This is a genomic window from Psychrobacter sp. AntiMn-1 (genome assembly GCF_001854065.1).
Classification (GTDB): domain Bacteria; phylum Pseudomonadota; class Gammaproteobacteria; order Pseudomonadales; family Moraxellaceae; genus Psychrobacter; species Psychrobacter pacificensis.
In genome coordinates this window covers 57,672-115,342 of sequence record NZ_CP012969.1, presented here as the reverse complement: position 1 = coordinate 115,342, position 57,671 = coordinate 57,672, and the positions used below count along the sequence as shown (strand labels likewise).

Annotated in this window: 49 protein-coding genes and 1 tRNA gene (1 of these 50 only partly in view); 30 read left to right on the top strand and 20 right to left on the bottom strand. The window is 43.5% G+C overall.

From position 1 onward, the window contains the following. The first annotated feature begins 801 nt into the window (after positions 1-801). The 5 genes from AOT82_RS00480 (at position 802) to AOT82_RS00460 (ending at position 7,251) form a co-directional block, all read left to right on the top strand. Positions 802-2,469: a TolC family protein gene (locus AOT82_RS00480; RefSeq protein WP_071001330.1), complete on the top strand. Its 1,668-nt coding sequence runs from the start codon at positions 802-804 to the stop codon at positions 2,467-2,469. A gap of 166 nt (positions 2,470-2,635) precedes the next feature. Beyond that, positions 2,636-3,502, top strand: coding sequence for a YihY/virulence factor BrkB family protein (locus AOT82_RS00475; RefSeq protein WP_071001329.1), 867 nt, complete (start codon positions 2,636-2,638; stop codon positions 3,500-3,502). Between the two features lie 48 nt (positions 3,503-3,550). Beyond that, complete coding sequence (locus tag AOT82_RS00470; RefSeq protein ID WP_071001327.1) at positions 3,551-4,750, top strand: HlyD family secretion protein; 1,200 nt, start codon at positions 3,551-3,553, stop codon at positions 4,748-4,750. A gap of 3 nt (positions 4,751-4,753) precedes the next feature. Continuing rightward, entirely contained in the window at positions 4,754-6,064 is a 1,311-nt protein-coding gene (locus tag AOT82_RS00465; RefSeq protein WP_071001325.1) for an ABC transporter permease, read from the top strand. Continuing rightward, the gene (locus AOT82_RS00460; protein WP_071001324.1) at positions 6,064-7,251 is read left to right on the top strand and encodes an ABC transporter permease; all 1,188 of its coding nucleotides are present in this window, start codon (positions 6,064-6,066) and stop codon (positions 7,249-7,251) included. The genes AOT82_RS00465 and AOT82_RS00460 overlap by 1 nt, the downstream gene beginning before the upstream one ends. A 106-nt stretch (positions 7,252-7,357) precedes the next feature. Here the strand turns inward: AOT82_RS00460 and sthA are convergent, their stop codons facing one another. Both sthA and ppsR read right to left on the bottom strand, forming a co-directional pair. After that, a complete protein-coding gene (gene sthA / locus AOT82_RS00455) occupies positions 7,358-9,007 on the bottom strand; it encodes a Si-specific NAD(P)(+) transhydrogenase (protein ID WP_071001322.1) in 1,650 nt (549 codons plus the stop codon). Between the two features lie 158 nt (positions 9,008-9,165). Continuing rightward, positions 9,166-10,062: a posphoenolpyruvate synthetase regulatory kinase/phosphorylase PpsR gene (ppsR, locus tag AOT82_RS00450; RefSeq protein ID WP_071001320.1), complete on the bottom strand. Its 897-nt coding sequence runs from the start codon at positions 10,060-10,062 to the stop codon at positions 9,166-9,168. A gap of 596 nt (positions 10,063-10,658) precedes the next feature. Here ppsR and ppsA point away from each other — a divergent pair. From ppsA to AOT82_RS00410, 8 genes are all read left to right on the top strand, one after another. Beyond that, positions 10,659-13,040, top strand: a complete 2,382-nt coding sequence (ppsA, locus tag AOT82_RS00445; protein WP_071001319.1) for a phosphoenolpyruvate synthase — start codon at positions 10,659-10,661, stop codon at positions 13,038-13,040. A 126-nt stretch (positions 13,041-13,166) separates the two neighbouring features. After that, positions 13,167-14,135: an RDD family protein gene (locus tag AOT82_RS00440; RefSeq protein ID WP_442965723.1), complete on the top strand. Its 969-nt coding sequence runs from the start codon at positions 13,167-13,169 to the stop codon at positions 14,133-14,135. 265 nt (positions 14,136-14,400) lie between these two features. After that, positions 14,401-14,805 carry a 30S ribosomal protein S6 gene (rpsF, locus tag AOT82_RS00435; RefSeq protein ID WP_071001316.1) on the top strand — a complete coding sequence of 135 codons (405 nt, stop codon included), beginning with the start codon at positions 14,401-14,403 and terminating at the stop codon, positions 14,803-14,805. 16 nt (positions 14,806-14,821) lie between these two features. Beyond that, complete coding sequence (rpsR, locus tag AOT82_RS00430; RefSeq protein ID WP_010198808.1) at positions 14,822-15,052, top strand: 30S ribosomal protein S18; 231 nt, start codon at positions 14,822-14,824, stop codon at positions 15,050-15,052. A gap of 20 nt (positions 15,053-15,072) precedes the next feature. Continuing rightward, positions 15,073-15,579 (top strand): 50S ribosomal protein L9, encoded by a 507-nt coding sequence (rplI, locus tag AOT82_RS00425; protein ID WP_071001315.1) that lies wholly within the window; start codon positions 15,073-15,075, stop codon positions 15,577-15,579. A gap of 320 nt (positions 15,580-15,899) precedes the next feature. After that, on the top strand, positions 15,900-16,139 hold the full coding sequence (locus AOT82_RS00420) for a hypothetical protein (protein ID WP_071001314.1): 240 nt from the start codon (positions 15,900-15,902) through the stop codon (positions 16,137-16,139). Between the two features lie 327 nt (positions 16,140-16,466). Then, positions 16,467-17,825: a GntP family permease gene (locus tag AOT82_RS00415; protein WP_093070987.1), complete on the top strand. Its 1,359-nt coding sequence runs from the start codon at positions 16,467-16,469 to the stop codon at positions 17,823-17,825. A gap of 112 nt (positions 17,826-17,937) precedes the next feature. Further along, positions 17,938-19,074, top strand: a complete 1,137-nt coding sequence (locus AOT82_RS00410) for a glycerate kinase (protein ID WP_071001312.1) — start codon at positions 17,938-17,940, stop codon at positions 19,072-19,074. An 84-nt stretch (positions 19,075-19,158) separates the two neighbouring features. Here AOT82_RS00410 and AOT82_RS00405 read toward each other — a convergent pair whose 3' ends face one another. Then, positions 19,159-20,028: a LysR family transcriptional regulator gene (locus tag AOT82_RS00405; RefSeq protein ID WP_071001311.1), complete on the bottom strand. Its 870-nt coding sequence runs from the start codon at positions 20,026-20,028 to the stop codon at positions 19,159-19,161. 107 nt (positions 20,029-20,135) lie between these two features. Between AOT82_RS00405 and AOT82_RS00400 the strand changes: the two genes are divergently transcribed. Both AOT82_RS00400 and AOT82_RS14230 read left to right on the top strand, forming a co-directional pair. After that, positions 20,136-20,636 carry a lactoylglutathione lyase family protein gene (locus AOT82_RS00400; protein ID WP_071001310.1) on the top strand — a complete coding sequence of 167 codons (501 nt, stop codon included), beginning with the start codon at positions 20,136-20,138 and terminating at the stop codon, positions 20,634-20,636. 258 nt (positions 20,637-20,894) lie between these two features. Continuing rightward, the gene (locus AOT82_RS14230) at positions 20,895-21,020 is read left to right on the top strand and encodes a hypothetical protein (protein ID WP_257785220.1); all 126 of its coding nucleotides are present in this window, start codon (positions 20,895-20,897) and stop codon (positions 21,018-21,020) included. A 187-nt stretch (positions 21,021-21,207) separates the two neighbouring features. Here the strand turns inward: AOT82_RS14230 and AOT82_RS00395 are convergent, their stop codons facing one another. From AOT82_RS00395 to AOT82_RS00385, 3 genes are all read right to left on the bottom strand, one after another. Beyond that, positions 21,208-21,546 (bottom strand): RidA family protein, encoded by a 339-nt coding sequence (locus tag AOT82_RS00395; protein WP_071003571.1) that lies wholly within the window; start codon positions 21,544-21,546, stop codon positions 21,208-21,210. A 54-nt stretch (positions 21,547-21,600) separates the two neighbouring features. Next, the gene (locus AOT82_RS00390; protein WP_071001309.1) at positions 21,601-22,848 is read right to left on the bottom strand and encodes an NAD(P)/FAD-dependent oxidoreductase; all 1,248 of its coding nucleotides are present in this window, start codon (positions 22,846-22,848) and stop codon (positions 21,601-21,603) included. 264 nt (positions 22,849-23,112) lie between these two features. Then, the gene (locus AOT82_RS00385) at positions 23,113-25,311 is read right to left on the bottom strand and encodes an ATP-dependent helicase (protein ID WP_071001308.1); all 2,199 of its coding nucleotides are present in this window, start codon (positions 25,309-25,311) and stop codon (positions 23,113-23,115) included. Positions 25,312-25,754: 443 nt separating this feature from the next. On the opposite strand from AOT82_RS00385, the gene ychF reads away from it, so the two are divergent. The 4 genes from ychF to AOT82_RS00365 all read left to right on the top strand — a co-directional run bounded on the left by ychF (position 25,755) and on the right by AOT82_RS00365 (position 29,826). Then, positions 25,755-26,846 carry a redox-regulated ATPase YchF gene (ychF, locus tag AOT82_RS00380; protein WP_071001307.1) on the top strand — a complete coding sequence of 364 codons (1,092 nt, stop codon included), beginning with the start codon at positions 25,755-25,757 and terminating at the stop codon, positions 26,844-26,846. A 185-nt stretch (positions 26,847-27,031) separates the two neighbouring features. Then, positions 27,032-27,544 carry a hypothetical protein gene (locus AOT82_RS13890; RefSeq protein ID WP_071001306.1) on the top strand — a complete coding sequence of 171 codons (513 nt, stop codon included), beginning with the start codon at positions 27,032-27,034 and terminating at the stop codon, positions 27,542-27,544. A gap of 78 nt (positions 27,545-27,622) precedes the next feature. Then, positions 27,623-29,041: a deoxyguanosinetriphosphate triphosphohydrolase gene (locus AOT82_RS00370; RefSeq protein ID WP_071001305.1), complete on the top strand. Its 1,419-nt coding sequence runs from the start codon at positions 27,623-27,625 to the stop codon at positions 29,039-29,041. Between the two features lie 104 nt (positions 29,042-29,145). Further along, positions 29,146-29,826 (top strand): TetR family transcriptional regulator, encoded by a 681-nt coding sequence (locus AOT82_RS00365; RefSeq protein ID WP_058023818.1) that lies wholly within the window; start codon positions 29,146-29,148, stop codon positions 29,824-29,826. A gap of 21 nt (positions 29,827-29,847) precedes the next feature. Here AOT82_RS00365 and gspK read toward each other — a convergent pair whose 3' ends face one another. The 8 genes from gspK to tsaA all read right to left on the bottom strand — a co-directional run bounded on the left by gspK (position 29,848) and on the right by tsaA (position 37,851). Further along, positions 29,848-30,894 (bottom strand): type II secretion system minor pseudopilin GspK, encoded by a 1,047-nt coding sequence (gene gspK / locus AOT82_RS00360; RefSeq protein WP_071001304.1) that lies wholly within the window; start codon positions 30,892-30,894, stop codon positions 29,848-29,850. Positions 30,895-30,942: 48 nt separating this feature from the next. After that, positions 30,943-31,770, bottom strand: a complete 828-nt coding sequence (gene gspJ, locus AOT82_RS00355) for a type II secretion system minor pseudopilin GspJ (RefSeq protein ID WP_071001303.1) — start codon at positions 31,768-31,770, stop codon at positions 30,943-30,945. 2 nt (positions 31,771-31,772) lie between these two features. After that, positions 31,773-32,276, bottom strand: coding sequence for a type II secretion system minor pseudopilin GspI (gspI, locus tag AOT82_RS00350; protein WP_227517161.1), 504 nt, complete (start codon positions 32,274-32,276; stop codon positions 31,773-31,775). Further along, entirely contained in the window at positions 32,276-33,100 is an 825-nt protein-coding gene (locus tag AOT82_RS00345) for a prepilin-type N-terminal cleavage/methylation domain-containing protein (RefSeq protein WP_083328789.1), read from the bottom strand. The genes gspI and AOT82_RS00345 overlap by 1 nt, the downstream gene beginning before the upstream one ends. A 166-nt stretch (positions 33,101-33,266) precedes the next feature. Continuing rightward, positions 33,267-33,950, bottom strand: coding sequence for a TetR/AcrR family transcriptional regulator (locus AOT82_RS00340; protein WP_071001302.1), 684 nt, complete (start codon positions 33,948-33,950; stop codon positions 33,267-33,269). A gap of 234 nt (positions 33,951-34,184) precedes the next feature. Then, entirely contained in the window at positions 34,185-34,973 is a 789-nt protein-coding gene (locus AOT82_RS00335) for a TatD family hydrolase (protein WP_071001301.1), read from the bottom strand. A gap of 174 nt (positions 34,974-35,147) precedes the next feature. Next, a complete protein-coding gene (locus AOT82_RS00330; RefSeq protein WP_071001300.1) occupies positions 35,148-36,935 on the bottom strand; it encodes a GspE/PulE family protein in 1,788 nt (595 codons plus the stop codon). A 58-nt stretch (positions 36,936-36,993) separates the two neighbouring features. Beyond that, positions 36,994-37,851, bottom strand: a complete 858-nt coding sequence (gene tsaA, locus AOT82_RS00325; RefSeq protein ID WP_071001299.1) for a tRNA (N6-threonylcarbamoyladenosine(37)-N6)-methyltransferase TrmO — start codon at positions 37,849-37,851, stop codon at positions 36,994-36,996. A 427-nt stretch (positions 37,852-38,278) separates the two neighbouring features. Between tsaA and AOT82_RS00320 the strand changes: the two genes are divergently transcribed. After that, complete coding sequence (locus AOT82_RS00320; protein WP_071001298.1) at positions 38,279-39,052, top strand: ferredoxin--NADP reductase; 774 nt, start codon at positions 38,279-38,281, stop codon at positions 39,050-39,052. Between the two features lie 138 nt (positions 39,053-39,190). Then, positions 39,191-39,277 (top strand) — tRNA-Leu (locus AOT82_RS00315). 75 nt (positions 39,278-39,352) lie between these two features. Here the strand turns inward: AOT82_RS00315 and AOT82_RS00310 are convergent. Next, entirely contained in the window at positions 39,353-39,598 is a 246-nt protein-coding gene (locus tag AOT82_RS00310; protein ID WP_071001297.1) for a hypothetical protein, read from the bottom strand. A gap of 508 nt (positions 39,599-40,106) precedes the next feature. Between AOT82_RS00310 and dinB the strand changes: the two genes are divergently transcribed. The 7 genes from dinB to infA all read left to right on the top strand — a co-directional run bounded on the left by dinB (position 40,107) and on the right by infA (position 48,682). Then, entirely contained in the window at positions 40,107-41,192 is a 1,086-nt protein-coding gene (gene dinB / locus AOT82_RS00305; protein ID WP_071001296.1) for a DNA polymerase IV, read from the top strand. A 177-nt stretch (positions 41,193-41,369) separates the two neighbouring features. After that, positions 41,370-42,572: a tRNA preQ1(34) S-adenosylmethionine ribosyltransferase-isomerase QueA gene (queA, locus tag AOT82_RS00300; RefSeq protein ID WP_071001295.1), complete on the top strand. Its 1,203-nt coding sequence runs from the start codon at positions 41,370-41,372 to the stop codon at positions 42,570-42,572. Between the two features lie 113 nt (positions 42,573-42,685). Further along, positions 42,686-44,473, top strand: a complete 1,788-nt coding sequence (locus AOT82_RS00295) for a type IV pilus assembly protein FimV (RefSeq protein ID WP_071001294.1) — start codon at positions 42,686-42,688, stop codon at positions 44,471-44,473. A gap of 51 nt (positions 44,474-44,524) precedes the next feature. Continuing rightward, positions 44,525-46,207 carry a FimV/HubP family polar landmark protein gene (locus AOT82_RS00290; protein ID WP_071001293.1) on the top strand — a complete coding sequence of 561 codons (1,683 nt, stop codon included), beginning with the start codon at positions 44,525-44,527 and terminating at the stop codon, positions 46,205-46,207. A gap of 173 nt (positions 46,208-46,380) precedes the next feature. Continuing rightward, complete coding sequence (locus AOT82_RS00285; RefSeq protein ID WP_071001292.1) at positions 46,381-47,466, top strand: asparaginase; 1,086 nt, start codon at positions 46,381-46,383, stop codon at positions 47,464-47,466. A 43-nt stretch (positions 47,467-47,509) separates the two neighbouring features. Further along, on the top strand, positions 47,510-48,349 hold the full coding sequence (truA, locus tag AOT82_RS00280; protein ID WP_071003569.1) for a tRNA pseudouridine(38-40) synthase TruA: 840 nt from the start codon (positions 47,510-47,512) through the stop codon (positions 48,347-48,349). Between the two features lie 111 nt (positions 48,350-48,460). Further along, positions 48,461-48,682 carry a translation initiation factor IF-1 gene (gene infA / locus AOT82_RS00275; protein ID WP_021814850.1) on the top strand — a complete coding sequence of 74 codons (222 nt, stop codon included), beginning with the start codon at positions 48,461-48,463 and terminating at the stop codon, positions 48,680-48,682. Between the two features lie 256 nt (positions 48,683-48,938). Here infA and AOT82_RS00270 read toward each other — a convergent pair whose 3' ends face one another. From AOT82_RS00270 to leuC, 5 genes are all read right to left on the bottom strand, one after another. Beyond that, positions 48,939-50,204 (bottom strand): L,D-transpeptidase family protein, encoded by a 1,266-nt coding sequence (locus AOT82_RS00270; protein WP_071001291.1) that lies wholly within the window; start codon positions 50,202-50,204, stop codon positions 48,939-48,941. 294 nt (positions 50,205-50,498) lie between these two features. After that, on the bottom strand, positions 50,499-51,602 hold the full coding sequence (gene leuB, locus AOT82_RS00265) for a 3-isopropylmalate dehydrogenase (protein ID WP_071001290.1): 1,104 nt from the start codon (positions 51,600-51,602) through the stop codon (positions 50,499-50,501). Between the two features lie 39 nt (positions 51,603-51,641). Then, a complete protein-coding gene (locus AOT82_RS00260; RefSeq protein WP_071001289.1) occupies positions 51,642-52,361 on the bottom strand; it encodes a hypothetical protein in 720 nt (239 codons plus the stop codon). Between the two features lie 155 nt (positions 52,362-52,516). Next, positions 52,517-53,167: a 3-isopropylmalate dehydratase small subunit gene (gene leuD / locus AOT82_RS00255; RefSeq protein WP_071001288.1), complete on the bottom strand. Its 651-nt coding sequence runs from the start codon at positions 53,165-53,167 to the stop codon at positions 52,517-52,519. A 141-nt stretch (positions 53,168-53,308) separates the two neighbouring features. Then, positions 53,309-54,727, bottom strand: a complete 1,419-nt coding sequence (gene leuC / locus AOT82_RS00250) for a 3-isopropylmalate dehydratase large subunit (protein ID WP_071001287.1) — start codon at positions 54,725-54,727, stop codon at positions 53,309-53,311. 472 nt (positions 54,728-55,199) lie between these two features. Here leuC and AOT82_RS00245 point away from each other — a divergent pair, with 472 nt between their 5' ends. Beyond that, positions 55,200-56,072, top strand: a complete 873-nt coding sequence (locus tag AOT82_RS00245) for a LysR family transcriptional regulator (RefSeq protein WP_071001286.1) — start codon at positions 55,200-55,202, stop codon at positions 56,070-56,072. A 475-nt stretch (positions 56,073-56,547) separates the two neighbouring features. After that, on the top strand, positions 56,548-57,671 hold the 5' portion of the coding sequence (putP, locus tag AOT82_RS00240) for a sodium/proline symporter PutP (RefSeq protein ID WP_071001285.1). It continues 376 nt past the right edge of the window; only the first 1,124 of its 1,500 coding nucleotides appear in the window; it begins with the start codon at positions 56,548-56,550; its stop codon lies off the right edge, out of view.

Sequence of the window (57,671 nt, the reverse complement as noted above, 5' to 3'; positions counted from 1 at the left end):
GCATATCCTCTACTGATATTGTTGGTTCTATTTGATAAAAACCAGTGGCTATTCATTATTTGCTGTTAATCAATCACTGTATATTTTATAAATGACTGGCCAAATTATTTAGGGCGTGTTGAACATTCGCAAATAGGCACTGCTGATCGCTAAAATGGTTCCAGACAAGGCACAAAGCGACGATAATGCAGATGCCTTAGCGAGATTTGTAACGCCGTATGGGGCAATTTTAGCATCAGCCCCAACGATAAAAGCAGGGGATAGGACTCTTTTTTGCCGCTTCATCGTTAAAAATAAGCGCTTAAAATGACTAAACTTATTATTCTTAACATCGAATCGCCTAAAAAATAGTCGCTGTCAGTGCCATGGTCGAATGTTCAAGACGCCCTAATGATAAAAATAACAGCACGTTAATTTAAATTGGTTAACTCTAAGACGTCTTATTCGCTATGATGTTACTTATAAACGAATATTTAAAAAACAGCTCAAACCTCTATCATACCGCTAGGGATGACACAATAGAGAGTAGCAGAATACTGAGCATTGACCCGTCACCATTGTGGCTATACAGTGTACGCCTTGTTTTGAATGATACATTTTTAGCGCTTTCGTATTAGCACGCACTTTATTAAAAAGCATTCTGATATTTCAGTACAAATACTTTATTTCAGCATCATTTATTCGCTTACTAGCAAATCGTTTATAATAGTATGACCGCTTTATATTCTGAGCGATAAAATCTATTAATGCTGTCCGTTATTTTATAATACCTTACATTCTAATTAATGGCTTATGTGACTTATGAAATTCACTTTATCAGCGCTACCGACTGCTATGATGACAGTTGCACTCATGAGCGGCCCTATAGTGACTTATGCGAGCACGGGCTCAGATAATATAGAATCATCAGATGACATGACACCGGTGACTGTGACAAAAATTGTGGATGCCGATGGTCAGATTAATAATCAGACAGCTCAGACAGCAATGGCACCTAGTCATACATTAGCAGAGACTCATGCTGAGCACAGTGCATTAAACACCCTTATCGATCCAATCACACACAAAGCCGTGGATAATAGCTATCCATTAGAAGTCTCTAGCTTTTTAAGCCTAGAACAAGCGCAAAAGCTTTTGGTTCAAGTCTCGCCCAAAATAGCGGCCAATCAAGCAGCCATCGCTGCCAGCGAATACCAAACTGAGGCCCTCAGAACCATCGACAACCCCCTCGTATTTGCGCGCGTCTCTGCCAGTGCTTACCATCTTGATGAGGATATAGATCTATCGTCTCTTAGAAACGGTATCGTCAACGGAGTAAATAATACCGTCGATAACGCGGTTCCTCCGATTGCAGACCTGCCAGATTTACCAAACTTTGGGGAGTTGGTCGGTGAGCGAATTCCAGACTCTTATAATATTAAGCGCTCAGGATCGACGACGGGCGCAGGTCTTGGTGTGGTCTGGCCTATTTATACAGCTGGACGTACGGACGCATTGACTGGCGCCTCAGATGCACGCACACAAGAAGCAGTCGCCGATAGCATCCTTGATAAAAACGAGCTTTATAATACGTTAATTGAACGGTATTTTAAGGCCCAATTGGCGATCATTGCCGCTTACTTACGTGAGGATGCTTACGATACCTTGCAGCAAACGGATCATATGGCAGAACGCTTGTTTGAAGAAGGCTTTATTTCGCGCGTCGATAGACTAGAAGCACAGTCTGCGCTTGCCGATGCCAAAAGCGAATCCGTCAATGCCAATAACGACGCGCGCTTAGCCATGATTGCGCTACAGCGATTGCTACGTACTGATTATCGTATTAAGCCGACGACGCCATTATTTGTCTCTAGCCGTCCCCTACCGGATGTTAGCTATTTTCAGGATTTGGCACTGAATAATCATCCAGGATTACAAAAGGTCGCCGCCAAACGCGCGCAGGCTCAGCAGTTGCATGCATTATCAGATACTGGCTACAAGCCGACAGTCTTGCTATATGGTTATGGTCAGCTCGAAAAAGACCCAAGCTGGGTCGCTGGTATCTCTGCCAGTTGGAAGCTATGGGGCGGACTGGATAAAACCGCGTCATTGGCATCAAGCAATGCTCAAATACGTCAGGCAGATCTTTCTGAGATTGAAGTCAGCGACAACCTGCTACTGCTGGTAGAAAAAAACTGGCACGATGTTAATAATGCTCAATCACGCTATCAAGCGCTACAAAGTAACGTTGATTTGGCTGCAGAAGTGTTAAGATTGCGCCGCTTAGGATTGCAAGAAGGCGTGAATACCACAGTCGATGTGGTACAAGCACAAACGCAATCGCTCAAAGCACGTACTGAGCAAGCGCAAGCAGCAAACGACTATGTACAGTCATTGGCCGCACTCATGCAAAGCTGCGGTACGCCGCTTGCTTTTAACGCTTATCTTAATGCCGCTGATATCCAGCTGCCGACTTTGTACACTGAATGATGATTGTATATGAAAGCTTATAAAGTATACGAATAAGCGCTATGTCGTCGTTTCAACTTTTAAGTGTTATAAGGCTAATGAGCGAAGATATATACCAAATCAGCATGACGCTATCAAACAATAACGCTCAATAAACCATACTATTACTATAGTGAATCACTGTTTTATGAAAAAACCAACGTCCAAATCGATAAATAATTGGCTACAAACTTTGCTACAAACGTGGCCTATTGCGAATACCACTAATGTTTGGGCACATTGCGCCAGTGTCGGATTTTTTGGTTTTTTATCCATCTTTCCAGCAATGGCGGTATTTGTGCTGATTTATGGTCTCGTATTTTCACCCGTTGAGATGCAGGAGCATATCTCCATTTTGCGTCCGTTTATACCTGATACAGTGTACGAAGTCCTCAATTCGCGCCTGAGCGAGTTGGTCTCTAATACCAAATCCACGCTGACATTTAGCCTGATCATATCGACCTTACTTGCCCTTTATGCTGGTTCCAAAGGCATCAAATCTTTAATTGCCCTTGTCAATCTCGCTTTTCATATCACCCAAGAGCGCAGCTTTATACAAGGCACGGTTCGAGCAGTGAGCCTGACCTTTGGTGCAGTAGTCGTCTTGATAATAGCGGTGTCTTCTATTGCTATTATCCCTGTAGCAGCGAATTACTTCCCCTTCCCTCAAGTGGCTGAAACGGTTGCACTGTGGGCCAGATGGCCTGTATTGGCGGGTATTATCTTTTTAAGCTTTTTAAGTCTTTATCGTCTCGCGCCAAATCGCGATGCCGTTGCACTAAAAAAACTGGTTCCAGGAGCAACGCTCGCGACCATTCTTTGGATTATATTGTCCGTACTGTTTTCGATTTATGTGCAAAACTTCAACAACTATAGTGCTGAATTTGGGGCGCTATCAGCGGCGGTGGTCATTATGCTTTGGCTATATTATTCAGCCTTTGTCGTCGCTTTTGGTGCGATTTTTAATTCTGAAGCCATAGACAATGCCAAACCTTATGCTGTTCGAGTGTACTAATCATAAATCCTTTGTTCTCAACTTTGCTGCTTTAGGAATCACACCGTCATGACTGAATTTCCAAACGAATCAGACAACTCAAATAAATCAGTTGATTCAAACGAGTCAGTGACCTCTCAAGATACAAAAGCCTCCGTCGATCCAATAGAAAATGTATCTAGTGGGTCTGACGTTCCAGAGCAATCTGTACCCGCTTATAGTCGGGGCAACGCAAAAGCTGATAAATCTGCTCGTATGAAAAAGATATTGCTCGTACTGTTTGTATTAGGTGTTCTTGGCGCAATTGCATACGGTTTATATAAAAGCAATCAGCATAATGAACCAGAAGTCATTACCCTCCAAGGGCAAATGCAAATGCAGCAAACCTCTATCGCTGCAAAGGTAGCAGGCCGCATTGCTAACATTATGGTGACAGAAGGTGATACGGTTACGGTGGGTCAACAACTCATTGAGATGGATTCGCCTGAGATTAACGCTAAGATCAACCAAGCACGTGCTGGTAAGCAAATCGCACAAAGTCAATTGGACAAAGCAGAAAACGGGGCACGCCCGCAAGAGATCGCTCAAGCCAAAGCCGCTTGGCAAGCCAATAAAGCCGCGTCTGATTTGGCAGAAAACACCTATCAGCGTGTCAATCGTCTGTATGAAGAAGGATTGATGGCACGGCAAAAACGCGATGAGGCTTATGCCCAATACCTAGCCACTCAAGACCAAACTGAAGCCGCACGTTTGCAATATGATTTGGCATTAGAAGGTGCTCGCAGTGAAGACAAATCAGCGGCTACCGCTCAAGTCGCACAAGTTGATGCCCAGCTAGATGAAGCACTGGCAGCAAAAGAAGAGGCCAATCTAAAGAGCCCTATCGCTGGTGTTGTGGACAATGTCATCGTTAGTGCTGGAGAAGTCATCGGTCAAGGCGTTCCTTTGCTGACGTTGGTGGATACCAATGACCAATGGGTAGTGCTCAATGTCACTGAGTCGTATTTAAACCAGTTCGCTATCGGTCAGACATTTACAGGTACTATTCCCGCATTATCATCAGCAGATAAGCCTTATAGCAAGCAGTTTACTGTTTATGCGACATCGACCTTATCTGATTTTGCCACTTGGCGACCGACCAACAATGATGATGGTTTTGATGTGCGTACCTTTGAGGTCAAAGCACGACCATCCACGCCTGATACTCGCATTCGCTCAGGAATGAGTGTGGTTGTGCATATTAATCCTATCAATCAGAACCAAGAGTAGGCCATGCACTTGACTAAGTTAAGTGAGGCTTTTTTACGTAGCGCCGCTTATGAGCGCCGTTTTTTAGCCAAAAACCATTGGGACCTTAGTATGGTGGTATGGATACCACTAGCCACAGTGCTGCTGATTTGGTGGATATTTTCACAAACGCAGATTACTGACTTACCCATTGGAGTGATCGATCAAGACAATAGTGCTGTTGCCAATACTACCGTACGTTACTTAGAAGCCAGTCCTACGCTTACGGTTAGACAACTTTATTATTCACCAGCGGATGCAGAGGCTGCGATCTTGCAACGTGATATTTATGCGGTTGTCATCATTCCTGAAGACTTTTCGCGTAACATTTTATCTAACAAGCCTGCCCCTTTAATCCTACAAGTAAACGCCCAGTACGGTACGCACTCTGGCATTATTCAAACGGCTGTCCAAGCAGTCGCTAGCACCTTATCCGCAGGGGTAGAGATCAAACGATTGGTAAAGCAAGGCGTAGGGCCGTCGCAAGCCATGACTGCTTACTCGCCTATCAGTATCCAGCGTATTAGTTTGTTCAATGCTGCAACCGATTATCAGCAGTTTTTGGCATCGACCGTCATACCTGCCCTGCTACACATATTAGCGATGGTCGTCGGGGCAACCACCATTGGTCGCGAGCTGCGCGATAAAAATATTGGTCACTGGTATCGCTTTATCAGTACAGGTACACCTGACTTAGCTTTGGTTAAATCCTCTAAAAAAGCAGCTGCGTTAAACACCACACAAGATAGCACCAACAACACTGCACCATCATCAGACTCAAAAATGCCCAATTCGGTGAGTATATCAGTATTGCTATCCGGTCTATTGGGTAAGTATTTTTGGCCAATATTGGCCTATAGCTTATGGTCGGCTTTGGTATTGTGGCTTGTAACGTCGAACCAAAATATAAGCATTGGGTCAATCATCGCAGTATATATCGGCCTATTGTGTTTGATGATACTGTCATTCTGGCTTGGTGCTATTTTTACTTTGAACTCCTTTTCACTGCGTATGGGTTTGTCAACCACTGGTTTTATTTCAGCGCCTTCTTATGCCTTTGCTGGTGTGACCTTTCCTTATATTGCGATTAGTGATAGCGCGCAATACTGGTCAAATGCATTGCCACTGACACATTACCTCAAGCTACATATTGCCCAGTTACAAATGCAAGCGCCTATTGCTATCTCTGTGCCTATTGTCTACGGTCTGGCGCTTGCCACTATCATCGCCATGCTACTGACAGCCCTATTGACCAAACGCGCATTGGCGCATCCTGAACGCTGGGGAGCACGCTGATGTCATCACCTTTAAATACCAAGCAAAACAACGCTAAAGCCACCACTTCTTTAACTGCGCAGACTTTTTGGGCAAGCTTCTCTCAAACTATAAAAGATGTCTTTGGGGATAAAGGCGTGCTTTTGATGTTGATTATTGCCCCGATTATCTATGGGTTTTTCTATCCTTGGCCCTACTCAACTGAAGTGGTCAACCATGTACCAGTGGGTATTGTTGATCATGACAATAGTAACTTGTCGCGCACGCTCGCTCGTTATGCAAGTGCCAGTCCATATCTAGATACTGAGCACTTTATCAATGAACAAGCGGCCAAAGAAGCCATATGGTCCGATCAAATTGCAGGCTATATGGTGATTCCAAGCGGCCTTGAAGAACAAGTCATGTCAGGACAGCAAGCGTATGTTAGCGTCCTCGGCAATGGCGGCTACTTTATTTTAAATAAGAACGTCCAACTGGGATTCTCTAAAGCAGTTGGTACCGTATCAGCGGGGATCAAGGTAAAGAAAAATATCGCTAAAGGCGCTTATGCACCCACCGCAGCACAGAGCGCTCAAGCAGTACCACTACAAATCATGCCACTTTATAATCAAACTGAAGGCTACGGTGCCTACGTCGTACCAGCCGTCTCCGTCATTATCTTACAACAGACACTATTGATGGCAACCGCCATGCTGATTGGCACTTGGTATGAGCAGCGGCGTCATGCTGCGAGTGTACGCGGTTGGCTCGGACGTATCACAGCGCTGAGCACGCTAAGCTTTATCATTGGCTGTTTTTATTATGGTTGGGCGTTTGAGCTGCATCATTATCCACGTGGGCAAAATATGCTCGGAACGCTATTGTTTTTAGCACTGTTTTGTCCGACAGTCGCAACGCTCGGCTGTGTACTTGGGCTATGGTTCCGGCAGCGTGAGCGCAGTATGCAGATCTTAATCTTTATCTCCCTACCGATATTCTTCTTAAGCGGCTACCCTTGGCCAGCCGACCAGTTGCCCCAAGTTTTGCAAGTAATACGCTGGATCGTACCAACTACCCCTGCGATCAACACCTCTGTACAGCTTAACCAAATGGGTGCAAGTATCTCTCAAGTCGCCATAGGGTTTTATGCGTTGGCAGGCTTGTGGTTGCTCTATTTTGTTTTATTGCTATTTTTACGCAAGCGTATTCCGCAAAAAAAAGCCTACTGATAAATCTTTAAGTTAATTAAATCTATGAGCATAAAGAAGCGCCTGCTAATATTAGCAGGCGCTTCTTTATACATATGACACTTTCACTTTGAGTCATTTTTAAACATTAAAATACTCGGTTCAAACCGTTAAGCGCAGCCACACGATACGCTTCTGCCATCGTTGGATAGTTAAAAGTCGTATTTACAAAATACTCAAGCGTATTGTTGCTTTTGCACTTCATCACTGCTTGACCAATATGAATAATCTCTGAAGCATGGTTGCCGTAGCAATGAATGCCTAAAATTTCTAACGTATCACGATGGAACAATATCTTTAATACGCCCGAGCGTTCACCAATGATTTGGGCACGTGCCAGATGTTTGAAGAACGCTTGACCCACTTCATACGGAACTTTCTCATCCGTTAGCTCCTGCTCTGTTTTACCGATACAAGAGATTTCAGGAATGGTATAGATACCAGTTGGGACACTAGATACTGGCTCGGCATCACTATCACCGACCATAAAGGCAGCAGCACAGCGACCTTGATCATAGGCAGCAGAGGCTAATGATGGCCAACCGATGACATCACCAGCAGCATAAATATTGTCGACGTCCGTACAGTAAGTATCATCTACTTTTAACTGACCACGGCTATTTGCTTTTAGCCCAATGGCTTCTAAGTTTAAGCCTTCTGTGTTACCTGAGCGACCATTTGACCAAAGAATGGCATCAGATTTGATGCGCTTGCCGCTCTTTAAGTGCAAGACCACATAATCATCATGAGTCTCGAGATGATCAATCTCTTCATTACTACGGATAAGCACACCGAACTGTCTAAAGTCATGCGCGATCGCATCGCTGATTTCGCTATCCAAATAGTTCAGTAGCTGATCTTGGTTGTTAATAAGATCAACCTTATAACCAAGTCCTGTAAAAATAGAAGCATACTCACAGCCAATCACCCCTGCACCATAGATGATGATTTTTTTGACGACATAATCCATTTGCAAGATTTTGTCAGAGTCAAAAACGCGTGGATGTTTAAAGTCTAAAATATCAGGACGGTAAGGACGACTACCGACAGTAATGATGGCTTTATTGAAAGTAATAGTTTCGTAGATATTGTCGTCGACTTCAATGCGCAGCGTATGAGCGTCAATAAAACTTGCCCAACCTTGAATAACTTCGATACGGTTGCGCTCATAAAAACGGGTATGCGTACTGACTTGACGACGGATTACTTGACGCGCCTTAGCCAATACTTCATTTAGCGGAACTTGCTTATACTCCATCGCTTTGGTAAACATCGGGTCGCGACGGAAGTTAATCAAGTTAAATACTGATTGGCGCAATGCTTTACTAGGAATTGTACCGACGTGAGTAGAGTTACCTCCTACTTGATCACGCGGATCGACGACGACCACTCTTTTACCAGACTTGGTCAGCTTCATGGCAGCGGCTTCACCAGCAGGACCTGCACCTAAAACCACCGCATCATACTCATACTCGTGATCGTCACTTTTTAGTCGACGAGAATCTTTGGTAAATCCAGATTTGATATCAATACGAGTGTCATCAAGCGGGTTGATGAGATCAGGGTAATGCATGATATCTTCAGTGACCTGCTCATGAGTCTGCTCGATTTTCTGTTTTGTGTCTTTACCTTCAGTATGCTCAGGATTGGGCGAACGACCATTAGTTTTATTCGATACTTCAGTATGGACGTCTTTACCAGTATCATTGGTTGCGTCACTTATATTTTTACTTACCATCATGTCCTCTTTATGTATTGTTTGCTCTATTAATATCTATGTGCACGAGTTAATATTTTTAATATCCAAGCAGCTTAGTAAAGTTGTACTGACCATAAGGTATGAATAGACTTTTTACAAACTTGATGACGATTACATATTATAAAATTAATAGTCCATTACCCAATGCGGCGTTTAAGACCTGTCATCTGTAATATACGCGTGGCGATTTCTTCAACAGACATCTCTGATACATCCAAACTTGGGATACCATGCGTGATATAAATTCCCTGTATCGCGCGCTGTTCTTGCTGGCATTGCTGATAACTTGAGTAACGACTGCCCGCACGGCGCTCTTGGCGTATTTTTACCAAGCGATCGGTATCAATGAGCAAACCAAACAGTTTGTCTTTATGGTCACGCAGCGCTTTTGGTAGTTGATTGTCGTACAAATCATCTTCGGTCAGAGGATAGTTAGCGGCGCGAATACCGAATTGTAATGCTAAGTATAGAGAAGTCGGTGTCTTACCAGAGCGTGACACACCCACCAAAATAATATCTGCTGCATTATAATGACGAGTACGTGCGCCATCATCATTGTCTAAGGCGAAATGGACTGCATCGATACGCTCTTTATATGTCTCAGAGTCGACATCATCATGCGCATGACCTGAATGACCATCTGGCTCTACGCCAGTCTCTTCTGCAACGCGGCCAATCAACCCTTCGTACATATCCAAATTACAGCTGTGTGCTGAATTGATTTTTTCACGAATCTCTGGATTGACGATCGTATCAAACACCAACGGCAACGACCCATCACGTTGATACGCCATGTTTATCTGCTCTACGGCATCATCGGCACGCTCTAAGCTATCGACGTATGGCAACACTCTTGTCTCAAAAGGGACCGAGGCAAACTGACTCAAAATAGCGCGTCCGAGGGTCTCAGCCGTAATTGCGGTGCCATCTGAGATAAAAAATGCCGTTCTGATGGCTTGTGAGCTGTCCAAGTTTAGCGCATGACGATTTTGGATAGTGGACTTGACTTGTTCAGATGGATTGCTTGAGTACATAACGTTGACACCTCGGTTGAAAGCTCAATAATGATCTTCATTTCATTTTTAGTATTGATCTAATAGCAATTATCTAACTTTGGCTGCCTTATCTCTTGTAAATGCAGAACGATGGCAGCGCTGCTATTGCATATTTATATAGCCATATGCATCACTTATCTATCCGCTACATTATACGCATATTAGCTTGTTAATAGAAATTAATGTTACAGGCGTACACTTAGCACCAACATTGTTTTTCATCTTGTCGTCATAACCAATCCACCTCTCATCAAGGCATTTTTTATAGCATTTCCTATATATAAACATAAGATTGAAACATAAATTATAAAAATACTCTAAATATGGCTTATTTGAATACGTCTATTTTATGCAGTAATTGGCTTTTGAAAGCGCATAACATCGTCACTAGCAATGATATTTTTCATCTGAGTAAATACGAAACTTGATTAGACTGGCCTTACTCTGTGTAGCAAATCCTACAATTTGTGTATTTTTAACAAGTTTTTTGGTAAAACCCCTCGAATTCCTCCTAATATGGCGGTATAATTCACCGTTATAATCTTTACTAAATAACCTTATTTTCTGGAGTTATCATGGCAGCGCAATCTACAGCACTTGTAATCAATCTTGATCAGCTAGGAAAAGACGACATCGAAATGGTTGGTGGCAAGAATGCCTCACTTGGCGAGATGATCAGCCATCTTTCTGATTTAGGCGTTAGTGTTCCAGGCGGCTTTGCCACCACATCAAACGCATTCAATCGCTTTTTGACAGAAACAGGCTTATTAGAAAAAATCAACAACGAGCTAAACACATTGGATGTCAATGATGTTAATAAGCTTGCGGCGACTGGTAAAAAGATCCGTACTTGGATTATTGAGCAAGAATTGCCAAAAGATCTTGAGCAAGAAGTACGTCAAGCGTTCGAAACCATGAGCGGCGGCGAAGACATCGCTGTTGCTGTACGCTCTTCTGCGACTGCTGAAGATTTGCCAGATGCGTCATTTGCTGGTCAACAAGAAACCTTCTTGAACATTCGCGGTATTGATAACGTCCTAATTGCTATTAAAGAAGTATTTGCCTCGCTATATAACGACCGTGCAATCTCTTACCGTGTACACAAAGGTTTTGAGCACGAAGGTGTGGCATTGTCCGCTGCCGTACAGCGTATGGTGCGCTCAGAGACTGGTGCTGCTGGTGTTATGTTCACGCTGGATACCGAAAGCGGTTTTGATCAAGTCGTGTTCATCACGTCAAGCTATGGTCTTGGCGAAATGGTTGTACAAGGTGCGGTCAACCCAGACGAATTCTACATCTCAAAACGTCTGCTCGCTGATGGTAAGCCTGCCGTTATTCGTCGTAACCTAGGCAGCAAACACAAGAAAATGGTTTATGGTGATGAAGGCAGCACCGCAAAATCAGTGAAAACGGTCGATGTTGAAAAACAAGATCGCATGCAGTTCTCTTTGACTACCGAAGAGCTAACCTCTCTTGCCAAGCAAGCAGTAACCATCGAGCAGCATTATGGCCACGCGATGGATATCGAATGGGCAAAAGACGGTGACAGCGGTGAAATCTTTATCGTTCAAGCACGTCCTGAAACCGTTAAGAGTCGCCAAGACAGCAATGTCATGGAGCGTTATGTCATCGACACGACTGGGGCAAAAGTATTGTGTGAAGGTCGTTCAATCGGTCAGCGCATCGGTTCGGGTAAAGTCCGTATCGTTACTCACCTAAACGAGATGGACAAAGTAGAAGAAGGCGATGTTCTGGTATCAGACATGACTGATCCAGATTGGGAACCAATCATGAAGCGCGCTTCTGCCATCATCACCAACCGTGGTGGTCGTACGTGTCACGCAGCCATTATCGCGCGTGAGTTAGGTGTGCCAGCCATCGTTGGTTGTGGTAACGCCACTGAACTGCTAGTCGATGGTCAAGACGTGACTGCGTCTTGTGCTGAAGGCGACACTGGTTTTATTTATGAAGGCCAGATTGACTTTGAAGTACAGACCAACTCGGTTGAGTCTATGCCAGAGCTTGCATTCAAAGTCATGATGAACGTTGGTAACCCAGATCGCGCCTTCTCATTCACCCAGATGCCAAACGAAGGTATTGGTCTTGCGCGTTTAGAGTTTATTATCAACCGTATGATCGGTGTGCATCCAAAAGCACTGCTAAACATGAACAGCTTGCCACGTGAGATCTCACAAGCCATTCAAGAGCGTATCGCAGGCTATGCCTCACCTGTTGACTTTTATGTTGATAAATTGGTTGAAGGTATCTCAACCCTAGCCGTTGCCTTTATGGATCAGCCAGTTATTGTTCGTATGTCAGATTTCAAATCAAACGAATATGCTAACTTGCTTGGTGGTAAGCTGTACGAGCCATCAGAAGAGAACCCAATGCTTGGTTTCCGCGGCGCTAGCCGTTATGTCTCTGACAACTTCCGTGACTGTTTTGAGCTTGAGTGTAAAGCGCTAAAACGTGTTCGTGATGAGATGGGCTTAACCAACGTTGAGATTATGATTCCATTCGTCCGCACCACTGGCGAAGCGGCGCAAGTAATCGAGTTACTTGAGAAAAATGGTCTAAAACGCGGTGAAAATGGTCTACGCATCATCATGATGTGTGAGCTACCAACCAACGCGCTATTAGCAGAAGAGTTCCTAGAGTACTTCGATGGTTTCTCAATCGGCTCTAACGATTTGACTCAGTTAACGCTTGGTCTTGATCGTGACTCAGGTATCGTCTCACATCTATTTGATGAGCGTGACACTGCTGTTAAGAAATTGCTCACTATGGCTATCGACGCTTGCCGTAAGCAAAACAAATATGTCGGCATCTGTGGTCAGGGCCCATCAGACCATCCAGATCTAGCGTTCTGGTTAATGGAACAAGGTATCAGCTCGGTATCATTGAACCCTGATTCGGTGCTAGATACTTGGTTCTTCCTAGCTGGCGAAGAAAAGTAGACCGTTACGTTCAGTCGCAGCGGTAACTCACACAGTCATTAAAGATACCACTATTAGGGTCTATTTGATTTTTTCAAATAGACCCTAATATAATGTCTTAAGACATGACTAACTATGCAGGCAATTATGCAGATTTTCCTTGCTCGAAATAACGTACAAGCTGGTCCATACAATCTGGAGCAGCTTAATATCATGCTGGCATCAGGCGAAGTATTGCTTGATGATTTAATTTGGCATGAAGGCTTAGATCAGTGGCAGCGCGTAGGAAATGTGACCAATAATCAAACGGTTTATCGACCGACTGGTGCTACTACTCCTGATGCGAATGATTCTATTATCAATAATGTAACCGTCTTCCCTGAAGATACCAGCAATACTAAAGATAATAATTCAATATCATTAGATAGACTATATGGCAAGCCTGAACGTTCTAAAAATGTGAAGGCCAATATGACGACCAATCGCCATCAAACGCCGCACAACAATGTCTCATTAAACAAAACTGCTCTCAAAAAGACGGTCGCAGACAATGATAAAGTCATTGGTGATGTGGTACTTGCGCCGATTATGTCACGCATATTGGCAACCGCGCTCAACGGCCTGCTTTACGTATTGGCCATATTGCCATTAGTAATGGCACTGACCAAAATGGATGTAGACTATACCAAGTTTCAAAACATCCAAGATATGGACGCTGCCTATCAATATTCAATGTCGTTGATGGAAAGCATTCCAAGCAGTACGCTCATGATGTCGCAAGTCATGGTTTTTGGCTTGTTCGCCTTGCAATTGCTTTTTATTATCATGCGTGGGCAGTCACTAGGCAAACTGATTACTGGTATTCGGGTTGTGGATCAGACCACACATCGTCTACCCTCGTTTATCAAGCTGGTCGGTACACGTACGTTACTGTTGTTTATTATCTATAATTTACTGTTTTCGTTTACTAGCTTTTTGGGTTTTGTGATTATTGCTATCCATTATTACATGGCATCAAAAAGCCCTGAAAATATCGGTTGGCATGACAAACTTGCCAAAACTTTAGTGGTCAAAGCAGACAGTAGCCAACTGGTAAAAAAGTCAAAATCTGAATAATATTTTATTCACCATATTGTTTCAGATAAAAACGCTGCGCAAGATCGCAGCATTTTTATTGAGTAACGCTTATTTTCCATCTTTTTATATCTTATTGGCAGCCGCTTGGTTATTACCCTTTGTGTTAAGCGCCAAGTGCTGTTATAATACGGCGCTTTATAAACTAAGCTTATTTCTTACTATATTTTTAAGAACGTGGGCTTACCTTATAAATCTCCTTGCTATTAACATAGGGTTAATAGCTACTAATCCGTAAGGAGTCATAATGCGACATTACGAACTGGTGTTACTTGTACACCCAGACCAAAGCGACCAAGTGGTCGGCATGGTTGAACGCTATATCAAGTTGGTTCAAGACAACGGTGGTACTATCCATCGCCTTGAAGATTGGGGCCGCCGTCAATTGGCTTATCCAATCAACAAGATTCACAAAGCTCACTACGTTCTTTTCAACATCGAAACTGACGGCGAGACTTTGGCTGAACTTGAAGAATTATTCCGCTATAACGACGCGATCATTCGTAGTCTAGTTATGCGCCGTGACGAAGCTATCACTGAAGAGTCGCAGTTAGCCAAGAATGCCGATGAAAAACGCGCACGCAAAGCAACTACTCGTCGTCCAGACAATCGTGAAAACGATAATGACGACAACGACAACAGTGAAGACTAATTAAAGGAGAATACTCATGGCACGTTTCTATCGCCGTCGCAAATTCTGCCGTTTCACTGCTGAAGGCATCACTCACATCGACTATAAAGATGTTGAATTGCTAAAACAGTACATTAGTGATAATGGCAAAATCGTACCAAGCCGTATTACCGGTACGTCTACTAAATATCAGCGTCAACTAGCGACTGCTATCAAGCAAGCTCGTTATTTATCGCTACTTCCATACACTGATAACCATCAAGGTTAACCGCTAACTAGGAATGACTCATGCAAATTATTTTGTTACAGCGTATCGTCAACCTTGGTAAACTCGGTGAAACTGTCGATGTAAAACCAGGTTACGGTCGTAACTTTCTTATCCCTCAAGGCAAAGCGCTACCTGCGACCAAAGCTAACATTGAAAAGTTCGAAGCACGTCGTGCTGAGCTTGAAGCTGAAGAAGCAAAAGAGATCGCTACTGCTCAAGAGCGTGCTGATGCACTAACTGACGTTAATGTTATCATGCGTGCGAAATCAGGTGACGAAGGCAAGCTATTCGGCTCTATCGGTACTCGCGATATCGCTGAAGCATTGACTAACTCAGGTCTAGAAGTAGACCGTGCTGAAATCAAGCTACCTGAAGGCACACTACGTCAAGTTGGCGAATACAATGTTGATATTCAGCTACACCATGACGTAACTGCTAGCATCTTAGTTACTATTCTTTCTGAAGATGGTAACAACGAAGATTCAGCTGACGAAGAAGAAGCTGACGAAGATTATTCTGAAGAGTAATCTTCTAGATAATTAGACTCAGTCTATAAAAAAGCCAGTAACCTTGTGTTGCTGGCTTTTTTTATGTCGATATTTTATACATGTGATCGTAATACTTTCGCATTACATCAGAGTTTTCTTGATGCCTTGTAAGTATCAATCGATTACTAAAAGCTGTATTCAATACTATTTTCAGCATGATATCTTGCAGTAACCATTTGCAACAACTCACTTAAAAATGCTATACCAACCAACAAGATACTGTCTATATAATTGTATTCATCATAACGAGTAGAAAGATTTTTCTATTTTTATACTATTCATTGATAGAGTACTTTAATATGACCAGCACTGATGAAATAAACACTGACGATAAACTACTTTGTATCAAAGGTAACGATTTCTATTCAGAGGGTGAGATCTATACGGTAGGTAGAATCGTAAATGACAAATACTTTCAGATACTGACCAGCGGCGATGATGATCACTGGTATGCAACGCTAGATGATAAAGGTATTTACGTAAGCTTCGATTCTACGATAGCTACTGACAATAAAGCTTTTTTTGATAAAATCGCTTGACCTCATTACTTATAGAACCATCTCATCATAAAATTATAATATCGATGGAATCAGCAATGTCTTCAAGGACTGCTCACTATCATGATCAGTCCTTTTTGGTTAAAAAGGTCGTTCCAAGCAATTTTATAAGCCACTCTTAGCGTCTGAAAGACGTCCTCATTACTGGCAGATTTTTATATAACCATTCAATAAACAGCCTCTCTTTGCCAAAGGTGTTTCCTAATAGCGCCTATTTACTATAAAATATGCCCCTTCAAAATTTCGTATCGTTATTGATGCCTGTTTGCGTGAATAATTCATTAAGATATAAACCATATTGAGACAGTGATGATTGTATTTTGGCTTGTGCTGACCATTCTTTTTATTATTTTCGCTACCGCAAAATTGAAGTGGCATCCTTTTTTAGTGTTGATTTTGTCCGCTTTTTTGGTCGCCCTTTTTTACCAAGTACCGCTCAATACGGTCGCAAAGACAATCTCTGATGGTTTCGGTGGGATTCTAGGCTACATCGGTCTTGTGATTGTGTTTGGTACGATTATTGGCTTAATCCTCGAAAAAACGGGTGCGGCTATTGTGATGGCAGAGTCAGTCATCAAAGTATTGGGGCCACGCTTCCCTACCTTGACCATGTCTATCGTTGGTGCAGTCGTGTCGGTGCCTGTATTTTGTGATTCTGGCTACATTATCTTGAACTCTCTAAAAGAGTCTTTGGCTGAGCGCTTACATGTATCAAGTGTCGCGATGAGTATTGCCTTGGCTACTGGCCTATACGCTACCCACACCTTTGTCCCGCCTACGCCAGGCCCAATCGCGGCGGCAGGTAATTTAGGACTAGAGTCAAACTTAGGCTTGGTTATCATGGTCGGTGTGGTTGTCACGGCTGTTGCCGTATTGGCCGGCTGGTGGTGGTCGAATCGCTTTCTTAATGCCACGCCTGATAATATCAATGCCACAGATGCTCAAGCAGCGACCCTACCTGAAGGCATAAAAACACGCGATGACTACAGCAAACTGCCTTCAGCAACAATGGCGTTTTTACCTATCATTGTGCCTATCATATTAATTTGTCTGTCGTCGGTTGCCAATTTCCCAAGTGCACCGTTCGGTAGTGGTACGCTAGCAGAGGTTTTGATATTCATCGGTAATCCACTGACTGCATTGTTGATTGGTTTGTTTTTATCGTTTTTATTGATTGATTCAGAGCAAAAAACGCAGCAAATCAGCGATAGTATCTCACAAGGTTTGGTAGTAGCAGCCCCTATCCTACTGATCACTGGTGCTGGTGGCGCATTTGGTGCCATGCTAAAAGTGACGCCAATTGGCGATTATCTAGGTTCAACGTTATCGGCCTTGGGTTTAGGTATTTTTATGCCATTTATCGTCTCTGCTGCGCTAAAAACAGCACAAGGCTCAACCACAGTGGCATTGGTCACAACCTCTGCTATGGTTGCCCCACTGTTGAACCAAATTGGCTTGGACAGTGAGCTTGGCCGTGTATTCTGTGTGATGGCAATTGGTGCCGGTGCCATGACGATCTCTCACGCCAATGATAGCTTCTTTTGGATCGTGAGTCAGTTTAGTCGCATGAGCGTGGCACAAGCGTACAAAGCGCACTCAATGGCCACTGGTATCCAAGGGGTGACTAGCATCGTATTTATCTGGTTGTTAACCCTAGTGTTTATCTAGTTCATGAGATTGGGTACGTATATATACGTTTATTTGATTATTGCTAAGTAAACGTTTTAAAACACGACACTGTTGCGATGATCGTGTCATTAAGATATTCAAAGAGAGCCGTATGAAAATTTTGATCGCCCCTGACTCGTTTAAAGAAAGCCTAGAAGCACTCGATGTTTGCCACGCCGTTCAATCTGGCTTTAGTCAAGTGTTTCCAGATGCTGATTACAAATTATTGCCGATGGCGGATGGCGGTGAAGGCACCTCAGCGGTATTGTCTTATGTCTTGGGTGGGCGCTGGAAAGAAGTCAGAGTGCATGATCCATTGATGAGACCAATCATCGCCAAGTATCTGTTATTGCCCAATGCGACGGCGGTTATTGAAGTGGCTCAAGCCTGCGGATTGCACCTACTAACAGCTGATGAGCGTAATCCTATCGTTGCTAGCACTTATGGCGTTGGGGAGCTGATTGCTGATGCTTTGGAGGAAGGGGCTAAACGCATCATCATCGGTCTGGGTGGTAGCGCAACCAATGATGCAGGCCTTGGCATGCTAATGGCGTTAGGCATAACATTTCATGATATCAATGACAGTCTGCTCACTCATGGTGGTGGCGCACTTGCCAGCTTACATAAACTCGATAATACTAACCTTCATACAAAGATATCAGACACAGTATTTGAGGTTGCTTGTGATGTGACCAATCCGCTCTGTGGTCTGCTTGGGGCCAGCGCTGTGTTTGGCCCACAAAAAGGCGCTTGTCCGGAGCAAGTCAATACCTTGGATAAAGCGCTCAGTCACTTTGCGACCATATGTGGACAGCATGGCTATGAAGACTGTCAACACGTTGCAGGCGCTGGCGCGGCAGGCGGTCTTGGCTATGCGATGATGACGTTCTTTAAAGCTCAGCTGAAGTCAGGCTTTGATACGGTTGCCGAAGTGGCTCACCTGTCACAGCATATCGCAGAGGCTGATCTTGTCATCACAGGTGAAGGCAAGCTCGATGCGCAAACCGCCATGGGTAAGGTCGCTGGTGGTATCAGCCAAATCGCTAAGGCCAGCCGCACACCTGTTATCGCTATCTGCGGCAGTGTTGACGGACTAAAACCTGCTCAGACCAGTCAGTTCAATGTTGTGATGCCAAGTATCCAAAAAGTAGATACGATCGATAATGTGTTGGGTTCTGCTTATAACAACATTGAAACGACTGCTGCTAATATCGCTGCAAGTATCAAACTTGGGCAGACTTTGAGATAGTCGCAATCTATCAATGAACCTTCTTCACTAAATGTACAGTTATTAAACCCTTTGTTAGCTGTACATTTATCACTCTCAACATATCTATAGCCATTTTTTTACTGCATTAATGACCGTATGCATTCTATTAGAAAGTGCCTGCTGTTGTCTGACTGCCAGATATAGCGTTTCGCTAACAGCAACTGGTAAATGATGACTGTTAATCAGCTCAGGCTTTGGATAAGCAGCCACCGCATGCGCCGGCAAGACAGTAAAACCTATTCCCCTGCTGACGGGCTCTAAAATTAGACCAATCTGATTAGAGAAGCCTTTTTTCTCAAAATCATTGATATGCTGGAATTGCTCGTAATTGGCAGTCAGTAGCATGCCTGCATGATGGGCACCATCCGGATGATCGATAAATCCAAGTGCCATAAGCTGCTCCCAGCTCGGCTCTACTGTAGTCGCAGGGGTTACGAGTATCAATGCTTCTTGCGCCATAGGCTTGCAGCTAATCGTTTCATCATCTGAGATGTCCGTCATAAAACCAATATCGATCTCGTGATTTGCCAATGCCTGCTCAATATCAGCATTGGGGGCAAAGCGATAATCAATCACTAGCTTTGGGTGCTGTTGCTGTAAGGTCAAAAGCTGCGGGTATAGCTTAAGTCCCACACTACCCGGTGACATCAACCGTACTAGCCCTTCGTAAGGCGGATCTTCACTGATGCGCTGCTCTAAATTTGATAATCGCTGCAATATCTCGCCTGCTTCTTTATAAAGCTGCTCACCTGCATTGGTCAATGAGAACTGCTTTCCTTGTCGAATTAACAAATCTGTGTCCAGCTGCTCTTCTAGCTTACGTATATGTTGGCTCACACCGGACTGTGTCATATATAGACGTTCAGCCGTGCGAGTAAAGTGCCCAACTTCGGCAAGCGTACAAAAAGTGCGTAGCCATGTGACATTAATCATTACGTTTCATACTTATTTTTATAATATTTGATAATTTTACATAATGACAGTGCGTTTGTATACTGGCCTCACGTCAAACAAGAGTACAGCAAACAGGAGCACAAGCTATGAACAACGTTTATCCCAGAAGCTTTTCGCACATCGGTCTGTCAGTCCCTGACTTAGATGCTGCTGTAAAATTTTATACTGAAGTGCTGGGTTGGTACACCATCATGGAGCCTACTGAGATTATTGAAGATGACAGCCCGATTGGTAAGATGTGCACTGAAGTATTCGGTGCTGGTTGGGGCCGCTTTCGGATCGCTCACCTCTCCACTGGTGACCGTATCGGTGTTGAGATTTTTGAATTTAAAAATCAGGAAAACCCTGAAAATAACTTTGAATACTGGAAAACAGGTATTTTTCACTTCTGCGTCCAAGACCCAAACGTTGAAGCGCTGGCTGAGCGTATGGTTGCCGCAGGTGGCAAAAAACGTATGGAAAAACCACGCTACTACTACCCTGGCGAAAAGCCATATCGCATGATCTATATGGAAGACCCGTTCGGTAACATCGTCGAGATATATAGCCATAGCTACGAGCTTATCTATAGCGAAGGCGCATACTAGGTTCAGTATAAATACAGCTTAGTATGAATTTAGCTTATATTTAACTGAAAAACCAATAGCGTACTCCTCACCTGAGTGCGCTATTTTTTTATGCGCTTTCTATGTGCTCCATCTATTGTATAGAATATGAGCCATGCTACTATTTAGTCAGCTATATATAAAACTATAAACCAACCCATTATCAAGGATGATAAATGACTCAATTAGGCACCACTCTAGATAGAGATGACCTTCTGTATGTTTTATAAGCAGCTGGATATGAGTGTCGAAGACGCTTATGACTATGCCAGTGAGGTCATGACTTGCAATATGGTGGCAGACGATGTGGGTGAAGGGATTGATGCTTTTATTGAGAAACGCCAAGCGGTATGGAAAGAATGCTAATTCCTATAATAATCATTGTATTGCTTCGCTGACGTTATACGGCGCGTGCTTGGATTAAAAAGCTAGCATATTCCTTTTCAATAATCGAGTTGGCTTATTGCTACGCATAGAAAAGGCCATGATATCGCTATCATGGCCTTCTTTATTTCTATTTAATACATATACTACAAGTACTACGAGCCGCTTATTACTCAGCAGCGATGGCAATCATCTCAACCAATAGCTCAGGGCGTGCCAATGCTGATTCGCCGCAAGCACGCGCTGGTGGCTGTATGCCTTCAAACCACTTGTCATAGACTTCATTCATAGCAGCAAAATCCGCCATATCTTTGATCCAAACGGTGACTGATAGTAGCTTTGATTTGTCGCTGCCCACTTCTTCTAATAGCGTTTGGATTTTTTCCAAACACGTCAACGTTTGCGCTTTGATATCGTCTTCTGCATTACCGACCTGACCACACAAATAGATCGTCTGGTTATGGATTACCGTTTTGCTCATGCGCTGATTGCTATGTAGCTTCTTAATCATGTCTATACCTTTTTATTAATTTGAATCTGTGTTTAGTCAGTCAAGTCGCGCTTAGTTAGAAAAACGCTGGGCACTAAATGGTGCAAGATCGACCAATGCAGGCTTATTATGAATCATCTCTTCAACCAGACGCCCTGTCATTGGTCCCAAAGTGAAGCCTTGATGGCTGTGACCAAATGCGAACCAGAGGTTGTCATGCTTATCAGCAGGACCGATGACGGGCTTCATGTCAGGCATACAAGGACGCGATCCTGCCCATGCTTCACTCTCAACCGCATCTTCTAATGGCAAAATTTTTCTTGCAAGCTTCAATACCGTTTGTAATTGACCAAAATTCTTTGGCGCATTCATGGTAGTCATCTCAGCACCCGTAGTGATACGGATACCCTGCTGCATTGGCCCCATGACAAAGCCTTTGTCCATATCAAACATACTGTGATGGATTGTGTTCTTGTCTGTCACTTTGAAATGCTGATGATAGCCGCGCATTGGGAACAATGGCAGATTGTAACCAAGTGGTCTGATCAAATCATTTGACCAAGGACCTGCTGCGATGACCAATTTATCACTATAATAGGTATCTTTATCAGTGGTGATTTTCCAGCCATCCGCCTCTTTGACGATTTCTTTGACGTCATTTTCTTTGATCGTACCTTGCATGTCTTGGAAGTTTTTTGCGTAGGCTTTTACCAGCGAGCTTGGGTTTGATACCTGCCATGAATTCAACCAATGAATAGCACCAACGAAACCGTCAAAATTGGCGCGGGGCTCCATTGCTTTTAGCTCTTCAAGGTTCAATACATTGTGCTCAACCCCTTGATTACGTGCATCAATGGCGGATGCTTGCGCTTCTTTGAAAGTCTCTTCTGAGCGATGTAATTGTAGCCAACCATCACGAGTAATGAGCTCATCAGCACCAGAGGCGCTAATCATGGTTTGGTGCTCACTGGTACAATGCTCAATCAAGGTCTGCCACTCAGATTCGATTTTTTTGACTGACGCAGGCGTTGAGTATTTCCAGTACTGTAGCAGCGCTTGGTGATAACGCAGAATTGCCGGTATGCGATAACGAATATCAGTACCTTGGTTAGGTAATACTCGGATCATCTCTGTCAGCTGACGAGGAAAAGGATGCGTATGAATGGCTTCGCGCTGAATCAAGCCGGCATTACCATATGAGGTCTCTGACCCTGGCAATTTTTTGTCTAAGAGTAATACGTTTGAGTTATTTTTTTGTAGATGCCACGCGATTGACGTGCCAACCATACCTGCACCGATAACGATCACTTCGTAGCGCATAACCTATCCTTTTCTTAGGGTGTTAATACAGAGTATCAAATATAAAGGTCTTACCAAATTAGGTGGTCATAGTAACGCATTGGGATAAATTTTAAACCCTTATTTGAAAAATATTTTTGCTATTAAATACTTTTGGCTATACATTTATTTGTAGGTCATTTTCAAAAGGAATAGTTGGCGTATGAAGCCATTATTGGACGACCAAAATCCGCAAAATACACACTAAAACCCAGTATGATAGATACCATCAATATCCTCAAAAAATCACCACCATATTGGGTCATCATTTTTCTTGATAGGCGATTTTACCGTCTCTACTGTTACCTCGTCAGCCGATAGTTCCGCAATAAAGCGTGAGGCCATATCAAAGTATCCAGAGTAACTAGAGAAGTAATTCGGCGCGGTCAAATACAGCTGCGTCTTCGCACGACTACAGGCCACATAAAACAGCTTACGCTCTTCTTCTAATGCTTCAAAGTCGTCCAATGAGCGATGATGCGGCGTGATGCCATCGACCAATGAATTGACGAACACCACTGGCCACTCAAGCCCTTTTGCGCTATGAATGGTTGAGATCGTGACTTTATCATTACTTTGTCCATCGTCAGAGCTTTCCATGACCGCGACTGAGTCATTGGGCGGATCGAGCGCAAGATTTTCTAAAAAGCTATCGAGGCTCGTGTGCTCTGTCGCTAAATTCTTTAGCACCCGAAAGTCCTCGCTACGCTCACGCCAGTTGTCTTCTATCAACTTTAACACAGGGATATAAAACTCAAGAATATGCTCAATGGCTGTCTCAACCGTTTCTGCTTGCTGGGCCTTGGTAAGCGTGTGGTATAGAGGCTTTAGCTGATCGCTTTTTTTGGCAAACGATGCTGCCAGTAGCGACTCAAACGCATTATTGTCAGCGGTGATGGCTTGGGTTAAGCGCGTCGCCGTGACTGCTCCTACCCCTTTAAACAAAGTTAAAATACGATGCCAAGCAATCGTATCGTTCGGGTTATAGAGAACTTTGACAAAAGCCAACACGTCTTTGATATGGCGTCTTTCAATAAACTTGATACCGCCCACCACGATGAAGGGAATATTGCGCGCCATAAATTCTAGCTGTACATAATTGGACTGAAAAGACGTGCGGCACAATACCGCAAAGTCGTTATAATCATACTCAGGCTTTAGCGCGACTATCTTATCAGTGATATAACTCGCTTCTTTTGTCTCATCGCTGAGTCGTCGAAATATTGGCTTGTCGCCTGCTATTGGCGCATCAGAATACAGCTGCTTTTGATAGCCTAGCGTGATTTGCGCTGACAACGCGTTGATATAGTTTAGTACCGAAGGTGTACTGCGATAATTTTGCTCAAGCTTGATAAGTTTGGCATTGGGATACGTCTCACCAAATAGCAAAATATTTTCGTAATTAGCACCGCGAAAGGCATAGATGCTTTGATTGTCATCGCCAACGACCATTAGTGACACCGAATCAGGCTCACATATTAAGTCAATTAGCTGCTTTTGCGGAATATTGGTGTCTTGATATTCATCAACCATGACATAACGATATGTGTTTTGAAGTCGCTGCCTAAAGGTGTCGTTGGTTTTTAGATGACGTACCACTTGACTGATAATGTCGTCAAAATCGTATAAGTGATTGGCGCGCTTATACTCATGAAAATCAATTGCTAATTGCTCGATGATAGGAATATGTACGGCGATATCAGGATAGCTACTTTCTATTAGGTCGCGAATAGGAATGCGTCTGTTTCTAGAGGTTGAAATGATATTTTGCAATGTTTTTTTGCGCGGAAAGGCTTGGGTTTTGGTTTGGGTAGGATACTTTTTTTCTTTATGTACCAAGTCGATAGCATCCTCGCTATCGCCAGTATCTAAAATCGTAAATCGTGGATTGATACCGAGCAGACCAGAGTATTGACGCAGCAGCATATTGCAAAATGAGTGAAAGGTGCCACTGGTGATATTATTTAATGCCTTGTCAGTTGGGAGCTTATCTTCAGCCAATGCATCATCAGATAGCTCTTGATTTGAAAGACTACTTGCCAGCAAAGATTTAGCGCGATCTTTGATTTCATTTGCCGCTTTACGAGTAAAGGTTAGTAGCAAAATCTCTTTAGGTGACACGCCGTTTTCGAGCAAATAGCTGGTGCGATAGGTCAAAGTCTTGGTTTTGCCCGATCCTGCACCCGCAATCACCAACACTTTACCTTCGATAGTGGTGGCAGCCATGAGCTGATCGGGATTGAGCTCACTGGCATAGTCGACCTTCAATCCCAAATGACTATCCAACCTTTGCGTCAACAGCTTCGTATTTGCTTGATCATTAGCGTCAATGAGGTTTGTCTCGAGCTTTTTGATGGCCTGCTCAAGTCGAGCAAGTTTGGGCTTCATCTCAAGAAAATTCTGTGGATATTTATAGCGGCGTGTATCAAAAATCGAGGTTGTCATTATCGGATATTGCCTTACATTTTGTTTTGGAGCGAGCTGATTGTTTGAAAAAATTAAACCAGCCAGCAAATTTCACTGACTGTTTGTGAGCTGATGCCACTATTTATCTATGATAACGTACTATAGCAAAAAATACTGAATACCAAATCGAACACCGCTTGTCTAAATAAGAAGCAACCCATTGTATTCACTTTTCAGCGTTTAACCTATCTGAGCCTTAGTACAAACACACCTGCCACCGCTGAGTAAAAACCTTAGCATATAAAGTAACAACCTCACCCCTATTCCCGTAAATTTGCTACAATGTGCCCAATTTTGATTGTCTATTTGACTAATATTTCAAACAAGCTGAGCTTTAGATGAACTCAGTTTTATCCTGACTAAATATCAAGTCTTATATTAGCTCAGTACCAACTATTTTATTAATACATTGAGAGACTGTTATGGGTTTTAATTGCGGCATCGTCGGCCTACCAAACGTGGGTAAATCCACCTTGTTTAATGCGTTGACCAAAGCGGGTATCGCCGCTGAAAACTTTCCGTTTTGTACCAAAGATCCCAACACCGGTATCGTACCAGTACCCGATCCACGCCTAAAGAAATTGGCTGATATCGTCAACCCTGAACGCGTATTGCCAACGACGATGGAGTTTGTAGACATCGCAGGTTTGGTGGCAGGCGCGTCAAAAGGCGAAGGCATGGGCAACCAGTTCCTCGCCAACATCCGTGAGACTGATGCGATTGCCCATGTCGTTCGCTGTTTTGATGATGACAACGTGGTACACGTCGATGGTCGCGTCAGTCCGATTGATGATATCGAAACCATCAATACTGAGTTGGCATTGGCAGATTTGGAAGCGGTTGAACGCGCGATACTGAACTTGACCAAAAAAGCCAAAGGCGGTGACAAAGACGCTAGCGCCATGCTGGATGTGTTCAAAAAGATTGAGCCATTATTAGCAGAAGGCAAAGCGGCGCGCGCGGCCAATCTAGACGCTGATGAGAAAAAACTCATCCGCAGCTACGGCCTCATCACCCTAAAGCCAACCATGTATATTGCTAACGTTGCTGAAGATGGTTTTGAAAACAATCCCTATCTCGACGCTGTTCGTGATTACGCGACTGGCGAAGAATCTATCGTCATTCCTCTATGCAACCAAATCGAAGCTGAAATTGCCCAGCTAGATGAAGAGGACAAAAAAGACTTTTTGGCTGAGATGGACATGGAAGAGGCTGGTCTTGATCAAGTGATTCGCGGTGGTTATGATTTGCTTGATATGCAGACCTATTTTACCGCTGGTGTCAAAGAAGTCCGTGCATGGACCGTTGCAATTGGCGCTACTGCCCCGCAAGCCGCTGGCGTGATTCACACGGACTTTGAGCGCGGCTTTATCCGTGCTGAAGTGATCGCTTATGATGATTTCATCGAATACAACGGTGAAAAAGGCGCTGCTGCTGCTGGTAAATCACGCCTAGAAGGCAAAACTTACATCGTTCAAGATGGCGATGTCATGCACTTTAGATTTAACGTGTAGCTTTAGCTAGTCAATACTATCTGATAGCTAATCAGCCGATGTTGGATATTTTCCAGCATCGGCTTTATTTTATTACCCTTTTGTTATATTATAACATATCTTATCTTGCTTATTTGAGGGCTTATACTTTGACTGACTTTTTCTCTTTTTCCAAATTTGCAAGTGCTGCTCTCATAGGCAGTGTTATGACAGTTTCATTGTTAGGCTGCCAGCCAAAAACAGACGGTGAGCCAGCAGCATCTGAAGATGTGACAACCGTAGACAGTCACGCAGAGCACGATGAACATGCCCATGATGATATGGAACACGATCATGCAGGACATGACCATGAAAGTCATAATGACATGGACGTTCACGAAGGACATGATCATGAGGGTCACGACCATTCTGAGCACGCTAGCAACAGCACACCATTCTCTTGTGAGCCTACTGCTACTATCGGCGTCTACTATCATACCGATGCCACACCACAGACCGCGCACCTACTTATTGACGGTATCGAATACGATTTGACAGCTGCCTCTGGTAGCGACGCCCTTACTGACAAAACCATATACACAAGTGATATTGGATTAGATGACACTCATGGCATTATATGGCAAGTGGATGGTGACAACGCAACCTTGCTAAACAAAACACTAAATAGTGATGTGCCTATCGACGAGGAAGAGGTAATTTTTGATTGTCATAAATCTTAATTGCCATGGCGCTTAGTGGCTGTACCAAGGGCGCTATTTTGTTATGCTAGAGGCTCCCTTGGTTTCGGATGTTCCAATATGCTAAGTACCCCAACCTCTTTGTCGTCTTCTACTGCGCAATGGTCTCATCTTCTCAACTCACAGCGTCTTGGCGCTGCCAAAAAATACGGCGCTAATACAAGTACTCGCTCACAGTTTCACAAAGACTATGACAGACTGGTATTCTCTCACTCGTTTAGGCAGTTGAATCAAAAAACCCAAGTTCATCCATTGACCAATCAGCTGGGTATCCATACTCGCCTGACCCATTCGCTTGAGGTCTCCTCTATTGGACGCTCTTTAGGGATGATGACCGCAGAAAAGCTCCATGATAAGCTAGGCAATGGCTTACTAGCAGGAGTCTCGCCATCTGATATTGGCGTAATTGTACAAGCAGCCTGCCTCGCTCACGATATTGGTAATCCGCCGTTTGGTCATGCTGGAGAGTACGCCATTCGTGACTGGTTTCGGCAGCCTGATCCTCAAGCAATTTTGCAAAAATTAAGCAGCAACGAGCGGTTAGACTTACTGGCCTACGAAGGCAATGCACAAGGGTTTCGGTTACTGGTGCGCAATGAGCACCATCCCGATAAAGGCGGTATGCGTCTTACCTGCGCAACGCTAGGCGCTTTTATGAAATATCCTTGGCTTGCCACTCACAGCAATGATGCAAATGACAACGCCCATAATGTACAGAAATTCGGCTGCTTTTATAGCGAGACCTCTCAGTTAGAGGAGCTGGCAGCCTGTTTGCATTTGCCGCGCTCAACACATCACGATGGCTTTGCACGCCATCCGTTGGCGTATCTGTTAGAAGCTGCAGATGATATCTGTTATGCGCTGATAGATTTAGAAGATGGTATCAATCTGAATATGCTAACCTATAGCGAGGTTGCCACGATTTTTTATGAGCTGATTGGCGAGCATCCTGATAGCGTCAGCCTGCCTGTGCATATGTCAGTCAGGCAGAGTCTGGCCTCTTTGCGATCACGCGCCATGATGCGCTTGGTCAATACGATCACCGATGCTTTTGTGGCCAATAGTGAAGACTTGCTGGCAGGTACGCTCCAAGGCAGCTTGTTTGCCCATTGCGACACCACTGTACAAACTGGCATCTTGCAGGCCAAGCAATTGGCCCGCGAAAAAATATTTAATCATCCAAACAAGGTAAGAATGGAGCTAATGGCCAATCAATGCTTGCATCGTCTAATGGATGCCTTTGTACCACTGGCTTGGACGGGTACTGAGACGAGTGAGGCTACGTCATCATCTATGTCGTTTGAGCAACAGAGTCTGTTAAGATTACTACAGCCACACTTAGATGAGCATCGCCGCGTGTTATCAGACAATATTTATCACAATATATTGAATATTTTAGATTTTATTACAGGTATGAATGACCATGAAGCCTATCGATTGGCGCAAGAATTGCAAGGTCATTGGGGTACGGTGGTTTAAAAGACCAATGCAGGTTTAGTAAATTAGCACGAATTGTGCATTTTGGTCGTATTTGTGCGCTGAAATGAGTATGATAAACCTCTATCGGATAATTTTGAAATATTATGAGCAGTCGCGAACAAAAAAAACTTCAAACTCGGCACGCTTTTTTTAATGCCGTACTCGATCTATGTATGACAGGGCAGTCTTTTAGCTCTATCAGTCTCAGACAAGTCACGCGTGAGGTTGGCGTTGTGCCGACTGCGTTTTATCGCCATTTTGATGATATGGAGTCGCTCGGTCGCGCCTTGGTCATCGAAGAGTTGGGTGGTACGCTCGCCACACTCAGCGATAGCCTACAAATTGGACGCAAGCGTAGCTTTGATCGTCAGATAGCCAAAAGCATTCAGTTGTTCTTATATATGGTCAGCGATCAGCCTTACTACTGGCAGTTTTTGGTCAGTGAGCGCTACGGTGGCTCAGAATCTGTGCGAAAAGCCATCAATGAACTGGTTAAAAAACATGCCCAAAGCTTGGCAGATGATCTGGCATTACAGCCAGCATTTACCCATATCAATGATTATGACCGTCGTCTATTGGCTGAGGCTGGCGTAAATATGTTCTTTTCTTGGATTATCGACTGGTTAGAATTGACCTACACTGAAGATCACGATGACGAAATCGATCTAAATGTCATCGAAGAAAATAAACAGTTGATGCTACATAACTGCACTCGCCAAGCGCAGATGTTGTTTTATGGGGCTTATAACTGGAAATCTAGTGAAGAGACTCGCTTGAGAGATTAATAAAAAGCGCACTACCATTCATCAAAAACTAGGACGAAACGCCCATAGTCGCTGCGTGACTACTTTGACTTCCTTGGGCTTTCCGCTAATGACATCGCTACTGCTACCACTAGTGTCGTTTGAGGTTTGACTGTCGTTCGCTGCGTTTTTACCAATCAAGACAGTGGCAAAGCGCTGTCTTGCCTGACCAACAGTTGCATTATCACTCGCGGTAATAAGCGCCATAAAGGCTTGGCTATCAACTGCCAACAAAGGCGTCAATGCTGCCCGCTGCTTTTTATCTAAGCCACTCAAAATTGGCAGTTGCCATAGCTCATCGATAGACGTGAGCGCTTGCTTACTGCGCGTGTCGACTATCCCTTGCATCTGCTGACTGCTGGCACCATCGATCAGTGCGGCAAGCAATGCGGGGCTCGCAGTATTAATATTGATAGGTAAATAATAAGGAACCGCCGTCAGATAAGGTCGTAGTGTCGCTAACACCTCTGCACTCACCCCTTGAACCTCTTGTAACTGATCAACGCTAACAAAAGGCTGGTTTGGTAGTGCGCCATCTACTGAACGGTTTAGTTGCTGAGAATATACCGCACTTTCATCACCGCCATCTAGATAGACTTCACTGTCCGTATCTTGCCAATCGAGGACGGCAATAGCAATATCTGGTTCTAAATTCAACTGTGTTAAGAGACGTTGGAACACTTCTAGCGCAGCAGTATCAACCGTGCCACCTTGATGTAAGTTATTGATATTAAAACGACCCGCCTCATCACGCAGCTCGATGCTGACACTATGATTCGCTAATGTGTACGGCAGTATCGGCTGTGCCCAGATATCTTGCTCACTATCGGTGTCGTTAAGCTTGCTATCAGCACGAATCATCGTCACTGCCAGCTGCTGACCGGCATCGATGTCTTGCAATAGCTGATTTTGATCAAACAATAATCCGCTGCGCCTAATCGCAACTTTTTGGCTAGCAAGCATCGCGCTTGCCACCACCGTGATACTCACCACCAATAGTAAGATAGTAAGCAGCGCCACACCGCGCTGAGAGTTTGCTTTCATTGTCATAGAGAGCTTATGTCGCTGAGCAAGTGATGCATGTTAAATACTACCTTCTCAATTACTGTGTCCCACACTGCTATTATCTGTATTACTACCGCTATTACTGTTGTTACTATCACTACCATTATTATTGTCGCTGCTATTATCATTACTATCGCTGCTATTAGCAGCCTTTGCGCTACTACGGGGTATTGGTTGTGGCGCTAGGGCCCACTGCCAAGTGATTGGTATCTCTTGATAAGTAAAGTTGACGGCAACCCCTTTGGGTAGCAAAACAACATCGGGGTTAGCACCCGCTGCTTGCCCCAATGCTATATTTGTATTGCTACTATTATTGACGTCATCGCTTGGAAATTTGGTGCTAAGCTCTGGCAAATAGGCTTGCCAACGCCCAGCAGTAACACCTTCTAATAACACACTGTCTAAACTGACGCTATCGCGTCCATCTTCAAGACTGGTATATTGACGACGTATCAGGCGCTCATCTGCAAAAATATATTCAATATGCTGGAGACTAGTGCTGCTTTGATAACGTGGATCAGGATCAGCAAAGCGTACAAAGCTGATATGTTCACCGTCCAAGCTCATAAATGGCTCAGGCGTATTGTCTTGAGCATTATTATTCGTATTGCCATTTATATCGCTACTCGCCGTCCCAGTATTTTGAGTATTAGGCGCTTGATACGGGATTATTTGTGCCATGTCTTGCTGTAATTGTAGATAGGCATACTGTAGTACGGCTAAATTATCCGCATGACGTTGTACGCGCTCGCGGGCGCGGTTGACACCATCAAATACTTGCCAGCCTGCCACTGCCAGCATGGCAAATATCGCCATGGCAACCATTAGCTCAAGGAGCGTGAATCCGCGCTGTAGTTTCATACTCACAAGCCGCCCCCTGCTTGTCCGATACTACTTTCACTACTTAAATCTAAACTGCCTGTATCTTGGTCGGCATTGCTTAGCATGACACTAATATCAGTGACCGACGTGCCTGCCTGTCCGTCTATGATAGGCGCCACTGCGATATTTACTTGTTTTAGTGCAGGTGTGATGGCATCACCGACAGTCATGACTATTTGCCAGTCACGCCCTTGAGCATTAATCGTTTGGGTACGGTTGGCGGTCAACCATGTGTCTTGAATACGCAAATCAGCAGCGGCATTTTGTGCGACAAAATGAGCAAGCGTGCGGGTGCGCAATATATCAACCGATTTCAAATACGCACTGCTAGCACGGCTCGCCGCGACGGCCACTACTGCCAGAATGGCTAAGGCAACCATTACCTCAATCAAGGTAAAACCACTCTCGCGCCCAGACTTAAGTGATATAGATTTGAGAGACGTAGGCTGAGCCTTCGTCGCCGAATATTTGGACAACTTATTCACTATAATCCCTGCCCTATCATCATACTACCATCGGGCATTATCGTAATCACCTCACCCACCAGACGCGAATCGTGAATTACTTCGATGTTGACAGGCGTCGCTTGGCCCGTACCAAACCATAGTACCTGCGGCACGCTTTGATCACTAAACCAAGGCTGTAGCGTTTGCGTCTGTCCTGTACTCGTTGAATTACTAGCATCCAAGCTCTGCACTCTGATACTCACGCCAGCGGGCAGCTCAGGCAAGCTAACCTCTGATTCAACCTCCCAGCTCGGTGTTGGCTGAGTCTCTCCAGTAGAGTCTGACAGACTGCTCAAATCAGCAGACAGCTCCATTGCGTTCTTTGGCTGGTTGTCCCTGTTACCTACTGAAATATCAGCCGTTTGATAGGCAATATAAGGATTCGATAAGGTAACGATTACAGGCGCTACCTGTCCCTGCTTATCTGCCTGCAAACGTAAGCCCATCGGCTGCATACGCTCAACTGATAGCAAACGGACGTAGCTCAGCGAATCAGTGAAGTGTTCATAAAAGGCGCGGTTTTTGCGAGAGTCACTACTGCCGACAGACAGACTCATCATGCCGGCAAATATAGATAGAATCACCACCACTACCACGATTTCAACCAGCGTAAAACCACTTTGCTTATGACTGCTTATTGATGAGGTATGTTGTGAGGGACATGCATTACTTGATAGAGAGAGACAACTACAATCAGACGATGTAGCTAAAATACCAAAGCGATTTGGACAAGGCGATTGACCGACGATGGCTAAAGGGCAATTGGCTGCTGAGCTGGACTGAGTCTTGACAGTGACCGGCATATTGCACCTATAAGCCTGTAATTCAGTTTTGTATATAGGGTGATAACGTTCATTTTTATGAACGCTAAGAAAGATACATTGAAAGATACATTTTGACGTGCTGCCATATCAGGTATGACAACACGTAACACTAAATAATCAATGACATCGAAAATCAGTCGACATTCTAATAATTGGTATTGCGATGCTCTTCTGATTCAGTATCGATCTGCTCTACTAATTCTTGCATATCCTCATCCATCACCTCTTCATCTTCGGCAGGATAATGACTCGGCAATTCTAGCATTTGCTGAACAAAGGCGTAGCGCAAGGTATCACGTCGACCCAAATAACGCTGATAAAAGCTTGAGTTTAGTAGACCCGCACCGCCTTGACCCATCGCCCAAATAGAAGATAAATAATCGCGAGTACTCAGACTACTATGCTCGTCTTTCAGATAAGCACTGATAATATCAATCAAGCGCTTCATACGCTGGCGACGAATATCATACAACTCGCCAAATAAGCGATTCAGACCAGTGACCGATGCTGCCAGACGCTCTTCGATTTGATTCAATAGCATGGCTTTTTGTGGATTAAATAGCTGCTGAAGAATCATGCGGGCAACGCCTGCCGAGGGACAGTCATCAATACGGTTGATATCAAATAGCTGCTCTTCGTAGCGGATAATAATACGCAGATAAAGCTCATCTTTGCTAGAAAAATGCTTATATAGCGTGCCTTTAGCCAAGTCGAGCTGATCTGCCAAACTGTCCAAAGTAATATCACCATCGCCTGACTCAAGTAGCAATTGCTCTGCCATCGCTAAGATATTTTCTTCTCGTGCCTTAAACTGATGCTGACGACTCATAATCTCTCCTAAAACATGACAAGATTAAGCATACAACCATCATTTACGGCAGTACATCGGCAATGAAAGTATGAGACTGTACCAAGACTGCTCGAGGACCACAAAAGGGAATATGCTTATGTTTGCTAAATAGTCATTGATAATCAGGTGGCTATATTTAGTGTGATACATACCTAAGGGGATTGAACCACAAGACTATCAAATAAATGACTGAGTGGTCATAGCATAACCATTTTAATGATACTGTGCCAGTAAATTTTCAAAGTTTTTTGCCGTCAGTGCACCGACTTCCTCGCTACTACATCCATACATGTCTGCGATACAGTTTGCCACGTAGGGAACATATGCAGGCTCGTTTGGTCTACCGCGTTTGGGGACTGGCGCCAAGTATGGACTGTCAGTTTCAATAAGTATTCTGTCTCTCGGCATTTTTTGAGCTGCATCCTTGATGTCTTGCGCGCTCTTAAAGCTCACGATACCTGAGAATGAGATATAAAACCCTAGATCTAGCGCACGCTTCGCCGTCTCCCAATCTTCAGTAAAACAATGAATGATGCCATGCTCCGCACCTTCACTTTTTAGAATATCAATCGTGTCTTCTTTGGCATCACGCATATGGATGACGAGTGGCTTTTTTAGTTGCTGACTGGCATGAATATGACGCGCAAGGCTGGCTTGCTGCGCTTTTTTGTTTTCTGTTGACCAGTAATAATCGAGTCCTGTCTCTCCAATTGCCCACACATGATCCGCTTTGGCCGTTTCTATCAGACGCTCGACTGTCGCTGATTGTAATATACCAATGTCTTCACAAGGATGAATACCGACGCTCATCCCTAGGTTTAAAGTCTCATCATTATAAGTGCTGACAATATCAGCAATCTCATCATATTCAGCAAAATCACACATGATCGCCATCGCGCGAGTGACATTAGCCGTTTTCATGGCGTCAATCGCGCCAGCCAGTTGGCCATCATATTTGGTTAGATCTAAGCGGTTAAGGTGGCAATGTGTATCTGTAAACATAAATAATCTCGTTATTGGAACAATATCAGTAAAAGTTATTGGAATTTAACATTCGTTAGTGTGTTGATTGCTCTAAAGACTTATATTTTCAAGTCGAGAAAATATCGCTATAGTCAAACACAGCAATATTTAGGTGTGGCTATTGTTGATAATCTGGTTTGTAAATACCTCATACTAATGTAGCGGCACCACACGCATCACCTCTTCTATCGTCGTCACCCCTTCACTCACGCGTTTTGCACCAGAGACACGTAAGGGTTGCACCCCTTCGCGGTATGCCTGTTGCTTAAGTACGTCTAAATTGGCATCGGCAGCGACCAATTTTTTTAACTCATTAGAGAGCGGCATAATCTCATAGAGTCCGACTCGTCCTTGATAGCCAGTATGTCGACAGTGCTCGCAGCCTTGCGCGGTATAAATCTGTGTGGGTACTGGCGCGCGCCAAGGCTGAACAAGCTCTTGCCACTGAATGGCTATTTCGCTGTCCGGCGTCACCTCTACTGCTTTTTTGCAGTGCGGACATAGCGTCCGTAACAGGCGCTGTGCCATGACCCCTAATATAGTCGCTGAGGTCAAAAAAGGCTGAATACCCAGATCGTGCAAGCGCGTAATAGAACTTGGTGCGTCATTGGTATGCAAGGTCGAGAGCACCAAATGCCCCGTCAGTGAGGCTTGTACTGCCATATTTGCTGTTTCTGCATCCCGTATCTCCCCAACCATAATGATGTCAGGATCCTGACGCATCAGGGAGCGAATACCATCCGCAAAGTACAAATCGACACCTGGATTGACCTGCATTTGGTTAAAGGCAGGCTCGATCATCTCAATGGGGTCTTCAATCGTACAAACATTCACCTGCTCAGTGGCTAGCTGCTTGAGCGTGCTATAAAGGGTGGTGGTTTTACCTGATCCGGTTGGGCCCGTGACCAAAATAATGCCGTTGGGATTTGCGGTCAGCTCATGCCACGTCTCAAGCTGCTTACCCGACAGACCAAGCTGCGCGAACGAGCGTACGAGCACTTCAGGGTCAAAGACTCGCATGACCAGCTTTTCACCAAAGGCAGTGGGCATGGTAGAGAGACGTAGCTCAGTCTCTAGCCCTTTCGGCGTACGCGTTTTTAGTCGACCATCTTGCGGCTTACGTTTTTCTGCAACGTTCAGACGCCCTAAGATTTTGATACGTGCCGTCACTGCCACGATAATCGCGAGTGGCATCTCGTACACAGTATGCAGCACGCCATCAATACGAAAACGCACTTTTCCTGTCTCACGGCGCGGCTCCAAATGGATATCACTGGCACGCTGCTCAAAAGCATATTGTAAGAGCCAATCAACGACTCTGACGATATGCTGGTCATTGGCATCAGGGTTGGTGTTGTCACCCAATTGCAGCAATGCTTCGACATTAGTAACATCAGCCGCAGCACGTTTGTGAACACTATTTGCCCCTGCTATTGCTTGCGTGACTTGATAGAACTCTTGGCGGTAGCGATTGATTTGCTCAGGATTGATATAGACCGTGCGATAGCTTTTTGACTTGATTAGCTTTTCGATATTTGAGTGCCAATCGGTATAAAAAGGTTGATCTGTCCCGATGACCACTTCATCTAAAGTGACCTCAATGGGCAAAATATACTGTGAGCGTGCATATTCAAAAGACATCAGCTGCGTCACTGCCGGGACGTCAACTTTTAATGGATCAATACGAACGAGTGGCATGTCTGCTTTGGCCGCTAGCCACTGATTTAGCCATGCCAGCGTCAACTTATTATCAGAGTTACCATCTAGGGCATGGCCATTGGGCAAGCCAAACTCACTAATCGTCAGCAATGGATGCTGCGCTTTGTTTCGGCGGCTGGTGATTACCAAATTATAGCCACGTTGATCGATGACTTTATCTGCCAATAATTCATCTAGGCACCAGCGTAAATCAATCACTATCGAATAATTCTGAGCAGCCATATTTTTCTTCTTTTATTGTTTGGGGTACGTTGACAAACATGCTATCGATTCATATCACTTATATTGCCACTACCGCTGTTATTTGCAACTGTCCTGAGTCTATCAGCCAAAAGCTCACATCAACAGACTTATAGCGCATGATAAATGAGGTTTTTTTCTCTCTGCGGCGGTATGCAGGCCTTGGATCTTGCGCAATTAGCGCTTTGATAGCATCGATATCAGAGATTAGCAATTGACTTTGTATGTGCTCGACCATCGAAGCAACTGTAGCACTTTTCGGCACACTCTTTATAGAGCTATGGCTTGCATCATTATTACTGACTTCAGCAGGCTCTGCTACGCTTGCTAGCAGCATAAATTGTTCGTAAGCCGCCTCTGTTATGACCACATCTAGCAATGTTGGCGCAATCGGTGCAAATCCACTTTTTGCATCTAGAAGCACGTCGCTATAAGCTACGTACGGCTTTATATCGATAATTGGCGTGCCATCTATCATATCAGCACCCTTGATGATAAGTAGTACGCGACCTTGTACTATCTCAATACGCTCAAGTTTGACAACGGACAGTCCCAGTTCTGATGGACGATACATACTGCGACTGGCAAATACGCCTATCTTTTGGTTGCCACCCAGTCTTGGTGGCCGCACTTGCGCTCGAAAGCCATTATTGGCTTGTTGATTGTCTTTATCTCGATAATTATGATGAAACTGCCAACTGATCCATATATGGCTAAAGTCTTCTAAACCCTCAAACGCGGCTGGCGTATCGTAGGGCGCTAGCATTTCAATGGCACTGATCAGCGCGACCAAATTCGGCTGACGCGGCGCCCCAAATTTTTGTGAAAGCGGCGCACGATGGTAGCCAATGATTGGGGCGTGGTGAGAGTTATCTAAAGACATATTGTCATCAGACATAGCGCGGCTCCAGTAATAAAAAACGGTTCTTTTTAGACAATTTGGCCAAATGATACAAAATTACTCACTAACGATATTCCATTTTATCATGCTGGTGGGTAGCAGCTAGACGGATTTTTACTTTAAAGTTTGATATCATGTGCAAGAAATTTTTTGATGAGAGTCTTTTACATTTGGCTTATCTGTAACTCCTCTTATCAATACTGATGATTTAACATGCAAGAAAAATAGTCTACAGCCCTATCGGCTGATAGATAAACCTGATTATTGAATTTTACGGTAGGTACGTTTTAACATTCAGCTTTTTCGATAACTATTAGAATACTGATAGGTTTTTATATTTTTTAATCTATCATTGAAAATTTTGATTTAATACGTATTTAAGCCTAACGACAGCGATAACCACTTATTAATTAACGAGGACTTTATGTCAAAACTTCGCACCGAAACGGTCACAGAGGTTCATCATTGGAATGACTCTCTATTTAGCATTAAAACCACTCGTGACGATGGCCTACGCTTTCGTAATGGCGAATTTGCGATGATTGGTCTTGTTGTCGATGGTAGACCACTGCTACGTGCTTACTCGATTGCTAGTCCTAACTACGAAGAGCATTTAGAGTTTTTCTCCATCAAAGTTCAAGACGGCCCTTTAACCTCACGTTTGCAGCACATCAAAGTCGGCGATGAGCTATTGGTCAGCAAAAAACCAACAGGTACGTTGGTATTAGATGATTTATTACCTGGCAAACATTTATACATGCTCTCAACAGGTACCGGACTTGCCCCTTTCTTGGCATTGGCACGTGACCCTGAAGTATATGATCGTTTTGACAAAGTTATTTTGGTTCATGGTGTCCGCCACGTTGATGATTTGGCTTATCGCGATATGTTCGAAAATGAGCTACCGAATGATGAAATCTTTGGTGAATGGTTCCGCGAAAAGTTCATCTACTACCCGACTGTCACTCGTGAAGAGTTTAGAAACCAAGGCCGAGTCACAGACTTGATGAAGTCTGGCAAATTATTCGAAGACATCGGTTTGCCTCCAATGAATAAAGACGACGACCGCGTCATGTTATGTGGCAGCATGCCATTCAACGCCGAAGTGTCAGCCATTCTAGATGATTTTGGTCTGACTGTATCACCGCGCATGGGTGTGCAAGCAGATTACGCAGTTGAACGTGCCTTTGTAGGATAAAAATGTTGAATTGATCGAAAATTATTTTAAATAAGTCTTGACGACCAAAAATAGGCTGCTATAATACGCAGCCTATACAGAGTTAACCCTGTAGCCCAATTCGATAATATTTATTTAATAGACATTATCTTCTAACATGCCAGTGTGATGGAATTGGTAGACATGACGGATTCAAAATCCGTTGCCTTTAAAAGCGTGTCGGTTCGAGTCCGACCACTGGTACCATATAGCAGTACAATCTAACCTCCCTTTTCGGAGGTTTTTTTGTGTCTGTTACTTTTATATCTGTGAATTCTTTGTTTACATCGCTACTTCAGATTCTCTAACAACACTTATCTTAATCGGTACGGCATAGCTCCATGGCATGCCAGCACTGCAATAAAAAGACCCATTACGAAACGACACAATATACGCGGTAAAGTCATTACCACAATGATCCATCATAGCTTGCTCGTCGCTGTCATCGCAAACTGCACACCATACTCGTTTTTCGCCGCGTGCTAGCATTGCCCGTGTTAAATCACTCCCTTTCAATTCGTTATTCATTTTCTGCTCCTTGGTCGTTCTGAACTCTCTAGCAACGATATTTTTTTAAAGAGCTAATCTACCAGTACTCAATGCACAAGTTTGGTATGAGCGCTACAAACAACGTCTTTTTACAGTACTAAAAATATATGAGGCGTTAACTACTCTTGTTACCGTACCTATTACTGTGAATACTTATAGTTTAAAACTTTAATCTGCCAACTATAATAGATGTCCATCAAATTTATGATGAATGGCAGCTCTATTAAGATAGACGGTTTATTAAAATAAAATAACTTACCAAACCTCTTAATAAAAGATGCTGATAGAAAACAACTGTTCGCTAACATTAGCATAAGGTTTATAAAGTTGTCTTGTTTGCTGTACATAACATTACAATATATTTAATTACCAATATATATCAATAGTTAAATATTATTGCGGTTTAGTCAAAAATTTACGGAAAAGCTACTTTGGTCTCTAACAATTGATAATAGAAAAAGCCATTAATTCAGGTAAAATATTGAATATGACAGACTCTATTCAATTGAACTCCCGTAAAATTATTCATATCGATATGGATGCTTTTTATGCCAGTGTGGAGCAGCGTGACTTTCCTGAACTACGTGGTAAGCCATTGGTGGTTGGTGGCGATCCTAATGGTCGAGGTGTGGTTGCCGCTGCCAGTTATGAGGTGCGTCAATTCGGTGTACGCTCTGCAATGTCATGCTATGAAGCTCGCAAACTTTGCCCAGAAGTGATATTTGTAAGACCGCGTTTCGAGGTTTATCGAGCGGTCAGTAGTGATATTCGCCGCATTATGCATAGTTTAACGCCCCATGTGGAGCCGCTATCATTAGATGAAGCGTATCTTGATGTCACAGGGTTATCTGTACACAAAGGCTCAGCGACATTGATGGCCAATTGGTTACGTGCGCAGATATTGGAATATACAGGATTGACTGCGTCTGCTGGCGTGTCATTTAATAAAATGCTCGCCAAGATTGCCTCTGACATCAATAAGCCTAACGGTACAGCCATCATCACGCCAAAAGAGGCAGATCACTTTATTAGCACGCTACCCATTGAGCGGTTTCATGGCATAGGCAAAGCAACGGCAAAGCGCTTACATGCGATGGGTGTAAGTAATGGCGCTGATCTTCGGCGTACACCAGCTGCCGTATTGGTACAAGAATTTGGTAAACGTGGTCAGTTTTATCATGATATTGCTCATGGCCGCGATGCGCGCCCTGTAAAGTCTGAACGCACGCACAAGTCTGTTGGTTCAGAGACCACATTCAAAAATAATCTAAATGATGATGACGCGCTACTCACCCAAATATATGAGCAAAACGCCGATGCCTTTAATCAAATGCACCAAAAGCAGTTAGTCGCTCATACCATTACTCTAAAAATCAAATATTCAGACTTTACTCAAATCACTCGCTCACACACGCTTTCTACGACGTTTGATAGCGCTGAGTCTGCACATTATTGGCTAGACAAGCTATTCTTGGATATTCCACGCCAGCTGCCTATTCGGCTAGTTGGTGTGACTTTTTCTTCGTTAGCACCTGCCGCTCAGTTACTGCCTCAACTAAATCTATTCGAGTAAATTAGTCTACAACTGATAAAAACTTCTTTGTAAGTTGACATAGCCTATAATATTTACTTAGGCTATTTATAGGTTTGAAGCATATCTTATACATGATTACTGCTGAGCAAAGTATCCTCTCACAAAGGTATTTCTGCTACAATTGTGCCAAAATCCCTATCCATTTAAAGACTGATTATGACCGACTCTCACATTGACTCTACTGATACTGACGCGCCAACTGATACCGACAAAAAAAACGACGTCTTAGATTATCTGAGCGTTGAAGATTATGACTATGAGCTGCCAGACAGTCTGATTGCACGCTACCCATTAGCGCAGCGCTCTGCTTCAAAACTTCTATACTTGCCAGCTCGTACTCAAATAAATGACACTCGTGTAGAAGATCGTTTGTTTTCTGAGTTGCCTCACTTATTAGAGGCTGGAGATCTGATTGTCTTTAATGATACCAAGGTGATGAAAGCACGCTTATTTGGTCAAAAGGATACTGGCGGTAAGCTTGAAGTACTGATTGAACGCCTAGTCGATATCTCGGACTTGGATGAAGTGCCACTGCATCTAAAAGACACCAATGATGAAGCAGTTAATCAAGAGCATATTGCCCTTTGCCATGTAAAAGCCAGCAAAGCGCTCAAGCTTGGTCAACGCTTACAACTTGCCGATGGTCATATGAGCGCTACGATGATTGGTCGCCAAGACAACTTATTCATTTTGGCGTTTGATGCGCCGATATTGCCGCATCTAGAGCTTTATGGTGAACTGCCTATCCCGCCCTACTTTGAGCGCCATGCTGATGACACTGACAACACTCGTTATCAAACCGTTTTTCATGATCCTGCCAAGCTCGCCAGCGTGGCTGCACCAACGGCAAGCTTACACTTCGATGAATCCGTACTGAGCAAGCTTGACGAGAAAGGTATCAATACCGCTTTTGTCACATTGCACGTTGGGGCGGGTACTTTTGCTCCCGTCAAAACAGATAACCTACTCAATCACACCATGCATAGTGAATACGCGCATTTGCCGCAGACCACGGCAAACCTCATCAATCAAACGCACGCGAATGGTAAAAAGGTTATTGCGATTGGTACCACAGTGACGCGTGTTCTCGAAACGGCTTATCAAAAAACTGCCATTGACGGTCAGGCACTCTCTAGTTGGTCAGGCGATACAGATATATTTATTTACCCTGGGTTCAAATTCGGCGTTATCGATCGGTTATTGACCAATTTCCACTTACCTAAATCGACACTACTAATGCTAGTATCAGCATTCGCAGGTAAGGCATCTATTGAACACGCCTATCAACATGCTATCGAAAAACAGTATCGATTCTTTAGTTATGGCGATGCCATGCTACTAGATAAAAAAGCTCAGTGAACACTACAAAGACACTTTGTGCATTGGACACAACAGTTGTGAAATAAACTGGTAAACTAAACGGTATTTTGTTATAACAGCAAAGACAACTTATTTATACTAAAGGGCTGCTCATGTCTTGTCATCTATCTCGTCGCTTGACTACTGTACATCGCGCGGTATCGATGGCACTATTTTGTTCTGTAGGGTCCGCCGTGTTAGTGCCGAGCGTACAAGCAGCAACCATTGGTAAGACGGTGGTCACTTCGGCCCAGCATGAGCCTTTAGTAGCGAGCATCGTCGTCAGTAACATTCAATCAGCTGACTTTTCTGCCAGTTTGGCAAACTCGACCATTTACCAGCAAATGGGGTTGACCTCGACTGACTCTATGAGGGTACGCTTTCAGCCTACTTCGGCGACCAGCGGTCAAGTTTTTATTACCACATCACAGCCTGTGTCTAAGCCTTTTGCTGATGTCGTTTTAGCGATTAATGATAATGGTCGGCAAAATATGGTACCAAAAACGCTACTGATGCCATTAAAAGATAGTGTACCTATCAATACTGGTAAGAATATCGCCACAGGTGCCAAGAAGCCAAATTTGCCTAGCGTTTCTGTAAGTAATGCCATGCCTTTGACGGTCAGAAAAGGCGCGCCGCCGCCACTGATGTCGGCCCCTGCTATATCCTCGCCCAAGTTATCAAAACCAAGCAAATCAGCGACTGAATTGTTGGCTTCTACATCACCAGCACCTAATATTCAGGCGCCAACAGTGACGGCTATCTCACAGGTCAACAGTCTTACCTATACACCTAGCCGTCTCAATAATGGTCGCTTAAACAGCAATGCTGACATAAAAAATAATACCGGTCATTCAACTGCTATTGGTAACAGCCAAAGCTCGGTGAACACTTCGGATAACAGTGGATTAAGTGTAGCAAGTAGTAGTAGCGGTACCATGACACCTGATGATAAAGGCGGTACTGAGGCGCGCACTCATAACAACGTAGTTGCGGCAGATAAGCCAAGTACTGACAAGCAGCTTGATATCCTAAACATACAAGTGACGCGCCAAATACAACCAAGCAGTAAAGCAGACTCTGACCTCATGGCAAGCTCACCTGTCAAAGCAACAACCCCTAAAGCGAGAGATGACTCAAAAAGTGCAATCGACTCAGACAATCGTGTTATCGCCGCAGCTCAAGGCAGTAATATACCTGCTAATATAGCATCACCTGTACCATCCAAAACTATGAATAATCCAAGTACAGCTAGCAATAAAGTAACGAGGAATGCAACAACTCAGTATCAGGTGCAACGCAATGATAGTTTGTGGATGATCGCGCAGCAGATCGCACGTGAAAACAACCTAGACACGTCGACTGTAATGAAACAAATTCAGTCACAGAACCCTGATGCTTTTATTAATCAAGATGCTGACCAACTAAAAGCAGATGCTAAGCTTCGCTTACCTAGCTACGATGTTATACCGTCACAGCAAAGCTTAGAAGCAGCCATTAGTGCTCAAAGACAATATAGCCGCCGAGCGAATACACCTGTGCCAAAAAAGCCAGCGCAAAAGACGTCTAAAAAACCAGCTGATGTCTCTCAAGCCGCAAGTGTCTCTACAAAACCAACCACTAAGACCCAGACACTACCGCAAGCACAGTTTTCTGTCCTTGCCCCTGGTCATGATGGTAATGCAGATGGCACTCAGGCGAAATCAGCGGCAGATAAAGGCAATGGTCTAAGCACCGATATATTAGCAGCGCTAAAAGCATCAAGACAAGAGACTGCCTCACAAGCTCAGCGCTTGTCAAAAACCAGCAGCGCGCTGGACAACTATACGAAAAAGCTTCAATTACAAAATCAAAAACTGGCTGAGCTACAAGCTCGTCTCAAAAAACTACGCAATCAATAATTGCCTAACGGATCAACGCACGATGCTGTGATCTTAGGAGTAGGAATAACTATGGACAATATGCTATATATCATCGCTGGATTGGTGCTTATCCTGTTAGTCGCTGTTTTTTTATTGCGCAAAAATAAAGCACAAAACCAAAGTGTACAACCACCTGCAAGCTCAGTAAAAAATACCGCTGCACCAGCATCAAAAACGGATTATGGCACTGCTGCCCAAACCAATCAAAATGATAGCAATAAGTTCGATCATATTACGATTGCCCAGCGTTTCATGGATCAACAGCGCTACGACAAAGCCATTGAAACGATCAATCGTGGACTAAACGAAAAGCCTAATGACAGTCAGTTATCTATTAAGCTATTGAGCATATACGCTACGCTAGATCAGCCAGAAAACTTTCATGATGTCTATAACCGCATTAAAATGCATAACGATGCCAAAACCATTACGCTTGCTGATGAATTAAAAGATTTATACATTGGAGAGCAAAGCCCAGTAGCCGCACCAGAAGTGGTAACAGACGAGGCAACAACAGAAAACAATCAAGATGGTTTTGATAGTCTAGATTTCGATTTATCTACTACTAATCAAGCCGATGATACCGCTAACATATCTGATCGTCCTGTTATTGAAGATAATAACGATTTAGTAATAGACAAACCTATCGATAGCCCAGTGTTTTCAGGTGAGCCTACTGAAAACGTAGACGATAGCTTTGATCTGACGCTCAGTGACTTAGAAGATGATTTCAATGAGTCAAATGCTACTGATGAGACTCCTGTTACATCATTGGCCACGGATGATGATAGCCTTTATATTTCTACAAGCGACCATACTAATACCATCGAAAATAACGAGGCCAAGAATGATGAGGTCATAGAAGACAACGACCTTAGTGACTTTGAGTTCGATTTTGAATCACCTGCAGAAAACACTTTAATTGAAAATTCTGACGTATCAGATGTTCAAGACAGTGAAAGCGAAGCATTAGTATTAGAAGACGACTTCATCTTAGATTTTGATGATTTAGCAGCCGATGCAGATAAAGATGCTTCTGTTAATAAAAATGAAGAAGAAGCTTCTAGCAATGCTGTCCAAAACATTGAAGATGACTTTACTTTATCTTTAGACGATCTGGACGAATCAGACGATATTGATGCCGTTAACACTTTCGCGATTAATGAGCCATCTACTACTGACGTAAGTAACGATATTGATGGCTTTGTTTTGGAAGATATTGACTTTGAAAACGCTGATAATGACAGTAGTACTCTCGAAGATGATAGCGTTGCAAACTTAAGTTTTGAAGAACAACTGATCAACGATGACACCGACATTGATGCTTTTGAAGCATCAGATACTACGCCAGTTACGTCGTTAAGATTTGATGATGACACGCCTATAGCTGATGACTTCGATATCATAGAAACTGACTCTTTATTAGATTCTTCCGTAGCGACTCCCCCAGCCTCTACCGTTGCACCAGCAGAACCTGAAACAGATATCAGTCATGAAGCGGTTGAATCAGCAGAAGATTTTTCATCGCGCTTTGCCGCAGATTTTGACTTTGTAAAATCATTAGATAGCAATCAAGTGACGCTAGATTTAGCCAATCAGTATTTACAATTAGGCGAATATGACAGTGCCAAACGTTTGCTTAATGAAGTGATCGCTCAGGGTAATAGTGAGCAGAAACAACAAGCACAACTATTACTTGAGCGCACAGCATAATCAGTCGTTTAGATGCCTATCAGCAAGTATCTCTTATTATCGGAGGCTTGCTGATTTTTTGCATTTAATTCTGATACTATCTATTACTGACCTCTCAACCTGTCACTAATAAACGCTCTGGCGCTTCTTTTTTCATAATTGTTTACTGTGTTGATACTATGCCATCTTCTTTTATGACCAAAACTATGTCTGACCCCATTCAATTAATCTATGCTGGTGGTACCTTTGGTAGCTATGGCAAACCTCTAGCGCCGCTATCGGCAGATATCTTTTTACCTACGCTACAAAAACTATTGGCTGAGCAAGGCAATACGACTGGTTCACCAGAAATTTCATGGCTAGACAACACGCTGATCAAAGACAGTAGCCAGCTTACGCCAGTTGATTTTGTACATTTTTATCAGCTATTACTGAATGCTTATAATCAAGGTAATAAACGCTTTGTCCTGATTAGTGGCACTGACACGTTGAGTTATTTAGGTGCATTTTTAGCAGAAGCGTTTGCCGGTAGCGATATTTGTATTGTGGTCACTGGAAGTATGCGGCCGTTATTAGATAGTGAAGTGATTCACTCCTACGATATCGATGCTCATAGCGACGCTTGGGGCAACCTTAACGACTCATTGAAGCTAGCTGCGGCTGGTGAATCAGGTGTCAAGATCAGCTTTGGCGGTGAATCGTGGCCTGCACAAACGGTGCAAAAAATTCACAGTCATGACCTTATGGCATTTACTGGTCACTCTCGAGCAGCGTATCCAGCCAACAGTTATATAAAAAATCTCTCAGATACCCGTAGGCAGCATTGGCTTGATGATCAGCAAGACTTACTACCCAATATCAAAGCAAGTGCTGATCAGGCCAAAATCCATGCTTTATACTGCTTACCTAATGATGTTCAGGTGCTCAATGATCAACTACAAGCGTTATTATCACAGCCGTCTTGTGGCATTATCCTATTAGGATTTGGCGCGGGGAATATTCCCTATTCGACTGCACTAGCAAAGACGCTTGATTTGGTTCACGAGCATGGACACATGGTGATATCTGCCAGTCAATGTCCGTTTGGCGGTGTGAGCGACAGCTACGCGGCAGGCAGTTGGCAATATGACTACCACGTTATTGCTGGTGGACGCTTAACCATCCCTGCTATTTATGCACGGTTGTTATGGTTGCTACTGCGCTATGACAGTCCAGCAAGGCGCCGACAGCGCTGGTTGAATAATGTCAGTCAGCCTGGCACAAGCATCAAAAAGCGATAAATGCTCCTTAATTAATTCCGACTTTATAAGCTTAGAAACCAAAATGTCTAAGATTGAAACTATCGAACCTGAACGTTCACCAACCTATACTTTGGCGATTGCGATTGAGTTTTTGGGTACGCACTATCATGGTTGGCAGCGGCAACGAGAAGTGCTGGGTGTACAAGAAGCACTAGAAACCGCTATCGGCAAGGTCGCCAATGAATCCGTCGAAGTCATCGCCGCTGGACGTACTGATGCCAGTGTCCATGCCAGCAATATGATTGCTCATTTTACCACGCATGCGTATCGCCCTACTCATAACTGGTTACGCGGTGTCAATAGCCTACTGCCTGACGATATTGCTTTGCGCTGGATTCAACCGATGCCAGCTGACTTCCATGCGCGTTTTGGTGCGATTGCTCGTCGTTATCGTTATATCACCCTTAATCAAGCGCAGCGCCCTGCGATACTCAATCATCAGGTTACCCATATCTATGAGCCTTTAGACCTAGCAGCGATGCAAAAGGCAGCTGCCGATATCGTTGGTACTCACAATTTTAGCAGCTACCGTGCGGCAGCCTGTCAATCCAATCAGCCAGTACGTACCGTCAGTCATGCCGACCTTTTCGCTCATGGTCAGTTTATAGTGTTCGATATACAGGCAGATGGATTTTTGCATCACATGGTTCGTAACTTGATGGGTACGCTATACGCGATTGGCAGACATGAGTTAGAGCCAGCAGACTTTTTAAACATTTTGAGCAAAGAGGATCGAACAATTGCGCCGCCTACGGCCTCAGGGGATGGCTTGTATTTCATCAATGCCTATTATCCTGAGCATTTCCAGCGACTATTGCCGCAGGCACCCCTCACACCGATTTGGTTAAACTTACCTGACTAAATTAGCATACATATCACTTACATGCTGTCAAGTCAAAACCAGGTTCTGTATTGCTTTAATCCGCTAACTTACGTATAATATGGGCTTATTTTTAATTGATTGATACAAATTATGGCAAAAGACGATATTATCGAATTTGAAGGCGAAGTCATTGATACCCTTCCTAACACTTTGTTCAAGGTTCGTTTAGAAAACGGACACGAAATCATTGCACACATCTCAGGTAAGATGCGTAAGCACTATATTCGTATCTTGACAGGTGATAAAGTTAAGGTTGAAATGACCCCTTATGACCTATCTAAAGGTCGTATTACTTACCGTGGTAAAAACTAAATACTCGCCAACTCATATGGTTATAAAAGTATTTATAAAAATACAGCCAATAACCAAATAGCTACTTTATCGCTGATAGCTGATATAGACGCTTGAGTGGTTTGACTGATAATAATAATGAAAACGCTAACCTGCTCATTATTGCCTATCACTGTTTTAGCTATTTCGTGTTTGCTGTTTGTTTTACCATAAAAAATACCGCTAAATTTCAGCGGTATTTTTTTGTCTGCGTTTTATGAAATAATTAAACGATGAGTTATTTGAACTCGACAGTGGCATCGTTCTTGATAACACCTAATAGGCTCAGTGCATCCCAGTTAGTGAGGCGAACACAACCTGCTGATGCCTGACGACTGATACGTTCAGGATCGGGTGATCCATGAATGCCATACGATGGTTTGCTAAGGCCAATCCATACCACACCAACGGGATTGTTAGGGCCTGGCGGGATAATAGATTTTTTGCCATTATCGCTAGTATAGGTGTAATTTGGCTCGTGAATTTTGACTTTGACTTTATGCGTACCCGTTGGTGAAGGTGTTGCTGTGCTACCTACTGTGGTTGGATAGCTGGCAACCAGATTGTCACTGTCATCGTATGCATATAGGGTTTGCGTGTCTTTATCAGCGACCACTCGGCTCACTGGTGTTGTATTAGGGTTACCTGGGTTATAGACAATGATGGTTTCGCCACTTTTAAAGCTGGCATTGGGGTTAAGCGATTTGAGATAATCACGACTGATATGAAATTTTTCGCCCAAGGCTTCAAGGACGCTTTCATAATACATACCATCTAGCTTGGCCTTGGCTTCAGCACTAGCAGGAATTTGGGTAGTTTTGACATTCACATCAGCATCTGTCAGCTGATAACTGACCAATACAGGCTGTGAAGTAAGCGTAGAATTCTTAGTTAATGCTTGCCACGTCTCTTCATTGACCGCTTCAGTTACTGGTAATCCTTGAGCCTTTTGAAAAGCTTGCATGGCTTTACGCGTGTTTTTGCCCCAATAGCCATCCACTGCACCCACACCACTATGATTCCAGTTCAGTAGCGCTTGTAATTTGGTAGCAACATTACGATCAATTTTGGTATCAGCTTTCCATGTTGCTTCATTTACCTTTTTAGCAGTTTCTGATAGATTTTCTGTACTGTATTCAATTTTGGTTAGTAATTCATTTAGCGAATTTGCGGCTTTGCTATTACCCTCTATTTGCTGACTAACACCGTTGGTTACTGGACTAATATCGTTACTATCAGTCATCGTGCTGTCCATCGTATCAGCATCGATACTGTTGCTATTAGTTTGGTTACTAGTAGATTGGTTGCTACTAGTACTCATCTTTGCTTCGGTTCCTGCATGGTTATTATTATCTGTTGTAGTACCTGTCATACCACTATTAGGCGACTTGCTGTCATTAGCCGTTTGTGCGCTATTATTAGCATTGCTACTACAACCTATTAATAATGCGGACGTTGTACCCATCGCTATAACAAGGCTGCTAACCTTAAGTAATTGAGACATAAAAAAACTCCCTAAATAGTTACCATATATCAAAAAATATCGAAAAATTTATTATAAAAATATATTGCCATAGTCTTGCCACTATTCCCTAACAGCTTTATGTTAATAACCGACTCTTCCTACTGTGCATTTGTTAAGAGAGTGAACAAACACACTGATCCGTTTACAATAAGGCATGACTCAATATCATATAACAGAAAAAACCCATAAATTGCTCAGCAACTTATGGGTATAAAATGAACGAGATTAAACTGTAAAAACTACCTTAAAATGGTCTACATTAGATTAGCTGACTTATACCAGTTTAGCCAATACCGCTTGCCCCATCTCTTGACAGCCCACTTGCTTGAGTCCAGCTTCACTGCTGTCTAAAATATCAAGCGTACGCAGACCATCATCAAGCACATCACTGACTGCTTGCTCGATCGCTTGTGCGGCTTCCTCTTGCTTAAAGGTATAACGCAGCATCATAGCGACAGACAAAATAGTGGCCAATGGATTGGCTTTATCTTGCCCAGCGATATCAGGCGCAGAACCATGACATGGCTCATACATACCTTTGCCATCCTCATCCAAGCTCGCTGATGGCAGCATACCAATAGAACCGGTCAACATTGCCGCTTCATCAGATAAGATATCACCAAACATATTGCCTGTTACCATGACATCAAACTGCTTAGGATCTTTGATCAACTGCATACAAGCATTGTCAGCATACATATGGGATAACGCCACATCGCTATACTCTGCTTGCTGCATCTGAATCATTGTTTGTTTCCACAGCTCAGTCACTTCTAAGACGTTGGCTTTGTCTACTGAACATACCTTGGCAGCTGTACCTGCGGCTTGGGCACGGGTTTTTGCTAACTCAAAAGCAACTTTACCGATACGCTGAATCTCACTGGTGCTATACACCATCGTGTTATAGCCTTGCTGCTCACCATTTTCTAGTGTGCGAATACCACGTGGCTCGCCAAAATAAATGCCACCCGTCAGTTCGCGAACAATCAGCAAATCTAAACCAGATATAATTTCAGGCTTGATACTTGACGCATTGGCTAGCTGCGGATAAAGCTTTGCCACACGTAAATTGGCAAACAAACCCAGCTCACCACGGATTTTAAGCAGACCGCGCTCAGGGCGCTTACTACGTTCAATCGTATCCCATTTAGGGCCGCCGACAGCGCCTAATAATACAGCATCTGCTGCACGTGCACGCGCTAATGTTTCATCAGGTAAAGGCTCACCTGTGGCATCAATAGCCACACCACCAATCAATCCAGACTCTAATGTCAAATCAAGTGAAAACTTCTCATTGACGGCTTTGAGCACGTCGATGGCTTGAGTCATGATTTCAGGGCCAATACCATCGCCCGCTAATGTTAAAATCGTTGCCATACTAATCCTTTTGGATATATTTTTATCAATTAATTTTTATTACGCTGTGGTCGTTTTAGGTTTAGATGCTGACGTCACTGCTTTGACCATGCCTGTCTCTACAAACTCACCTTGGTGCTCAGACTCTAACTGTTTACAGAATCGGCGCTGCACCTTATTACCTTGTAATAGATCAATACATAAAGGCTCAGGCGACGCTGTATCCAACAAACTGCCAGATTTTTCACTACTTTTCTTTTGATAAGCACGTAACTTGTAAGTACCTGCGTCCGCAAAATCATGAATCATCGCAAAACGCTCAACGTATCCCATGTTATTCTCTGGATAAAAATTGACATGGACTTCACGTTTTGCAGGCATCACCCGTGCATAATAGTTGGTCAACCCTGGCATACCAGATGCGGCTAATGGCAATATCTTTATAGAGTTTTTACTCATGAGCGGTGTCATCTCTATGCTCATTTGGGGCGTTGCAGTACCTTTATAACTTGGTAAAGCCTCTACAATCTGAGGATTAACTGGCTCATGATTATCAGGAGAAATAACCAGTGTCTTATCTATTTGCACGATTTCACAGTGGTAAGTACCCACGCACGCGATATTTACTTCGCCAGCAACGGGTTGGATCTTACCTACCCACGCTTTCGCACTTTCTGCCTCATCTATTTTTTGATAGCCCGTCAATAGCTGGCAGCCTGACAAAAATAAGCTTGCAGCAACAATCGTACTTGTCGATAGAGCATAACGTTTTTTATTCATAATGGCGGCTACTGTTTATCAGAAAGATAATTTATAAGGAAGATAATAAAATGTGTCAAAAACTACCCTTCATTTTAGCCAGTTCACCGCCATAACTCAACGATGCGTTGCGACTGGCCAGCAGTTTTGTGAGCAAGGCATCATAAAATCCTTACCTAAGCGCGTACGTCGTTAAAGATCCACGGCGTTTTTTGCATCATTTTATGCTCGTAGTCTTTGATAGCATCGCTTTGCTGCAAGGTTAAACCGATATCATCTAGCCCATTTAACAAGCAATGTTTGCGAAAAGCATCCACTTCAAAGGCATACTCTTCGCCTGTTGGCGTGATGACTACCTGACGCTCAAGATCTGCCGTCAGCTCATAGCCTTCATTAGCAACAGTCGCCTTCATTAAAGTATCCACAATTGCTTCATCTAGTACAATCGGTAACATGCCATTTTTAAAGCAGTTATTGTAAAAGATATCAGCAAAGCTTGGTGCGATAACCGTACGAAAGCCATACTCAGAAAGTGCCCAAGGTGCATGCTCACGACTAGAGCCACAGCCAAAGTTTCTGCGTGCTAGCAATATAGTAGCGCCTTGATAACGGGGTTTATTCAATACAAAGTCTGGATTGATAACACGTGTGCTGGGGTCTTGGCCTGGATATCCTTCATCAAGATAGCGCCAATCATCAAATAAATTCACGCCAAAGCCTGTACGTTTAATAGACTTCAAAAACTGTTTTGCGATAATTTGATCGGTATCGACGTTTGCGCGATCAAGTGGGCAAACGATACCGGTTTGGGTGTTATAAGCTTGCATAAAATTTCCTATCAATTATATTTTTGCTGGTTGACGATCTTGATAAGCATATTAAACAGTAAATAAATTTTTACCGTTTTGACATCATGCTCATATATTTATCGTTGATATAAGCATGATGTCAGCTACTTATTATCAGTCTTAAAACGTACGAACGTCTACAAAATGACCTGCCAACGCTGCTGCAGCTGCCATTGCTGGACTGACCAAATGCGTACGACCACCATTACCCTGACGACCTTCGAAATTACGATTAGACGTCGATGCACAATGCTCTTGCGGCTCAAGTTTGTCTGCATTCATGGCAAGACACATTGAACAACCCGGCTCGCGCCATTCAAAACCAGCTTCGGTAAACAAAGCATCTAAACCTTCAGCCTCTGCTTGTAGTTTTACTTGTCCAGAACCTGCAACAACGATGGCTTCTTTGATATTATCAGCCACTTTGCGTCCTTTGATCACTGCTGCAGCGTCCCGCAAATCTTCGATACGCGAATTGGTACATGAGCCAATAAATATACGATCAAGCTGAATGTCCGTGATTTTCTGACCAGCTTCTAGACCCATATAGGTATATGCGCGTAACCAACCCTCTTTTTGGGCTTCATCAATGGCTTGGTCAGGTGTTGGTACCGATTGGGTGATATCAACGACCATCTCAGGCGAGGTACCCCAAGATACTTGCGGTGCTATTTGGCTACCATCGATCTCAACCACGGTATCAAATACTGCGTCATCATCTGAATATAATGTACGCCAGTAGGCTTCAGCTTGTGGCCACTGTGACTCGTTTGGCGCGTACGGGCGACCTTTAACATAGTCTATCGTCGTATCATCAACGGCAACCATACCCACGCGAGCACCAGCCTCAATTGCCATGTTACAGACAGTCATACGACCTTCCATACTCATGTCTTCAAACACTTGACCTGCAAATTCAATCGCATGTCCAGTTCCGCCTGCCGTACCGATCTTCGCAATAATGGCGAGCACGACGTCTTTTGAGGTCACGCCCGCACCAAGTTGACCAGTGACGCGGATTTGCATATTTTTTGATTTCTTTTGGATCAAGCACTGCGTTGCCAATACGTGCTCAACTTCAGAGGTGCCGATACCATGTGCTAAGCAACCAAGTGCGCCATGTGTCGCTGTGTGCGAATCACCACAAACAACGGTCATACCTGGCAACACAAGACCTTGCTCAGGACCAACGACATGCAAAATTCCTTGACGCGCATCGTTGATTGTAAATTCTGCGATATCAAATTTGGTGCAGTTCTCATCCAATGTGACAACCTGCAGACGTGATACCTTGTCTTTAATACCAGTGACACCTGCTGAGCGCTCTTTGGTGACTGTTGGCACATTGTGATCAGGACTGGCGATATTGGCAGACAAACGCCATGGTGCTCTATTGGCAAGCTCCAATCCTTCAAACGCTTGTGGACTCGTCACTTCATGCAACAGATGGCGATCGATATAAATTAAGCTCGAACCGTCGTCACGCTTGGTGACTTCATGAGCATTCCAAAGTTTGTCATATAAAGTTTGACCGGCCATGATGCTATCCTTTATTAATTACTACTGACTTGATTTTCGCTTGCTCACCTGTTGGCAAGCTAAGGTTCTGTTTGTTCAATTAACGATTAGATTTATCTATAATGTCGTATTTAACTGCATGATAGCTCTTTATGATTTGTGTGAGAGCATCATTTTGCAATAACTTCTACCTAATCAATGATATTGAAATATATATTCTAGAATTGCTATATTTTGTGTAGTATAAATATTATTCATTAATAATTTTAGATTTGTGGCTATAAGCAGCGCCTAAACACGCTTGAGACTGCAAATAATCAACTTAAAAGAATAAATATGTGACAATACGCCTTGATATCTTGTGATTATAGCAGGCAAATCCTATAATAATAATTGATGATTTTTAACCAGATGCAAACTTTTATTTTTAATACGTTATCATTGGCTCAGCCCACTTTTATTTATAGCTCATAAAGTAGCTAAGGAAATCCGTTTGAACACCACAAACTTGACGACATTCGTTACCGTTATGCACACTGGCAGTATTTCAGGTGCCGCAGAAAAGCTGTTCATTACTCAGCCTGCCGTCAGTAAGCGCATCAAAAACTTAGAAGATGAGTTTAACATTACTTTATTTGATACTGTAGGCCGCGGGATTGTACCCACGCAGGCTGCTATTGAGATGCTGCCACACGCCAAACGCTGGTTGGAAGATTATGAGAACTTCAAGATTAACTTGCAGCACTCTCAGCATATCGTCTCTGGCAAGCTTGTAATTGGCACAAGCCATCATATTGGTTTACATCATCTAGCACCCGTGCTTAAGCATTTTATTCAGACTTATCCTGCTGTTCAGTTAGAAGTTCATTTTGTTGACTCAGAAAAGGCCCACAAAGCAGTACTGGACGGCGATCTGTCATTAGCGTTTGTCACGCTACCGCCTGTATACGATAAACGCTTGACCTATCACACGCTTTGGTCAGATCCCCTGTATTTTATGACGGGTACTTTGTCACCTCTAGCGACCAAATCTAATGTCACTTTAGAGCAGTTAGCACGCTATCCTGCTATTCTACCGTCTGCCAATACCTTTACCAGTCAGATTACTTTGGCTGAGTTTGCTAAGCATAACCTAAAACCTTATGCCACGATGAGTACCAATCCGCTTGAATCTATTCGGATGCTGGTTTCTGTTGGACTGGGTTGGTCAGTCCTTCCGCAAACTATGGTCAGTCAAGATTTGGAACGTATCGATATGGCAGACAACATTGAGTTACAACGCTATTTAGGTGTGGTTATCAATCCGAAGCTAACACAATCTAGTAGCGTAACCGCACTACTAGATTTGCTGGCGCCAATTGAGTAAAAACATCCCAATACAACAATTTAGGTATTTAAGCTATTCGCATTCGTGACTCTCATACGTTATAATATGCTTGACGTTGTTTTAATAACAAAAATTTACCACAAGGACACTGATAGTCATATATTGAATACTTCTAGTAAGATATGATGGTTAACAGTAGGTTTAATGGTTTCGCTGATTGGTTATGTAGGTTGCTAATACTCATATATAAATAGCAGATGCGAGCAATAACAGCAGATAAGTGGAATGCGAGGTTCCCATTGTTCTCTATCTCTATATGAGTGCTAGCCATATAACGACATCAATCATATAAAACTACAAAAGATACTGAAAAAAGCCATTATGTCTTAATTAATGGCTTTTTTTGTCTTTATACATTGTTTGAGATATTTTGTTTGAGGCATCGTCTTTTAAGACAGAACTTTTATAGTTAAAAAATAATTAAAGCCAACGATGTTGGTTAAGGATAACTTATATGAACGGAGTTTCTAGTGGCGTGCTTATATCACTTGGCGCCTATTTTTTAGTGATGATTGGAATTGGTGTTTATGCTTATTTTAAGCAAGCCAATGATACCGAGGGTTATCTTTTAGGAGGACGTAATCTAGGTCCAGCAGTTACTGCACTTTCAGCAGGCGCATCGGACATGTCAGGTTGGTTGCTACTCGGACTACCAGGCTATATGTATGCAGATGGTGTGGTGAGTATTTGGATCGCACTTGGTTTGACCCTTGGTGCCTTCTTAAACTATATCATCGTAGCACCGCGTCTTCGTGTTTATACCGAAGTCGCTGATAACGCTATTACTTTGCCTGACTATTTTGCCAACCGCTTCGAAGATAAATCGCATATGCTGCGTGTAATCTCCGCTTTGGTTATCATTTTATTCTTTACTGTCTACACAGCGGCAAGTCTCGTAGGCGGTGGTAAGCTTTTTGAAAGCTCACTTAACCTATCTTACACCACAGGACTTTGGGTGACTGCTGGCGTCGTTGTCGGTTACACGCTATTCGGTGGTTTCTTAGCAGTATCGATGACTGACTTTGTTCAGGGTATCATCATGCTGTTTGCGATGGTCATTGTACCTCTCGTTGCCTTTACAGATCTTGGCGGTGTTTCAGCCACGACTGAAGCCGTTAGAAACATTGATCCAAGCCTACTAAATATTACTAGCGGTATGAGTATCATCGGTATCATTTCACTTATGGCATGGGGTTTAGGATATTTTGGTCAGCCGCATATTATTGTGCGTTTTATGGCAATCCGCTCAGTACGAGATGTGCCTACTGCACGTAATATCGGTATGAGCTGGATGATTGTCAGTCTTATCGGCGCATTGATGACTGGTTTTGCTGGTCGTGCTTATGTACAAAAGACAGCTATGACGTTAGATGATCCTGAGACTATCTTTTTAGTATTCACTCAGTTCCTATTCCACCCGTTGGTTTCAGGTTTCCTATTAGCAGCGATTTTAGCGGCCATCATGAGTACCATCTCATCGCAGTTATTGGTAGTATCAAGCTCATTAACCAAAGACGTTTATAAACTATTCTTTGACAGAGATGCACCAGAAGCTCGTCAAGTATTGGTTGGACGTAT

What these genes read in the sequence shown, in the direction of transcription:
- AOT82_RS00290 (WP_071001293.1), top strand. Translation starts at nt 44,525, where the DNA reads ATGGACAATATGCTATATATCATCGCTGGATTGGTGCTTATCCTGTTA.
- AOT82_RS00285 (WP_071001292.1), top strand. Translation starts at nt 46,381, where the DNA reads ATGACCAAAACTATGTCTGACCCCATTCAATTAATCTATGCTGGTGGT.
- gspJ (WP_071001303.1), bottom strand. Translation starts at nt 31,770, where the DNA reads ATGAAACTACAGCGCGGATTCACGCTCCTTGAGCTAATGGTTGCCATG.
- truA (WP_071003569.1), top strand. Translation starts at nt 47,510, where the DNA reads ATGTCTAAGATTGAAACTATCGAACCTGAACGTTCACCAACCTATACT.
- AOT82_RS00260 (WP_071001289.1), bottom strand. Translation starts at nt 52,361, where the DNA reads ATGAATAAAAAACGTTATGCTCTATCGACAAGTACGATTGTTGCTGCA.
- ychF (WP_071001307.1), top strand. Translation starts at nt 25,755, where the DNA reads ATGGGTTTTAATTGCGGCATCGTCGGCCTACCAAACGTGGGTAAATCC.
- gspK (WP_071001304.1), bottom strand. Translation starts at nt 30,894, where the DNA reads ATGACAATGAAAGCAAACTCTCAGCGCGGTGTGGCGCTGCTTACTATC.
- AOT82_RS00295 (WP_071001294.1), top strand. Translation starts at nt 42,686, where the DNA reads ATGTCTTGTCATCTATCTCGTCGCTTGACTACTGTACATCGCGCGGTA.
- AOT82_RS00475 (WP_071001329.1), top strand. Translation starts at nt 2,636, where the DNA reads ATGAAAAAACCAACGTCCAAATCGATAAATAATTGGCTACAAACTTTG.
- leuD (WP_071001288.1), bottom strand. Translation starts at nt 53,167, where the DNA reads ATGCAAGCTTATAACACCCAAACCGGTATCGTTTGCCCACTTGATCGC.
- AOT82_RS00415 (WP_093070987.1), top strand. Translation starts at nt 16,467, where the DNA reads ATGATTGTATTTTGGCTTGTGCTGACCATTCTTTTTATTATTTTCGCT.
- AOT82_RS00335 (WP_071001301.1), bottom strand. Translation starts at nt 34,973, where the DNA reads ATGTTTACAGATACACATTGCCACCTTAACCGCTTAGATCTAACCAAA.
- AOT82_RS00320 (WP_071001298.1), top strand. Translation starts at nt 38,279, where the DNA reads ATGTCAAAACTTCGCACCGAAACGGTCACAGAGGTTCATCATTGGAAT.
- tsaA (WP_071001299.1), bottom strand. Translation starts at nt 37,851, where the DNA reads ATGTCTGATGACAATATGTCTTTAGATAACTCTCACCACGCCCCAATC.
- queA (WP_071001295.1), top strand. Translation starts at nt 41,370, where the DNA reads ATGACCGACTCTCACATTGACTCTACTGATACTGACGCGCCAACTGAT.
- AOT82_RS00340 (WP_071001302.1), bottom strand. Translation starts at nt 33,950, where the DNA reads ATGAGTCGTCAGCATCAGTTTAAGGCACGAGAAGAAAATATCTTAGCG.
- AOT82_RS00385 (WP_071001308.1), bottom strand. Translation starts at nt 25,311, where the DNA reads ATGACAACCTCGATTTTTGATACACGCCGCTATAAATATCCACAGAAT.
- AOT82_RS00440 (WP_442965723.1), top strand. Translation starts at nt 13,167, where the DNA reads ATGCAGATTTTCCTTGCTCGAAATAACGTACAAGCTGGTCCATACAAT.
- leuC (WP_071001287.1), bottom strand. Translation starts at nt 54,727, where the DNA reads ATGGCCGGTCAAACTTTATATGACAAACTTTGGAATGCTCATGAAGTC.
- AOT82_RS00470 (WP_071001327.1), top strand. Translation starts at nt 3,551, where the DNA reads ATGACTGAATTTCCAAACGAATCAGACAACTCAAATAAATCAGTTGAT.
- AOT82_RS00270 (WP_071001291.1), bottom strand. Translation starts at nt 50,204, where the DNA reads ATGTCTCAATTACTTAAGGTTAGCAGCCTTGTTATAGCGATGGGTACA.
- AOT82_RS14230 (WP_257785220.1), top strand. Translation starts at nt 20,895, where the DNA reads ATGAGTGTCGAAGACGCTTATGACTATGCCAGTGAGGTCATGACTTGC.
- rpsF (WP_071001316.1), top strand. Translation starts at nt 14,401, where the DNA reads ATGCGACATTACGAACTGGTGTTACTTGTACACCCAGACCAAAGCGAC.
- AOT82_RS00405 (WP_071001311.1), bottom strand. Translation starts at nt 20,028, where the DNA reads ATGATTAATGTCACATGGCTACGCACTTTTTGTACGCTTGCCGAAGTT.
- ppsR (WP_071001320.1), bottom strand. Translation starts at nt 10,062, where the DNA reads ATGTACTCAAGCAATCCATCTGAACAAGTCAAGTCCACTATCCAAAAT.
- AOT82_RS00310 (WP_071001297.1), bottom strand. Translation starts at nt 39,598, where the DNA reads ATGAATAACGAATTGAAAGGGAGTGATTTAACACGGGCAATGCTAGCA.
- infA (WP_021814850.1), top strand. Translation starts at nt 48,461, where the DNA reads ATGGCAAAAGACGATATTATCGAATTTGAAGGCGAAGTCATTGATACC.
- AOT82_RS00390 (WP_071001309.1), bottom strand. Translation starts at nt 22,848, where the DNA reads ATGCGCTACGAAGTGATCGTTATCGGTGCAGGTATGGTTGGCACGTCA.
- dinB (WP_071001296.1), top strand. Translation starts at nt 40,107, where the DNA reads ATGACAGACTCTATTCAATTGAACTCCCGTAAAATTATTCATATCGAT.
- AOT82_RS00465 (WP_071001325.1), top strand. Translation starts at nt 4,754, where the DNA reads ATGCACTTGACTAAGTTAAGTGAGGCTTTTTTACGTAGCGCCGCTTAT.
- rpsR (WP_010198808.1), top strand. Translation starts at nt 14,822, where the DNA reads ATGGCACGTTTCTATCGCCGTCGCAAATTCTGCCGTTTCACTGCTGAA.
- AOT82_RS00345 (WP_083328789.1), bottom strand. Translation starts at nt 33,100, where the DNA reads ATGCCGGTCACTGTCAAGACTCAGTCCAGCTCAGCAGCCAATTGCCCT.
- AOT82_RS00400 (WP_071001310.1), top strand. Translation starts at nt 20,136, where the DNA reads ATGAACAACGTTTATCCCAGAAGCTTTTCGCACATCGGTCTGTCAGTC.
- AOT82_RS00330 (WP_071001300.1), bottom strand. Translation starts at nt 36,935, where the DNA reads ATGGCTGCTCAGAATTATTCGATAGTGATTGATTTACGCTGGTGCCTA.
- AOT82_RS00460 (WP_071001324.1), top strand. Translation starts at nt 6,064, where the DNA reads ATGTCATCACCTTTAAATACCAAGCAAAACAACGCTAAAGCCACCACT.
- AOT82_RS00480 (WP_071001330.1), top strand. Translation starts at nt 802, where the DNA reads ATGAAATTCACTTTATCAGCGCTACCGACTGCTATGATGACAGTTGCA.
- AOT82_RS00365 (WP_058023818.1), top strand. Translation starts at nt 29,146, where the DNA reads ATGAGCAGTCGCGAACAAAAAAAACTTCAAACTCGGCACGCTTTTTTT.
- ppsA (WP_071001319.1), top strand. Translation starts at nt 10,659, where the DNA reads ATGGCAGCGCAATCTACAGCACTTGTAATCAATCTTGATCAGCTAGGA.
- AOT82_RS13890 (WP_071001306.1), top strand. Translation starts at nt 27,032, where the DNA reads ATGACAGTTTCATTGTTAGGCTGCCAGCCAAAAACAGACGGTGAGCCA.
- AOT82_RS00420 (WP_071001314.1), top strand. Translation starts at nt 15,900, where the DNA reads ATGACCAGCACTGATGAAATAAACACTGACGATAAACTACTTTGTATC.
- sthA (WP_071001322.1), bottom strand. Translation starts at nt 9,007, where the DNA reads ATGGTAAGTAAAAATATAAGTGACGCAACCAATGATACTGGTAAAGAC.
- rplI (WP_071001315.1), top strand. Translation starts at nt 15,073, where the DNA reads ATGCAAATTATTTTGTTACAGCGTATCGTCAACCTTGGTAAACTCGGT.
- AOT82_RS00370 (WP_071001305.1), top strand. Translation starts at nt 27,623, where the DNA reads ATGCTAAGTACCCCAACCTCTTTGTCGTCTTCTACTGCGCAATGGTCT.
- leuB (WP_071001290.1), bottom strand. Translation starts at nt 51,602, where the DNA reads ATGGCAACGATTTTAACATTAGCGGGCGATGGTATTGGCCCTGAAATC.
- AOT82_RS00410 (WP_071001312.1), top strand. Translation starts at nt 17,938, where the DNA reads ATGAAAATTTTGATCGCCCCTGACTCGTTTAAAGAAAGCCTAGAAGCA.